Raw genomic sequence first — 56,544 nt, forward strand, 5'->3', positions numbered from 1 at the left:
TAGAATTTTGCATGAAGTGGTGCAATGTTTATCACCTAGATATTGGATAGCTAGCAGAAGGAGAATATATAAATTACAAATATAAATAAAATTGGAATAAAGTTAGGTAAATATTAATATATCTGATATAGTTTGTTTGATCGAATCCGTAAGCTGAACGGTAGTGTTTGAGTTGTTAACGGAATTGCGTATTCCCTCCATTCTGATGTTCAAGCATCAAATTCAAACAGTTAACGCATAGCATGAATTCGCATCATGCCGATCAAGGGAAGCCTGCAGCTATCCGTGGGTTTTCCTTAAATTTTATTTTTAAGATACTAATTTAATTTTTATATCTTTTTTAAATTTCACAGCTACTGTAAATATCATAAGTTTAAATATCTTCTTAAGTGAATTATCTCCAACCTTACAATTGGTTTTACCTTTAAATACTTTCTTGTTTGCAAAAGCTCATCACATGAGTGATTAAATGAACATTTCAAATGGGTGGACAACCGCCGCAGCAATCAATGGCGATGTTATACGTGTAAACATTATTCCATTAAACAAAATTCAAAGCACAATGAATGGCCATACTTGGGTTGAAGTTGCAAAGCAAGTTGAACTTGAGTCAGGCAAAAAAATTGAACTGAATTTAGATGGTAAGTCTTTTTATACTGAATTGAATAAGCTTTATAAACTGTACTCTTAATTCGTCAACATTATTCAATACGTCACATAGAGTAAGATTTTTAATTTATTTTTTGTTTTTTATATTTTTAAACTAAGGGTATTTCGAATTTTTCTCTATCACAAAAAATCTATAAGGAAAAATATATGTCTAATTTAACTACTGGCACTGTGAAGTGGTTCAATGATGCAAAAGGTTTTGGTTTTATTGCCGCAGATAATGGTAATGAAGTTTTTGCACATTTTTCTCAAATTATGTCAAATGGTTTTAAAAGCTTAGCTGAAGGGCAACGGGTTCAGTTTTCACAATCTAAAGGACAACGCGGATTTCAGGCAAGTGAAATTGTAGCGATTGATAATTAATTATGAATACGCCATTAAATAAAGTAATGCTGGACGTAGTTGATCAACATGGTGCTGTCTATACACTAGAAGCTATGTGCGAAAAATCATCTGATGAGCCAAATAGTTTTGGTGATTGCGTCCGTTATCTAAATATAGAAGATGAAATAATTAAGCCTAGCTTTGATATGCATTTCTACAGTGATAAAACTGGAAAAATATTTAAGTTATTTTAATTTTACATGCAATTAAATTAACCTCCTCCGGGAGGTTTTTTATTGGGTGAAATATGGAACTTGATACCTATAAAAACCTAACTAAAAAGATTCCGCCTAAAAAGAAACTACGCTCCAGGCCACTACCTAAAGCCAGTGAAAAATACTTAGAAGCATTCGAAAGGTTAAAAGAAATATTAGACCGTATGGAAATGAAGTATGAAGAATACTTTCATTTCAAAAGTACTAAACACTGGCGTTTTGACTTACATCTCATTGAACATCGCATGCTAATTGAAATAGCAACTGGTCCATGGTCTGGCGGTCGTAAGGGCAAACTTGCAACAAAAGCTTGGAGTATTGATCGTTATGACCATGCAGAAGAAATGGGATATCGATTTCACAGATTTGAACTTGCAGATATCAATATGGGGCGTGCAACGGCCTGGCTAAGACATTTAAAGGCATCACATGGAACAGATCAGACCATTCCCACCGACTGAACTTATGGATCAGGCTGAGGAAGAAGACGCTATACGTCTTGCACCAGCACAAGAATTATTGGCCTGGGTGAAAGACAATTATCTATCTATGGGTGGCCAACTTCACAATCCAGATCATGACCATATTGCTGAGCTGCTTCACGACAATGAAGAGTTCTTGGCATTTGCATGGGCTTCATCTGCGGCTATGGCTAAAAAGCGTATGGTACTCGGTCAATGTGAAAAAGTGATGTTTAACCAAGGTGGATGGAAGAAAGCGCGTCAAGAACAACAAATGCGAGACTGGTTTGGCTTTGTACCTCAGTACTTAATCACGATTGATGCAGCATTTTGTGAGCAAACCTCTGATCGTGAATTTTGCCGTTTGATTGAACATGAGCTTTATCACATCGGTGTAGAGCGCGATGAAGATGGCGAGATCATTTATAGCGATGTGACTGGATTACCTAAGCATTATTTGGCTGGCCATGATGTTGAAGTTTTCTTTGGTGAAATACGTCAGCACGGAATCGATAGCTCAGTACAACGACTATTGGATATTGCTAAAAATGCTCCATTTGTATCGGAGACAAACATTGCAGCGTGTTGTGGGAACTGTGTGATTGGTTAATTTTTTTGGCTTTCTTGCATGACGTAGCATGACAAAGGGGTAATTATGGCGGCACTTAAAGAGCCTGTAAAAATCTTTATAGTTCAGTCTCTTGCCTGCTTTGAAACACCTCAACAGGTAGCAGATGCTGTCATGCAAAGATTTAACATCGAAATTGATCGTCGGCAGTGTGAAAATTACGACCCGACCAAGTATGCAGGCCGTAATCTTAGCAAGAAACTAAAGGATCTTTTTGAAAAGACACGTGAGGATTTTCGGAAGAATATTTTTGATATCCCGATTGCTAACCAGGCATTTCGACTGAAAGAAATTCAGAAAATGTATGAGGATGCCGGGAAGAATAAAGTATCCAAACAGAATCTATTGAAATTGGCTTATCAAGAGACAGATGCACGCACAACAAAACAAGAAATTACCGGTGCTGGTGGTGAGGCTATTCAAACCGAAAGCACAACCTATGTAACTGCCTCTAAAGAATTGTTAAGGCAGGTGATGGATGAACTCGAAAGTAAATACTAGTTTGCTGGAAATGCAGATCGAGCAGGAACGGTGCGAGAAAGAACATTTATTCTTTACGCGCCGTTTTTTTCTGCCTCGTATGGGCTTCAAGTTCTCGGTCAATTGGCACCATGAATATATTGCATGGGCAATTGATGAAGTCATTGCTGGTCGCATTGAAAACTTAGTCATTAACGTTCCACCAGGTTCAGGTAAGACTGAATTACTGACCAATCTGATCGCACGTGGTATCGCACGAAACCAACGTTCACGATTCTTATATTTGTCATTCTCGCAGTCACTTGTAGAGGATGTGTCATCCACGGCGCGAAACATCGTGAAATCGGTCGATTTTCAAGGTTTATGGCCTGTGAAGATCTCGACCAGTACCGATGCTAAGGCAAGTTGGAAAACGACTGTAGATGGCTATGAAGCGGGGCATGTTTATTCCGCTTCGATGGGTGGTCAGGTCACAGGTCGCCGTGCAGGTACTTTGGCAGATGCTGGATTTACCGGTGCGATTATCCTGGACGATCCGCTCAAGCCTGAAGATGCATTCAGTAAGACGGCACGTAACAAGGCAAACCGTAAGATTTTGAACACGGTCAACTCACGTAAAGCCAAATCATCCACACCGATTATTCTGATCATGCAGCGTTTACATGTTGAAGATCCGACTAACTTTGTGATGACTGGCAACGTGCCAGGGAAATGGCATCAGATCTCGATACCGGCACTGATTGATGATGACTATATCAACTCATTGCCTGAGCATATTCGTAAGAAAGTGACACGTGATGTCGAACGTGATGAGAAAGGACGTCAAAGCTATTGGCCGCTGAAAGAGTCGTTACAGTCATTACTGCAGTTAGAGAAAGGCGGTGAGGACAAAGACGGCGCTACGGTATCTCGTTATACGTTCAGTAGTCAGTATCAGCAGGAGCCTAAAAAGCTCGGAGGTGATCTTGTTAAGGCTGAATGGTTTGGTCGCTATCTCGAATTGCCTCCACTCAAGTGGCGTGCGATCTGGGCAGATACGGCGCAAAAGACTAAAGAGCATAACGATTATTCAGTGTTCTTATGTGCTGGTCTTGGTCATGACAATCGCCTGTACATCATCGACGTGCGCCGTGGTAAATGGGAAGCACCTGAGCTGATTAAGGAAGCTAAGGCTTTCATCAATAAGCACAAGGAAAGCAATACCAAGATCGGAAAGCTTCGATACATGGCCATCGAGGACAAGGCATCAGGCACGATGCTGATCCAAAACATTTCGCGTGATACCACATTACCGATTAAGGCAATCCAGCGTGATACAGACAAGCTGACACGTACTATGGACGTGGTGTTCTACGTTGAAGATGGTCGTGTCATGTTGCCTGTGAGTGCGCCGTGGCTATTGAACTATGTGGAAGAGATCGAAGGGCTTACTGCCAGCATGTCACATGAGCATGATGACCAGTGGGACCCTACCATCGATGCGATTAATGATTCACTTGCGAAAAAGCCGACTGTATTTGATTAGAGGTATTTATGGCTAAAGATAAAAAGTCTGATACAGGCGGTAAAATTAAGACGCTTGTAGCAGATGCAGTAAAACAGGCAATCAACGCCATTGGCGATGCTGGTGCATATACAAACTTGGTATCGAATATTGGTACCGAGCGTGACAAAGCTACAGGTGGTAAGTTCGTCCGTAAAGACATTGATGATGATCAGCTTGAAGCGGTGTATCAGAATTGGCTTGCACGCCGTATTGTGAATCGTCCTGCTTCGGACATGCTTCGTGCAGGTTGGTTCTATGAAGGCATTCAAGGTGATGATCTAAAACGGCTTGAGGAAGCGTGTAAGGCGTTTCACTTAGAGCATGTGCTTTTATCAGGCCTAATCCTTTCTCGTCTCTACGGCGTTGTGTACATTCTGCTTGGAACGGCTGACGGTGCTGCCTTAGATCAGCCTTTAGATATTTCTAAGCTTGGCCAAGGTCGATTAGAGTTCTTTACGGTCGTGAAAAAGAAATACATCACACCTGATAAGAACTCGTATTTACCGCCGTCGGCATGTTGTGGATTACTCAAACAGCCTGAATTCTACGATATGAAAATGGGGAATGAGGCTAAAAAGCGCATTCACTATTCTCGCTTAATTCGTATTGCGCATGCTGATGTGGTGAATGAAGAACCTCAAAGTATCTTGCAGGAAGTCTATGAGGATCTACTTGATCATGCCAGTGTTAAGCGTGGATCCGCCAGCCTGATTCATGAATCGAAGATTGATGTCATTCAAACACCTAACCTGGTCGACAAGATCAAAGAGGATATGAAAGGCGTCATGGAACGTTTTATGTCCGTGGGCTTTATGAAAAGCATTAACGGCATGATCGTGTTGGATGCTGAGGAAGAGTACAGCTCTAAGACGTATAACTTCGCTGGCTTGCCTGACATGATGCGTGAATTCTCGGTACAGACGGCTGGCGCGGCAGATATTCCCTATACGATTCTGTTTGGCCAATCACCTGCAGGAATGAATGCCACTGGTGAGCATGACACTCGTAATTATTACGACTCGATTGCAACGAAACAGGAATGGGACCTTAAGCCAATCTTGATGAAGTTCCTCACTGTGATCTGTCAGTCTACCTTTGGGCGTCAAATTCCTGAACTTAATGTGGTGTTTAATCCACTCTGGCAATTGGATGCGAAAGTCCGTGCGGAAGTGGAAAAAGCCAATGCTGAGCGTGATGAAAAGTATCTTAACATGGGCATCATCACTGAACCGCAGATCGCACGTCAGCTTAATATTGACGGCGTTTACTCTGTGATTAGTGAAGATCACATCAAATTGCTGGAAACTATGGTGACAGCCAATGACGACGATCATACAGATCCTTAAACCTCAGCTTCAGCAGATCAAGAAACGCAAGAAAGGTCGCAAGGCTAAGCCTAAGGCAGTCAAGGTCAATCGCCGTGTTGAGTTGTTCTATACACGCCAGCTTTTGGAAATCTCTAAATTTTGCCAAGAACAAACCAAGGATTTTGTTTTACCTACGGTAGGGCAAAATATTGGTGATAGCTGGGTGACGGATCTATTCACGGCGTTACGTGAAAAGATGGTCAAATACACTATGGACGTGTCGGTATCTTTGGCCACCAAGGTGGTCATGGATACCAGCAAGGAAGTGGATAAGCAAATTGCCAGTCATACCAAAACGATTCTTGGTGTGGATTTGACGCCATTTTTCCGTGGCGCTGATATTCAGGATGAAATTGATACTCAGATTGCTGCAAACGTTTCGCTGATTAAGTCTATTCCAAGTCAGTACACTGATAAGCTTGAAGCCTTAGTGATGAATGCCTTGCAAACAGGGCAGACTAACGAGGAACTGGCTCAGGAAATTAAAAAGCTTGGTCATAGTACGGACTTTCGTGCAAGAAACATTGCACGGGATCAAATGGGCAAGATCAACGGCGCCATCAATAAGAAGCGTCAGGAATCCATGGGTGTGGAAACATACGATTGGCAAGATTCTAACGATGATCGTGTGCGTCCGTTATGTGCCAGCCATCATGGCAAAACCTTTCGATGGGATACACCGCCTAAGGGTGGTCATCCTGGGCAAAAGATTGGATGCCGATGCACAGCGTTGCCGAATTATGAGGATATCTTATTAAATTAAATGTATTCTATTTCTTGTCTTTAAGCATTTGAAGTTAAAAATATTAATGAGCCTGAATGAAATTACATTTGATTTAATAGAGGCAATCCACCTCTACAATTCTGGTAAAAAAAAGTATTCAAAATTCACCGGTTTTGCAACAGGTGAAAATGGTAGAGAATGTATTTTTACAGAAGATATTGAAAATTTATTGAGTAAGTTTTCAAAAATTACATATGATAATTTGCGAACTGATTTAGAAATTGAGTATGAACAATATCGTAAATTAGTTCGCAAAGCTTTAGTTGAGTTATTTACCCAAGATAAATTGGATAGAAAAATTGAATTAATTAATCAAACTAAAAAAATTATAAAAAAAGAAGTAGAGATTCTTTTAAAAGCCTTAGATAGAAAGCATGTCAATTATATTGCGGCTAATACACTTCAGTTAGAAAGTATTGAAGAAATTAAAATTGGATGTATGGTAATAAACACAGTAGATCAATGGATTGATAAAGTTGATTTTAACGATTATGCCAAAAGAACTTATTTAAACAAGCCAAAAGAAAATTCTGAATGGAAATCACTTTTAAGAAAAAAAATTAGTGATAAAAACTCTGAAATTTCTGGTTTGGCAGAAGAAATATATAATGTTGTAACTGATGCAAACTCTGTAATAAAAGTTACAGTTGAAGGTATTGAACAAGAATTATCAAAAAAAATAAGTAAGATTTCGGCGAAAGCGGCCTTAGATATGATTTCACTAGTTATAGGTGGTGAGAGGGCTTTCTTTCAACAGACTATACATAGCGAACGACTAGGACCGATTATGACTTATGATCTTCTTGAGTTTAATGGCTATTTGGGAGGCCCTGGTTCAACTATAGAGAAGCAACGTCATCCTGTTTTTTATACTAAAGAAGATGAAATAAAATTCAGAAAAGAGCTAGACGAGTATCTAGCTTATTTCGAATATATAGTGAACGGTTTTACAGGAAAACAAGAGTGTAGGCACCCTAAATTGGCAACTAAATGGATATATGCATTGATTTGGTTTGCTGAAGGAGTACGTGAGTCAAATGACTTGATTGCAGTTGCTAAATTAGCGAGTTGTTTTGATACATTAAGTCATGGTAGTAAAAACAGCGGAATTAAAAAATTATTATGTAATATTCTAGAAATGGAAGATAACGAAATTTTATTTGGTGGGGCTATCAACTCAATGACCATCCATGAATTTGTTAGCAGATTTTATGATGATGGCCGGTCAAGAATCCTACACGGAACTATAGAAAATTTGCTTGAATCATTCCTGATTGATAAAAAGCGCTTAATAAATTGCGGGAGGATTATTTTATTAGAATGCGCAATTCGCTTGAGCCGTTACGAGGGGGAAGACAATGAGTACGGTTTTCAGACTATGAAATAATTTAAAAAATCATTTTGACCCACCAGATGGTGGGTTTTTTTATGGGCTCAATTTATGAAACTCATTTACCAACTCAAAATCGGTGACTTTGCACCAAGCGAAAGTACACGCTCATTTACTCAAGAGGGGTATCTGAAATGCGTCAACGTCCGTTTGGCCAAAGCACCGCAAGTCCGTCAGTACTACGCCTATGAATTTCCGAATTTAGAAGGCTATTCAGCGGATCAGGTCATCAATGTCTATGTGGCAGCTGAGGATCTTTTTAAACCGGATGTGATGAAAGGATTCGACGGCGTAGATGCTACGGACTATCACCCACCTAAAAATGAAATCAATGCCTCTAACTGGAAGGAATACCACATTGGAGAATGTGAAAACGTACGCCAAGAAGGTGATTTCATGGTCGGTGATCTGATCATTAAAGATCAAAACAGTATCAATGCCATTCAAAACAATGAGCGCGTCGAGATCTCATTGGGCTATGCGGCTGATCTTGTCCTTGAACAAGGCGAGGCACCTGATGGTACGCCGTATCAAGCCAAATTTATCAATTTTAAAGGCAATCACGTGGCGCTGGTGAAATACGGTCGCTGTGGCGGTGATTGTCGCGTCGGTGACCAAAACCCAAACCCACAAGAGGGAAAAACAATGGAAGTAGTTGTAAACGGTATTCGCTTTGACATTGGCGATAACAAGCCTTTAGCGGATGCCTTAAAAATCCAGCAAGACCAGCTTGAAAACTTAAAAGCAGCAAAACTCAAAGTCGGTGATAAACAATTTGCCATCGGTGATGAATTGCCAGCTGTACAAGCAGTGGTTAATACCTTGCAGACTGAAAATGCTGAACTGAAGCAAAAAGTCGGTGATCTTGAAAAAAACCAAATCACACCTGAAAAGCTTGATCAGGTCGTCGCTGAACGTGCGTCAGTGGTTGCGGATGCGGTTGCCTTGGTACCAGGTATCAAAACTGAAGGCTGTTCATGTGAGCAAATCAAACGTGATGTGATTGCAGCCAAAGCAGGTGACACATTGGTGACCGCTGTACTTGGCGGTGTCGCCGTCGGTGATGCAAAACCTGAGCAGATCGACACAGTATTCCGTGCACTGTCAGCAGTGAAATCGACCACACCAGGCAATGCGGTCGGTGATGCATTACATCAACAGCAACAACAGCAAAACAACAAACAAGACCCGAATGAAAAGACAGGTTTTGATAAGTCTGCTGCATACAAAACAATTTAAGGGGAACTTGAATCATGGTTCAGCAATTAAATGCGGTGGTCGGTCAGCGTGGCCGTTTAACCACTAAAGAGGTCGTACTGTCACTGCCATTGTCAGGCTTAGTGAATGTGAATGACGGTGATGTGGTTGTCCGCACGACTGACGGTAAATCTGTAACCGCTGTGGTAGGTGCTACACCGACACGCTTTGGCGTGGTTGTACGCCACGGCGTTGGCAAAACAGGCAAAACGGCGGCTGGTAAAGAAGCTTATAAAGCCGCTGATATGTTGCCGGTAATGTTTGAAGGTGCGATTTGGGTCAAACCTACAGCGCCGATCACTGATATCACTGCCAAGGTGTATGTGAAAACTGCAAACGGTACAGCAGGTGCGCCGTTAGGTTCTCTTTCCTCATCTTCAATAGATGGTACCGAATTACCAGGTGCAGCATGGGAAACTGTGACTGGTGCCGATGGTTTAGCCCTTCTTAATCTTCATGGAGCTTAATAGAACATGAGCAAATTAGTAAAAATGAAAGCGCGTTTAACGCCGATTTCATACGCCATTCAGGCACAGGTGGGTGATGCGTTCAATATGGACGCATTGGCACAGCTTTTCATTAAGCTTGAAGAACAAAACGAAATTACTCCACAGCTTCAGCAGGTTCTGGACTATGCCAAATTCATTCCAGTGATGGATGTGCAAGCGGTGTACGGTGGTGGCGAAATTCTTTCACGTAAAAAAGGCGTGGGTATCGGCAAAGACTATGCAGGTACTGGTGATGATATCCCGCTTGCAGAAGTGGAATATGACACTGTGCAATTGCCTGTAAAAGTTGGCACGATCGGTTACCAATACTCAATTGTAGAATTGGCAACGGCTCAGGCAATGAACCTTACACTTGAAGCTGACAAAGTTCAGGCTGCGAATTTGGCTGCTGAAAAACACATGTCGAATGTGGCTTGGTATGGCTACACCACAGCGAATGCAAGCGGTCAGCTCACTCAGGTCAATGGCTTCCTGAATCAAACTGGTGTGACTGTTGTGACGGCGCAATACAACTGGGCGACAGCAACGATCGAACAGGTCCTTTCAGACTTCAATAAATCGCTTGCCGATGCAACCAATCAGTTTGATGGTGATGCATCAATTGAACCAGATACATACATCTTGGCATCGAATCAATATTCAAATCTTGCCAACCGTATTGTGGCTGATTCAGGTGGTAAAACGTTCCTTGATTGGGTAACTGAAAAGAACATTTTCGCTACTCAAGGCAAGCCATTGACCATCCGTGGTTCTGGTCGTGGTAATGGCCGTGGTACTGCAAACGCAGACCGTTCGATCATCTATCGCCGTGATCCATCATGCATCCAGTTCAAAGGTAACAGCGTTGAGTTCTTGACAGCGCAACCGAAAGGCTTAGATGTGCTTGTACCTGGTCACTACAAATATCAGGGTGTTTGGCTGAAGCGTGTTGATTCGCTTCGTTACCTTGACCATGCATAAGGATTAAAACCACATGGCTAAATATTCATACACATACAGCGGCTCAAATGCCGCTTTTGTTTTTGCGGGTGTGGCAACTTTGCCAACAGGTATCGCTGTATTACTGGAAGCCGATCAGCACAAAGCACTTCAAAAGAATAAGTTTGCCAAGCATCTGATTGATGCAGGTGAGCTGACTGTTGAAGAAGTTGCAGAAGTGGGTGACTCAAAATCTGCTTCCGGTCGTGGTAAAGGCGTTCAATCAGGTAAAACTGATGATGGTAAAGGCAAGGATGAATCCAAGCCTGCAGAGCTCACGATTGATGACGTGCGTAAAGCGCTGACCGATCTTGAAATCACCTTTGCTGAAGATGAAACCATTGAGCAGTTGCAAGAAAAACTTGCTCAAGCCACTGAATAAGGTGAGCTATGGACCCACAAGCTTTTAAGTTGAAGTTTAAGTACGACACGGCGCTGATGAACCTACCTGATGCAGAAATTGCAGATGCGTTGGAGGAAGCGGATCTCGTTGTGAAGTCACTTGAATTTGGTGATCTGAAAGAACGTGCTGTGGGTCTATATGCAGCACATATTCTCAAGGTTGCACTCAAATCAAAGTCAGGTAACAGCTTTTCAGATGCGTCGAGCATGACCATTGCAGGTCAGAGTGTGAGCTTTTCACGTTCTGGTACCGATGCATTTTATAACCAAAGCATTTATGGCCAGCGTTACTTGGCATTAAAGAATTCAATTCCAATTGGCAGTGATGGTACCAATCCCAATCGTTTGGGAGTGGGTGCTTTTGTTGTTTAGGAGCAAGGCATGTCATTTAAGTATCAAGCGCCTGAAAATTTCAAAGCGACTTCGCTCGAAATTGCAGGTACCACATACAAGGTTGAAAAAGGTGTGATCGAGTCGGATAACGACATTGCACACATCTTGGCACCGCATGGTTTTAAACGTGCGGTACCTGAAGCCAAAGCAGAACCTAAAAAGGAAACTGCTGCTGCAAAGTAGGTGATGTATGAGTGATTACCGTGTTGATGCTGATGTTGATTTTAACGAGGTCAATGAACGTGTACGTGCTGAAATACGGCGCACGGTAAATGCACTCACACTTAAACTTCAGCGCACCATTCAAGAAGACATGCTGACAGGTCAGCGTTTGAATGTGCAGTCTGGACGTTTAAGAGGATCCGTTTCATCCAAGGTGGAAGAGGATAAGGATGGGATCGAGGGTACAGTCGGTGCGGGTGGTGCTTTGGTACCATACGCCTTTGCTCATGAATTTGGGCTTAAAGGTGCGATGGCTATTAAAGCGCATCTTCGGATGATCAAGAAAGTCTTTGGCCAGCCGATCACACCGCGTCAAATCATGATCAAAGCCCATTCACGTAAGGTGGATATGAAGGAGCGTCGTTTCATGCGTGATTCATTGGATGAGGTGGCGAAGATTGTGCCGAAGAATATTGATGCTGCAATTGAAAGAGGATTGAGCAGTGAATAGTGAAGCCATTTACCAGGCATTGTTTGACCGTCTTTCAGGCATCGAGGGGATTAAAACCACCAGTCGACGTTTAAAGCATTTTAATCACGTTGCACCTGATGACCGTCCTGCCTTATTCGTGACCCAAGGTAATCAAACCGAAGTACCAGTGAAAGGCTTGGATGCCAAAGTTGAACTTGAAGCGGAAGTGTACGTTTACATTCATGAATTAGATCCATCCATACCGCCGTCGGTACAGTTGAATCAGATGATTGATCAAGTGCGTGCCAAGCTTGCACCTGATCATCCTGACATCTGTGAATACCAAACCTTAGGTGGCTTGGTCGAGCATTGCTGGATCGAGGGCACGATTGAAGTCTTTGAAGCTGTTGAAGGTATGCTGGATGATCAAGGTATTGCTATCATCCCGATACGGATACTCACCACAACCTAAAGCAATTCATAAATAACATGACCGCCAATACGGCGGTTTTCTCATTTTTAAGAGGTCGATATGGCTCAATATTTATTTGGTGCCGGTAAAATCTTTGCCACACCATTACAGGATGTGCACGGTAATCCAATCACCAACGGCACACCCGTTGAAGTGGGCGTAGTGCAGTCAACGTCAGTTGATATCAGCTATGACTTAAAAGAACTCTATGGTCGTGGTCAATTTGCTGTAGATGCTGCACGCGGTAAAGGTTCGATTAAGTGTAAAGCGACAATGGGTCGCATCAATGGTGCATTGTTGAATTCCATTTTCTTTGGTGGCGTGGTCACTGAAGGTGGTATTACTGCAGTTGCACAAACCATCAATGGTGAAGTCGTTGCAGCCTCAGTAACGCCAGTCGTTCCGAATAGCGGTACATTCGTGAAAGACTTAGGTGTGACAGATGCCAAAGCTATTCCATTAAAGCGTGTTGCGAGTGCACCGATTGCAGGTCAATACAGTGTGGATGAAGCGACAGGTGTTTATACCTTTGCAGCAGCTGATGTGGGTAAAACGGTATTTATCAGCTTTAAATACACAGCGACGGTGGCAGGTGCCAAGTCAGGTGTCGTAAGCAACTTGGATATGGGTTATACGCCTGAATTCAGTGTTGATCTGATGCGTGACTACAAGGGTAAATTCTTTGGTATTGAATTCTTCCGCTGTGTAAGTAATAAGCTTGCGTTCAGTTCAAAACAGGATGATTACGATCTACCTGAGTTTGAATTCCAGCCAATGGCCGATGATTTAGGCCGTGTCTTCAGATGGACTACTTCGGAGTAATACCAGATGCAATTTAACCAGGTCGAAAACCCACGTGGTAATCCGCTTAAAATTAATGGCCAGATTTGGATTTTTGCGCCGTTGTCATTAGGTACTGCTGAAAAGCTGATGCCAAAGCTTAAAACCTTTGATCCAAGTGACTTTGCTTTAGTGGTGGATGTTGCGCATGGCTCTTTAAAACGTAACTATCCTGACATTACACGTGAATTTGTTGCTGATGAACTACTTGACGTTGGTCACGTGAACGCCGTATTTGAAACGGTCATGGGTGCATCAGGTCTGGTTTATACAGGTGATGAACCTCAAGAAGGTGATTCGGGGGAATAGACTGGGAGGAGCTGTACACGCATTTGGTGCTGACATTGGGCAAGGATTACGACTATGTGCGTAATGAATTGGATTTCCCAAGAGTCAAAGCATTGAATGCGTATCATAAGCAGTGTCCTCCCAGCCATGTTGGTATTCAGCGTCTGTGTCGGATCCTTGAAGCATTTATGGGAATTGAAGACAGTACAGGTTCAGACGATACGCAAAGCGATGATGAAGATGATCTGTTTGCGGATCTGCAGAACTTTCCTCAGGGTGGCTAAGGCTGCCCTGATTGATTTATATATTTGAGTTGGTTAAAGTTTGTTTGAAATTTATAACAACTTGGATAAAACCATGAAAAAAGTATTAGGGGTGAGTCTTTTAGCTTTTACTTTAGCTGCTTGCGGTGGAGGTGGCGGAGGTGATTCTTCATCTTCCAATAATGAGGGTAACAACCCACCAGTATCAAAGGCTGAAGTCACAGGTATTTATACTGGAAAGACCAATCAAGAACAGAATGTAGTTGGATTGGTGGATAAAAATAATAAATTCTGGTTCTTATATTCACCACCTTATTCTGCTGGTGTTACAGGATTCATGACTGGAAACTTCACTGTTTCTGGTAATACGATAAAAGCCAATAGCGGGAAAGACTTTTATTTTGGTGGTGCTGCCGTTTACAGCACATCAATTAGTGGAACAGTTGATTCCAAGAAGAGCCTGAAAGGCACAATTACATACTCACCTTCAAATCAGGTTACATTCGATACCGTATATGAAACGGATTTAAACAACACAGCATCCAATCTAGCGACAATTGCAGGCACCTATTATGGAGAATCGGCGATTGTACAAGGTATTGAAGATGCGAATTTAACTATTTCAAATACGGGTGTGATTTTAGGTAAAGGACAAAGTGGCTGTACGTTCTCAGGGAAAATAGCAGCTGAAGAAAATGCACCTTACTACAATGTTGATTTAGTTTTTGGTTATTCACCTTGCTATCTGGCAGGACAGTCTGTTAAGGGTGTGGCTTATTATGATTCAGCTGACAAAACTTTATATGCAGTGACTGAAACAAGTAGCCGAGATAATGCAGTTTTATTCTTGGGTACGAAAAATTAAAGATAAAAATTCTGATAATCCATAGATTTTAAAGAACCGCCTTAATGGCGGTTTTTTTATGCCTGTAAGAGAGGAATTATGAGCAACAATCGAGTGGAAGTGCACGTTGGTGCGAAGACTTCCGAACTTAAAAAAGGCATGAATGAAGCCGAAAGTATTGTCAAAGATACGGCGCAAGAGATTGAAGTCACAGGTAAAAAAGTGGACTTTCAGATTGATGTATCTGGTGTTCAAAAGACCTTTGATAAACTCTCAAGTAATATCTCTACACAAATGCTGGGCTTGGGTAAAAAAATTGCTGCTGGTATTGGTTCAGCCTTAGCGGTAGATGGATTGGTCAGTTTTACTCGCAATGCCATTAGTACCGCTTCAGAAGTTCAGAAAATGTCTGACATGCTGGGTGAATCAGTAGAAGACTTCCAATACTTTGCCAAGGGAGCTCAAACAGCTGGATTGTCATTAGAACAGTTCGGCATGATGGGTAAGGATGCGCTAGATCGTCTCGGTGAAGCACGCCGTGGTGAAGGCGAAATGATGGACTTCTTTGAAAAGGTTGCGCCTAAAATTGGTGTGACCATCGATATGTTCAAAGATTTAAGTGGTCCAGAAGTTATCCAGGCATATTACAATGGTTTGGAAAAAGCCAATTTATCGCACGCTGAAACCATCACCTACATGGAGCAGATCGTCAATGATGGCAGTTTGCTTATTCCATTACTCAAAGACGGCGGTGCAGGCTTTAAAAAATGGGGTGAAGAAGCCAAGAATGCTGGCGCTATCATGTCTAAAGATATGGTGGACAACCTCGGTAAAGCCAAAGAAAACCTTTACACACTAGAGCTTCAGTTCCAAGGCTTCCAGGCAATGCTGATCAATTCAGTAACGCCTGCAGTGACTGCTATTGCGCAGAACTTTGACAATATCAAAGCTGTAGTTATCGCTTTAGGTGCTGCTATTTCAGCGAAATTAGTTGTTCAATGCGCCGTATTGGCTAAAGAGTTTGTGATCGGCGTGGCCCAAGGCATGGCATATCAGATGCAATTGTCTGCGCTTCAAGGTCAGGCAATGCGTACCGCTACAGCTATGGGAGTTCTTCGGGGTGCATCGGCCTTACTTGGTGGACCTGCAGGCTTAGCAATGCTCGCAGTTCAAGGTGTTGCTGCAGGTGCTGCATTCCTTTACATGAAACGAAGCAGTGATGAAGCAGTTCCAGCTTTAAGTACACAAGGCAAAACAGTTGCTCAACTTCGTGAAGAGTATGAGAAACTGGATAAAGTCCAGCAACGTGTATTAGTTCGTCAAGCCACTGATGATCTGGATAAAGCTACAAAATCCTTAAAAGATCAAGATAAGGCCATGCGAGGACTAATCAAGACGATTACCGACCACTATGCCTCCTCCAATGAAGATCGAAAGAAAGCCGGAGAGTTATTTGATGAATACAATAAGGGTCATATAACTGTTCTGCAACTTGCTACAGGAATTAATAACTTAAAAACTGTAAGTGATAAGCTCAAATCAAGTATTGATGATCAAGCTAAAGCAGTTGATAAGGAGAAAAAGGCTGTTATCGGCGCTCAAGGTGTTTTAAAGACATATAACCAGATTGTTAATCAGGGAACTAAAGACAATAAAGATCATAAAAACTCTATTGACGAAAAAACAGAAGCTCTGAAAAAGCTTAATGCTCAGCAACTGGAATATGTAAATCAATCCAACAAAAACGATCAGCGTGATCGATATGTTGGGGCCTTGATGAAAAACGGTTTCTCACGAGATAAAGCTGAATTTTATGCAGACAAAAAGGAAGAAACGAAGACTCCATACAATGTTGCAATGCCTAAAGTTCTACAAGAGTCTGTTGATAAAGAATGGGCACGAAAACAAGCTGTTGAAGCTCGTGAAGATGCAGAGAAAAAGGCTGAGGAGACTCAAAAACGTCAAACTAAGGAGCTTGAAAAACAGCAACAGATTTTACAGGTCAATGCGCGTGTAAAAGCGAATGCTGAAAAGTTTAACTATTCAGGCTTTGAAGCCAAGTATGGCTTGCCGAGTGGCATGCTATCAGCTCTTAACATGCAAGAGACTAAGGGTCGAAATGTTGAAGGCGTTCAGACTAAATACGGCACGGCGAAAGGCAACTTTCAAATGCTGGATATGACCGCCAAGCGCTTTGGCGTATCTGATCCATTCGACACAAAACAAGCTGCTGAAGGCGCAGCCAAATACATGCGTTTCTTGCTAGATAAGTATGGTGATATTAGTAAAGCTATTTCCGCTTATCATGCAGGTGAGGGTAATGTTGATCGTGGCACTGGTATTGGTCCAATAAACCGTCAATACGTCAAGAATGTTAAAGGCTACATGGCTGGCGTAAGTGGTGTAGAAGCAGGGACTGACTCTTCAGACTTTGATAAGTCACTTCAAGAGCAAATCCGTAAAGCTGAAGAAGCTGAAAAGGAAATGCTAGCACTACAGTATAAATATGCAGATGAAAGTAAGCAGGTTGCTTTAGATCTTAAGAAAGAACTAAGTGAAATTGATTCTTCTATATTGTCAGCTGAAGAAAAGAAAGCTTTTTCAATCAAAGCTGAGCAGGAAGCCGCTGACAAAATCAAAGCGATTCGTGTTGAACAACTTGAAAAACTCAAGGCGCTTCATGAGGAAGAGCTTCAAGGCAAAATGATTTTGTCTCAGCAAATATTCGAGCTAGAAATGGCGCGTTTAGACGCTGATCTTGATGCCGGGAGAATCAATAATGCTGAAAAGGTACGTCTTGCAAAGCAACTTGAAGAACAGTTGTATGCCATCAAGCGTATTGGCTTGCAGGAGCGCCTAGATCTTGAACAAGAGCTAAGTCAACTCACAGGGAATAGTTCTGGGGTAAGCGGTGTAACTAATGAAATTAGTGCATTAGATCATCAAAGATCGGTGTCTGATATCCAAACACCTGGCATGATTTCAGATGCTCAAATGAAAGACTTTGAGGATAAGTTTGGTGATCTAACATCACGAATGTCTGGTCTATGGGACAAGGGCATTCAGTCCATGATGAATGGAACACTGACTTGGAAAAATGCCATGAATGCCATTTTCACAGAACTGGCTGGAGCATTTATTCAAAGCATGATCACAGCGCCAATGAAAAAATATGCGGCCAATCTTGCTACTCGATTGGCTGTAAAGCTTGGATTTATCAAAACTGAAACCGCTGCTGAAGTCGCAGGTCAAGCTGCACAGACTGGCGCCGTAGTCGCAGGTGAAACCACCAAGACCATGGCAACCAGTACAGGTGCCTTAGCGCGTTTGGCCATCAAAGCGGGTGAAGCAATCAAGTCCATCATGATGTATGCCTGGGAAGCGATGGCGGGTGCATTTAAAGCTATGGTATCCATTCCTTACATTGGTCCAGTGCTTGCTGTGGCGGCTGGTGCTTCTGCATTGGCATTGGTCGGTGGTCTTGCAGGGAAAATTAAATCCGCTCGAGGCGGTTACGATATTCCTGCAGGTGTGAATCCAGTGACTCAACTTCACGAAGAGGAAATGGTCTTGCCTAAACAGCATGCCAACACGATTCGTGCATTGGGTAAAAACTTAACCTCCGATGGAGGAATAGGTGGTGGCGGTGGAAGTTCAGCACAAACCTTTAACAATTTCACGATTCAGGCATGGGATTCGAAAGATGTACGTCGATTCCTAGAAAAGCATGGGCGTGAGTTGGCTGGTGGTCTGAAAGGCTACAACCGTAATTTTGGTCGATAAGGGAGAAAATCGTGTCAGATGTATTGTTTCCTGAATTGCCAGGACTCGAATGGGATCTCAGCAAAAAACCCATTTTCAATACAAAGATCATGGAGTCAGTGAACGGTCGGGAACTTCGAGCAAGTTATCAGGCCGTTCCCAAGTATGAAATATCTTTGTCATTCGGCTTTCTGCGTGAATCGAAAGGTAAGAATGAATTACAGCAACTCGAAAGTTTCTTTTTAGAACGCCGTGGTGCATTCGATTCCTTTCTTTTTAAGATGCCAGAGGATTGCGATTACACGTGTTCTTACAGTGGTGATGGAAGTACGACAAGTTTCCAACTGTATAAGCAGATGCATACTTCCGTGATTCCTTTGGCTCATACAAAGGATGAGACAGTTTTTGAAGTAGATCCAACGTTTTGGAATGAAAACGACAATCAGCAATTTTGGAGCGATAACGACGATGATCTGTTCTGGGATGATACAACTGCTCAAGTCACTAAGTCAGGCATAGTTACGCTTTCAAAACCTTTGGAACAAGGTCATAAGTTTGAGGTGAAAGGAATGTATTACTATCGCTGTCGCTTTGCCGATGACGAACAGCAATACACCAACTTCATGAACAAATTATGGAAAGCCAACAAGGTCGATATGATCGGATCATTAGGAAATAAAGTATGAGAGCAGCTTCTGCAAAACTAATTGCGTTACTTGATGCTGATCAGTTTGTGATGGCAGATCTGTACACCATCACCACTGTTCAAGGTGATGAATTCCGATATACGAATTATGACTTTGATTTGACTGTTGCAGGTCAAACATATAGTTCGAGTGGTCCCATCATCAGTCGTGAAGGAATTAGCCTGTCACTAGGTATTGAAGTTGATAATTTATCGATCAGTATTGATTGTATTGATGATAATGAATGGAACGGCATCAATGTTGTTCAAGCGTTTCATAATGGCCAATTAGATGGTGCTAGATTTAAGTTGGAGCGCATATTTATGGATATGAATACACCAACGGACACCAGTGCCGGCACCATTAAGTTGTTCGAAGGTAGAATCATTGAGCCTGACTTAGACAGAAATTCAATTCAGGCCAGTGTCGCGTCAGATCTGGATGAATTGAATGTGCAAATGCCACGAAATTTGTATCAGCCAAGCTGTACGAATACGTTATTCGATACGGCATGTGGTCTATTGCGTCAAAATTTCATGGTGCAAACGACGATTGAAGCAGGCAGTACTACAGCACGAATTTTATGTCAGGTGAATCAGCCTCAAGGTTGGTTTACGCAAGGCGTAATCGAGTTTTTGGACGGTGGCAATGCAGGTCTAAAGCGAACCATTCGCATGCATGAATCGGGGGCTTTGTTATTGACTTTGCCATTGTTGGAAGCACCGCAGGCGGGACAACGAATCAAGGTTTATCCAGGATGTGATAAGCGTCTTGAAACCTGCCAAAACCGTTTTAACAATTTCGCTCGTTTTCGTGGTGCGCCATTTATACCGGTACCTGAAACAGCCGTTTAATCAAATTGTATTAATCCATACCCAGCGAATGCTGGGTTTTTTTATGGGGTGAGAAAATGCCTTTACCTACGCCAGAAGAATTTCGTGATCGTACAAAAAAGCATTCACAAGTACGTGAATTACTAGCGCAATTATCTGAAAATGTTTTAGGACTCGATGCTGCCAATGCTAACCCGATTTTTAAACCGAATAACTACGGTCTTCCTGAGCAGGACTTAAATAATTTTACAAAAGCAGGTATTACTGTTTTTAATAACTCTGTGACAAACCCTGATGTGTCTAAAAACTTTCCGTTTTACGGAACAGGAAGTGCAGGGACACTATTTGTAATGGCTGTTAAGGTGGGTGAAACAAGTACAAACAATATTGTACGTCAAGTATATATCACAGCATCAGATACTTATTTTAGAACTACTACATCGGGGGTGTTTGGAACTTGGAAAAAGTTAATAAATGAGCAGAATCTAAGTTCTATTATTGACAGTAACCCACTATACAAGCCGAATAACTATGGACTCCCTGAACAAGATTTAAATGATTTCACAAAAGCAGGGATTACTGTTTTTAATAACTCTCTAACCAATGCAGAAGTATCAAAGAATTTTCCAAAGTACGGAACAGGAAGTGCAGGGACACTATTTGTAATGGCTGTTAAGGTGGGTGAAACAAGTACAAACAATATTGTACGTCAGATGTATATCACTACAACCGAAGTCTATTTCAGAACAACAACTTCAGGTTTATTTGGTGCCTGGAAGAAGCTCCTGACATCGGATGATCTTGGTTCTGTTACTATTTTCAACGCTAGCTCAGCAGCTATTGATTTTCACACCTTAACAACAACAGCACAGTATGCATTCACAAGCACTGGTCATCTTGACACATGTACAAATAAGCCGCCCGAATCCGCACTAGGATTCTTGACTGTTGAGCGAATTTCAAGTGCTGCAATCATCTTAACGATGAAATACAACAACGGTCGTGAGTACGTTAAACGATTGTTTTCAGGTACTTGGCGAGATTGGGTTCGTACAGACAGTGGTAAGGATTTAAATACAGCCACGTCTAGCGAGATTGATGCAACAATTGTAAACAGCTATTTGTATCGTGATGGCAATACATTAAAACGTGCGCCTGAGACTTTACCAGCTTGGTACAACATTACAAATACTGACCTTGTTACGAGTCATCAGTCAATTTATGATATGTATGATTTATTAATGACGGATTTTCCTGATTTTGTAACTCGTGAACAAGTCGGGACAAGTGTTCAAGGTCGAGCGATTTATTGCTATACAGTAAACCCACCTCCGAAGCGACTAGAAAGTATTTACGAAAATAAGAAGCCGCAAAAAATCGTAATTCAGTCATTTATTCATGGCATTGAGCATAGTGGTGCTTTGGGTGTGTTTGGTTTTTTTGAGAACTTGCTTCGCTATCATCGCGAAATTGACGGCTATTCAAGACTTCGTACAGGTTTTCAATATAAAGTGATCCCTGTTGCAAACCCTGATGGTGTGACTTTAGGTACGCGAGAAAATGCGAATGGCGTTGATTTAAACCGAGATTGGGAGGATTTCACACAGCCTGAAACTCAACAGTTACGTGATTTCTACAGAACACAATCTGACGCTCTAATGTTTATTGATTCGCATAGTCACGATAGCTTAACCAACCTTTGGTGGCTCGCATCAAACACAAACTACGATTTGATTGAATACATTGGTGATGAATTGTTAGCTTACGGTTTGCGACATTTAAGCCCAACGCGAAATGAAAACAATCAATTCTTATGGCTCGCACCGTCACTAAACACGAAGACATGCTTATCATTTTTAACTCGTGAGAATTTGCCCGCGATGTTGATTGAGAACATAAATAGTGCAACACATCCTCTAGCCAACGGTGGTCGAATTGGTATGCGTAAGATTGCTGTTTATTCAATCTATCAATTGATGACTTGTATTCTGAATATTCATCGCGCGAAAGCATCGGTGAGCTAAAATGAAAAATCTTGAAGCAGTCGACGAAGCTATGACTTGGCTCGGCACACCCTATCATCACCAGGGGCGTGTCAAAGGTGTAGGGGTAGATTGTGGGACATTGATCTGTGAAGTCTATGAAAAAGTGGGCTTGATGGATCACTTAGATCCACGGCCATATCCACCTGATTGGCACATGCACCAGCTTGGCCAACGATATTTAGAGCACGTTTTATCTGTGTGCTATGAAGTAGATGAGCCACAGCCTGGTGACATTGTTTTATATCACTTTGGCAAATGCATCAGTCATGGTGCAATTGTCGTCGAATGGCCAACGATTATTCACTCCTATATTCATCAAGGAGTAATACTCCAAGATGGCACAAAAGGAAGTCTAGCTCGCAGAATTGCGGGCTTTTTTCGTATGAAGAGGCTAAAAGAATAATGGGCGGAATATTTGGGACTACAACAGTCAGTACATCTGATAAGCGCATCAATTCGATGCGCATTCAGCAATCTGCGTATGGTCTGACACAGCCATTGGTCTACGGCAAAAATCGTGTTGCAGCGAATATGTTTTGGTATGGAGACTTCAAAGCGACTGCCCATACGACAACGACTAAATCTGGTGGAAAAGGTGGTAAAACTAAGACCAAAAACACAACATATACGTATTCAGCATCGTTGATGCTTGGTCTATGTGAAAACAAAATCAAAGATATTGGAATTGTATGGCGTGATAAAGAACAGATCGTCACAAAAACCGAAGGCGGTGTGCAACTCAAGCCAATTGATCAAGTTGGATTTGAACTCTTTGATGGTGATCACAATCCAGTTTGGGGCTATTTGGCATCCAAGCATCCAGATGAAGCAGTGCATTATCCGTTCCTTGGATATGTCGCATGTGCTAATTATGACTTGGGTGGTAGTGCAGCATTATCGAATCACAATTTTGAAGTGATCAGCGACATTACATTTTCAGAAACGATTCATGATGCGAATCCCGCTGACGTGATTGAAGACTTCATCACAAATCCACGGTACGGTGCAGCACCTAGTTTGAATATGGCAGATTTATCTGAATTTCGAACCTATTGTGCAGCCACTAATTTGTTGATCAGTCCTGCTTTGACAGAACAACGTGAAGCATTTGAAATTATCAATGAAATTGTTGAAGCGGTAAATTGTGCAGTGGTACCAAGTCCAGACGGTTTAAAAATCCGTTCATACGGTGACAGTGCAGTGACAGGAAATGGCGTGACATTTACGCCAAATCTTGAACCGGTTTATCACTTAACAGATGACGATTTCTTGGGAGAAGATCAACCAGTACGTGTACGTCGAAGCCGTGATACAGATGCATACAATCATTGCCAGATCGAATACGTGAATCGCTTCAACCAATACAACACTGAAACAGTTGAAGCAAAGGATCAAGCCAATATTGAAATGTTCGGTCTGCGTACACAAGATCCAGTCAAGTTCGACTTTTTCTGTGAGCCAAAAATTGCTCGCCATGCGGTGCAATTGCTATTACAGCGAAAACTCTATGTTCGAAATGAATATGAGTTCGAATTGGGTTGGAAGTACTGCCGACTTGAGCCAATGGACATTGTGACGATTACAGATGAATCTTTGGGTCTTGATCGATTCCCTGTGCGAATCACTCGTGTTGAAGAAGATGAAGAAGGTGTGCTTTCGATTACCGCTGAAGAGTTAGCAGTCGGATCTCGTTCAGCAGTTGAGTATGATCTGCAATCATCGAATGGGTACCAAGGTGGGAATGAGGAACCCGGTAATGTCAATGCACCAGCAATTTTTGAGCCTCCTTTAGAATTAACCGGTGGCAAAAATCAGATCTGGGTAGCTGCGTCAGGTGGGATTAATTGGGGTGGCTGTAACGTCTGGGCGAGTATAGATAACACGACTTATGAAATGATCGGGACAATCTATGGTTCAGCGCGTTACGGTACCTTAGTTTCAGCCATTGATGCGGATGACACATCGATGCAAGTGCAATTGAATACTTCAAGCCAGATCTTTGGTGGTACGCTTGAAGATGCTGAAGTTGATGCAACACTGTGTAAAGTCGGTGATGAATATATCAACTATATTGATGCAACCTTGGATGGATCAGGGCGTTATACATTAAGTGGCATGCTTCGTGGCCGTTTTGATGATGCAAGTACACATAATGCAGGTGAATCATTTGTTCGTATTGACCGAGCCATTTTTGAATATGACTTCAACTCAAATATGGTGGGAAAACAGATTTATTTGAAATTCACAAGCTTCAATGGTCTTGAGCAAAAAGAAGAAACCTTGGATGAAGTGACGGCATACATTTACACCATCAACGGGGGGCGTCCTGCAGGTGTCAAAGGTTTATCACTTCAATCTGCATTTGAAGGAACGAGCTTTAAAGTTCAATGGCAAAGTGCGGCTGGTGCTACAGGTTATATTGTTCAGATTTGGTCGAATGGTTTATTGCTTCGAACTGTTGATACAACGAATACCGATTATTCATACAGCATGGATGAAGCAAAAATCGACGGTATTCAACGTGCTTATACAGTACGTGTTGCAAGTAAAAACGGTTCGATTGTTAGTACTTTTGCGGAGCTGAATATCAGTAATCCGGTGCCACCACAATTGTTGAACGTGTACACATCGGCAACTGCAAATTCAATCACAGTGACTTGGATTCCAAGTGAGGTTCCGGATCTGAAAGATTACCAGGTGTGGATCAGTACCAATGCGAACTTCGATCCTGATTCAACAGCAGCACGTTGGACGGGTACCGAAAATGCTTGCACGATCAGTGGTTTGCAATCAACGACTACATATTATGTGCGTGTTGCTGCGCGGGACGTGTGGAAGCCGACCTCGTGGAACTATTCAACACGAATCACACAGGCAACTGCTGATAGTTAAAGTTTTCAACCATATAGCACCATCAGGTGCTTTTTTTATGCCAAAAATTAGGGGGCGATATGTCTGAAACGGCGGGACAAGCAATTACTGAGGCAAGCGCAGCAGTTACTTCAATATCAGCAAAAACAGCAGTCGGGGGGTCAATAGCTAGCTTGTCTGGGAAATTTTTAGGTTTAGATCCGGTGACGGCACTGGGTTTGATTATCGCAATTGCAGGTCTGTTGGTTAGCTTTATGAGTTTTTTAATCAATTGGCACTACAAGCGACAAGAAAACAAACGTGCAGATGAACTACATCGAATTGCTTTAAAAAAAGCCAATGGTGAATGCAGTGTCAAACAAGACTAAGTTTTGGGCAGTAGGATTAGCAGCTTCGGCTGCTTTTTTTGTAGGTTTAGAAAAGTATGAAGGTTACTCAGCAAAACCCTATAAAGATAGCGGTGGGGTTGTAACACAGGGCATTGGATCTACAACCAAACCAAATGGTAAGCCAATCAAAATGACTGATCCGCCAATCACGCGCAAGACCGCTCAAGAATGGGCAAAAGCGCACGTGTCTAAAGATGAGATTGCATTTCGAAATTCACTTGAAGGCGTGAAACTTTCGCAAGTTGAATACGATGTGTACCTCGATTTTTCATACAATTTTGGTGCAGCTAACTGGCGCTCATCTTCAATGCTACGCAATTTGAAAGCGGGACAATATAAGCAGGCATGTAACTCGTTGCTGAAATGGAAATACGTATCCAAGCGCGACTGTTCTATTCGGTCAAATAACTGTTATGGCGTGTGGATTCGACAGCTTGAACGTCATTCTAAATGTATGGGAGCGCAGTGAATGGGTGAATTTAAGAAAGTAAGCAATATTTTGCTTGAGTCAAATGGCATTTATTTTATTGAGTGTCCGGGATGCAAAACCTTACATCCTATCCATGTTGGTGAACAACATCGCATTCGATGGGGCTTTAATGGGAATTTAGATGCTCCAACATTCACGCCTTCATTGATGGTAAATCAGGGGCATCCAAGCCAGTGCCACTCATTTATCACTGATGGGAAGATTCAATTCTTATCTGATTGCAATCATAGTTTAGCTGGGCAAACAGTTGATTTATTGCCAGTGGAGGAATTCTAATGTTTCAGACATTTTTAGCTAAATTTTATGAAGCCGTCATTATCTTTTTGGCGGCTTTTTTATTGCTTGCACTTATCGGCTTTGGTGTGCAGACATGGCGAGTTTCAAGCTGGCAAGATGATTACGCATTACTTGATGCGAAATATAAAACCGATCTAGCCAAGGCTGAGGCATTAACTGAAAAAGCGAAAGCAGATGCTATCGCAAAAGAAAAACAATGGTCTGAAAAGCTACTCAAAGCGGAGATTCAACATCGTGATGATATCAAACAAATTATTGCTGATAGCAATAGCGCTAAGTCCGCTATTGATCGGCTGTCAAAGCAAATCGATACAGCCTCAAATCGTATGTCCACAGCTACCCGAGAAACCATCATTGAGTACGCCAGTGCCAGTGGTGTCGTACTCGAAAAATGCGTCAATGAGTATCGAACAGTGGCGCAACGAGCTGATGAACACGCAGCTGATGCAAAACGATTAAATGATGCTTGGCCATAATAAAAAGCCCTCAAGTGAGGGCTATGCTTTTTAAATTATTGCTGAACTGCTACTAGTTAGACTCTTTAGCAATGTGACCAATAAACTTAGCTTTAATGACCAATGGGACAGACTGGATATTCTCTACATTACCTTTCATAAGATAGCCCTCAGGCTCTGGGTGACATGTCAGATTAAGCTTAAGTTTGCCAACATTCCCGAAGAGTGAATGTGCTTCAATATTGTGTTTGATAAACTCAAACACAACCTGTGTATCATTTATTTCGCCAGTATATGAATATATAGTATCGCCGCCATTGGCTATGTTGTTGTTCACAACCAAAATTCCGGTGCCAAAATCAATATTAATACTTTTAAAAATAAGTAAATAAACACCGTTATTCATTAGTGTTCTCGATATAAATAAACTGTGAGTAATTGTTTGATATTGAACGTATTAAAAACTAAATAATGAGTTTTTAATAATTCATTTAGTGGCTGATGCCTGAGTTTCAGCATCATTTTTAAGTGCACATTTAGATTTTTTCTGGTTTTTTATTTTTCTGTATAAACAGCCAGCTAAAATACTTGCACCTAATATTTTTAAAATTTTCATTTTGCACCTACTTCTTTACTTGGAGATTAAATAAATAGCACTCAATATTTATTTTTTCAGGTTATTTTTGTAATAAAATATAATTAAGAAAATTAAAATATAAAATTTATTTGATTTTTAGTTATAACAGGCTATTAAATATAAGAATGTATTTTACTAAAAGTTTAATAATATTTCTTGATACATTTAAATAGTATCTATATATAAATAAAGGGTCCAATCTGTATTTGTCACTAATGCTAATGACAAATATAGGAAGTAGTTATGCCAAACTTTAAACAGCCAGGTTCTAAACAGAATCAAGATTCACATAAACAACCTGATAGTGATCAGGAAAATCAACCGCAAAAACAGCAACAAGTTAGTGAACATCAGAGTAAACATGAGCAAAAAAAAGATCAGGCTCAAATAAACAAAGAGCAACAACAAGATAAAAAAAATAATTGAGTTGTTTTTTGTCTCTGATGCAGGGTTAAAGGGGGAGCTGACCACACCGCCTTTGACTTTGAGTGATTTCTAGTTGCTTTATCCCGTTAATAATCATTATGTTTAAAAGGTGAATGTCATGGATACAAAACTAGTTGTTGAAGTAACAAATTTGAATTTTAAAGAAATATTGTTGAATAAAGAATTTCAGCAGAATAATAATGATTATAAGCATCGTAATAAATATGATAAGTTTTGCTACCATTTTATTTTAAATGCAGATGGTAGAAAGGCATATTTTAAAAAGTTTTTATATTTAGGTAAATATGTTTAACAATTTTTGTAATGTAAATTAAATGTCTTATAACTATGTTCTAAATACATAACCCAGTGCTGTTTTTTAACGTTTCTGTTAATTAAAATTTATTTATTGTTTAAAACAGAAGGTTGAAAACAAAACATAAAGGTAAGTTATGACTCTGTAAGTTAAAAATATTAATCGCAATTCTTCATCTGAAATAGTAAAGAGATGTGGTCAACTCTGAAAGAACAAAATCTCGATAATATTCTAGGCTTGTACCACGTAAATGCTGAATCTATAGAGGGTTGTATAAAGTACTTCAAAGAAAGAAGTACCCAGCAACAATAGAAGGCTTTATTGTTTCCATCTATCTACCATATCAGCCCAATCTTGCATCATTTTCCTACGATCAGCCAAATATTTTGCGTGATTGTATGATGCTCGGGTTTTATTATCGTCAGCATGTGCAAGTTGAGCTTCAATCCATTTCTCATCATAGCCATATTCATTCAGCAAAGTAGAAGCAGTAGCACGCAAGTCGTGAGCTGAAACATCTTCAATAGCTAAATGTTGAAACATTCTATTTAGGGTCATCTGGTTAAGCATTGAATCCGATTTATAAACCGAAGGGAACACATAAACTTTATTACCAGAATTTAAATATTGGTTTTTTAGAATTGCGTAGACTTGTTCCGACATCGGAAGAATATGTTCGCGGCTTTTCTTCATGGCAGCCTTAGGAAAAGTTACGATGCGATCGTCAAAATCTACCCAAGACCATTCCATGCGACGTATTTCTATGGTTCTAAGCATCGTGTAAAGCAGCATAAGACCAGCATTTTTTACCGTTTCAGTGCCGCCGTAAGTTTCTAAGCGAGTTCTGACCTTGATACGCTCATCTTTACTTAATGCTCTTGCATGGGTAACTTCAGGGCGGATAACCACATCACGAACAGCATATGTTGGATCATTCTCAGCGCGTAGGGTAGCAATGGCATATCGCATAACAGCACCAATAAACTTCCTATTCTGTATTGCTGTAACCTCACCAGTGCCACGATTCTTTTGAGATCTAACTCGTTTAATAGTATTTTTCAAAATACCTAAAACATCAGCTGACGTTACGGCTTTAATGTCTTTAGATCCGATAGCCGGAAATACATCTTTTTCCATAGAAACTGAAAATTGGTTTTTGTAGTTTTCAGTCTTAGAGCTTAGGCGCTCTGCATAGTATTCTAAAGCAACATTTTTAAAAGTATTTGTTAGTTTGCTTTCTTCTTCAAGTTTGAGCTGCTTTCTCTCTAAAACAGGGTGAACTCCTCTAGCAAGTTTTGCCCTCATTTCTTCACGCAAAATGCGAGCATCAGCTAAACCGATTGATGGATACTCACCAAGACTCATAGATGACTCTTTACCTTGATGCGTAAATTTAAAACGCCAAACTTTCGTACCTGATGGGCGAACTTCAATATACAGGCGATCTGAATCTAATATTCGGTAAACTTTCTCTTGTGGTTTAAGTGTTTTAATTTTTGCATCTGTAAGCTTATTGGAGGCCATACGGGTAACGAACGGGTAAATTTAAGGTTACCCGCAATATTACCCGTAAATGTACCGGATTAAGAAGAACTAAAAGGAACTAATACAAACCTATTTTGTAACAAATCAGACTGTTATGTAGGTCAAAGGAACTAATGGGGAGTAGTGTGAATCTCAGTACTTTTTTTCGATCATCAAAAGCATGAGCGTATTAACCTTTGAAATTTATGCACTTAACTGTGCTTAGAATAGTCCGAAATGATTCTAAATAGTTGTATATTGACCCAAATATCGTGTGGATATTTTAAATAGAAAAATAGTGAAATATTTAGAATGCAGCCAATCATAGCAAATATTATTCAATTTCTGCTGAACAATTTCGCCAAAGTTCATCGCAACTGAAATCATTTCAGCAAATTATCGACTTATAAATTTAGGATTTAAGTTGAACAAAGCAATAGGCTGAATTTAAGTGTTTAAAATGTGTTCAATTGATATTTTAAAAAGATCTGCTTACTGTCGTTAAAAATTGCAATTCAGGCTCTAGCTGGAAAAATATGAACCGTTTTGAAGCAAAATCACCAAAATGGAGCACAATTAATGCAAAGGTAGATTGATCAAAATTAAAACAAAATGGTTAAATCTACTTCAAAAAAAGAGTGCTTTAAGGGCTCAAAAAACCTAAATATCGATCATGAATATAGTTATCACGCTGGTATTTTTCCATCTAGAACTAGCTAAACCATTAGTTTCTATCGTATTTAAATTCGACCTTAAAGCTTTGATAAAATCTCAATGATTTTATCGTTGAAAGCGATTAATCATTTTGGTGCATACTAGTGCAAAACCAAGTTGCACTATTTTGATACACCTGCGAGAAGTTTTTAAACAAAAGTGATGAAGAGTGGCTGAATATGGTGCATTTACTGTTACACACAGTATAATAGTCGAAAAGCAAGGAGTTAAAATCTTCTATTCTGATAAGGAATTCAATATTTTAGCTTGGCTTTTAAAAGTTGGTACGGTAATTGCTTAATAACTACCAACTACTAACACGCACTTCAGTGTGCACAAAAAAATCATCGGAGCAAAATGAGCATGGCGAACAAGGTCCTTCAACTCATCCAAGAAAGTGGCGCAAAATGGGTCGATTTTCGCTTTACTGATACTAAGGGTAAAGAACAACACGTAACTTACCCAGCAGATTCAATCGACGAAGATACGTTTGAAGATGGCAAAATGTTTGATGGTTCTTCAATTGCTGGTTGGAAAGGCATTGAAGCATCTGACATGATCTTACGTCCAGATGCAGAAACTTGTTTTATCGACCCGTTCTTTGCAGAAGCTACAGTTGTTGTGACTTGTGATGTTATCGAACCTTCAACTGGTCAAGGTTATGAACGTGACCCACGCTCTATTGCTCGTCGTGCGGAAGAATACCTAAAATCAACTGGTATCGGTGATACAGCTTTCTTTGGTCCAGAACCAGAATTCTTTGTTTTTGACGAAGTAAAATGGGACATCGATATGTCTGGCGCGCGCCACACATTAATCGCTGAAGAAGCTGCTTGGTCTACTGGTAAAGATTATGAAGCGGGTAACTCTGGTCACCGTCCACGTGTGAAAGGTGGTTACTTCCCAGTCCCTCCTGTTGATTCTTCACAAGATATGCGTGCAGAAATGTGTGCAAAAATCGAAGATATCATGGGCCCAGGTCGTGTAGAAGTACATCACCACGAAGTTGCATCTTGCCAGCTTGAAATCGGTGTAAGCTTCAACACTATGGTTCGCAAAGCGGACGAAGTTCAACAGTTCAAATATGCTGTTTGGAACGTTGCTCACCAATATGCTAAAACTGCTACATTTATGCCTAAACCAATGGTTGGCGATAACGGTTCTGGTATGCACGTTCACATGTCGATCTCTAAAGATGGCAAGAACTTGTTTGCTGGTGATGAATACGCTGGTCTTTCAGAAATGGCGTTGTACTTCATTGGCGGTGTGATCAAACACGCTCGTTCATTGAACGCAATCACAAACCCATCAACTAACTCGTACAAACGTTTAGTTCCACATTTCGAAGCGCCGATTATGCTTGCTTACTCAGCACGTAACCGTTCAGCTTCTATCCGTATTCCTTATGTTTCTAGCCCTAAAGGCAAACGTATCGAAGCACGTTTCCCAGATCCAATGATGAACCCATACTTAGGTTTCGCTGCACTTCTTATGGCTGGTCTTGACGGTATTCAAAACAAGATCCACCCAGGTGAAGCTGCTGACAAGAACTTGTATGACCTTCCTCCTGAAGAAGAAGCTAAAATCCCTACAGTGGCTCATAGCCTAGATATGGCGCTTGAAGCGCTTGCTGCGGATCATGATTACCTTCTTAAAGGTGGTGTGTTCACTAAAGAAATGCTTGATGCCTACATCGAACTTAAAACTGAAGAAGTTCGTCGTCTTAACACGACTACTCACCCAGTTGAATTCGACATGTACTACAGCTTGTAATTCTGTACAGAATTTCACTGTAAAAAGACCCGCCTTGTGCGGGTTTTTTTATGGAATGGGTTAAGATAAAGCAAAGAGTTGAATGAATATCTAAACATGGCAAAACCACGTAAAAAACATACCGGTTTTTTTCCTTGGATTGATCCAGCGGATCAAGCAAAGGGATTTAAACTCAACTTTTCAGAAGTGACTTATTTGGAAGTGGGACGGACAGTTGAAGGTTATAAGCAGGCTCAATTTGTCGAACTGAAAAACCCAGAGTTGGCATTGGAGTTTGATTACCCTGAAAGTTTTTATATTACGACCGAAGGGCTGGTGCTGATTAAAACGCCGCAAGGCAAGTTTGAAGCCATTGCCAAGACAGATAACTTTTAATTCAACACGATAATATTGAACTGAAAAAATGACCTACAACGTTGCAGGTCATTTTTTATTGAATATCTAGAAATTTGCCAAACGTCATTTCAAACCATGCTGTTTTAAATTGTCGCCTTCATAAGGCGCATCTTCGGCGGGGTAGCGCAGCTGTGTAATTCCTTGAGTTTTGGCAATCGACCAAATCACACTTTCACCCGCAGGGATGTTTTGGCTGTGCTGTGCATATAACGGGTCTTGCAGGGCGCGCTCAGCTGAAATAAATGTCCAGCCATGCTGTTGAAAAGCAGTAATGGCATCCTTTAAAAATGCGGCATTAATGGCATTTACATGTAAAAGCAAAACATGCTGCGGTGAACGTTGTAAAGTGAGCTGCGCAAGCTGGTCATAATAATCCGCTCGGTGAAGCAGGTGAGCAATATACGCTTGTTTTAGACGCTCTAATTTGTCAAAGTCTTGCTGTTTGGCATTGTCGAGATATTTTCGGTTATAAAACCAGTCACTGGCATCAATACTCACACCGCCAATGCGGTATTGATGTTGCTCTAACCACTGATAGACAGCATCACGCTTTTTAGCGCTATTACCTTCTTTTAAAAAAGGATACCGGTAAATACGTGTGTAATTTGGCAGCGTTTTTAGCACGGTATCCGCCTGTTCAATGCTGTGCAGATAATCTTTTAATGTGACATTTTCTTTATTCAGGTTTTGGTGCAGTGCACTATGATTGCCAATCAGATGGCCAGATTGTCCCCACGCTTGAATCAGTTGTTTACCTTGATAATCGCCAATTTTAATCAGGCTAGGGAAGACAATAGTTTTGATTTGTTGATCATGCAGATGTTTTAAAATTTGGGCATTGATTTGTTCCGCTTGTGCGTTAAACGCTGGATTTAATCCATCATCAAAACTGAGTGCAAGAGATTTTGCTTGAGCCGTGATATTGGCACAAAGTAAAACGAAAAAAATAAAAACATGTAGTGGGTTATATGGAAACATTATGCTTGTGTAATTTAGTGGTTATCCACGACATCATACTGTGTATGTGAGGTTTGTGTTGATTGCATATGTAATGAAGTACTTAAGCCGTTTTGGTTTTGCTCATTTTACTGAAAACAAGCTATGGGTCATGAAAAACGATGTTGAGTTGGTTACACTAAGGATTCGCTATACTCAGCAAATGCTTATAAGGGAAATGAAATATGCAGCGTCAAGCATGCGAAATGCGGGATAAAAGAATGTCTCCTGAATTAAGAACATGGTTGTATGCTTCGGGTTCATTAACCCAACAATTAACAGATTTTGCCCAAGGCGTATTTAAGGTTGAGCCGAGTATTGAGCAATTTCAACGTATGACGCTTCAAGATGCACGGTGGCTACAAATGCCAATACAGCACACAGCTTGGGTACGTGAAAGTTATTTATATGGCTGTGAAGCTGAGCCGTGGGTCAAGGCAAAAAGTATATTTCCAATCCTCAGTATACAAGGCCGTGCGCGGATTTTTCAGCATATTGGAAAAAAACCCATCGGACATTTTTTATTTCAACGTACCAATCCGAAGTGTGAGCGGCGTGTACTGTGGCTAGACGATGGTTGGACACGTCAGAGCTGTTATACTTGGCATGGTTGTAAATTTATAGTTCAGGAAACTTTTTTAGCGAGTTTTGAGCAATATTTGCAGAAATAACATTACCAGATGAAGGACAGTCATGGCCGTGGTGCAAAAGATTACTTGGCAGCAGCGTTTAGAAGCTTATTACTATTTATGTCGCTTCGATAAGCCAATTGGCACGGAACTGGTTTTTTGGCCAACTATGTGGGCACTGTGGATTGCCAATCAAGGAACACCGCAATTCAGTATTTTGATTCCTATGATTTTGGGTACGATATTTATGCGTGCAGCAGGTTGTGCGATTAATGACTTTGCTGACCGTAAAGTCGATGGTGCTGTGGAAAGAACCAAGCATCGTCCTCTAGCGACAGGCGTAATTAGCGCTAAAGAAGCCATATATGTATTCTTGATCTTGGTGCTTGCTAGCGCATGTATGTTGTTCTTTTTACCGATAGAAACTTTTTATTGGTCCTTTGGTGCATTGTTTTTAGCGTTCATTTATCCCTTTATGAAACGCTACACGCATCTGCCACAAGTATTTTTAGGCGCGGCATTTTCATGGTCGATTCCTATGGCTTACACCGCAGTAGGGCAAACACCTGATTTAACGTGTTGGTTATTGTACTTTGGTAATTTGGCGTGGACCGTTGCGTATGATACACAATATGCCATTACTGACCGTGAATATGATTTGAAAATTGGCGTGAAATCGACTGCGATTTTATTTGGTAAATACGATATTGAAATTATTTCATTATTGCAGGTGCTTAGTATTGTACTAATTGGTTCTGCACTGTATTTAGAAGATCTCTTGATGCCATTCGGTTTGGTCGCGTTGTTGGCTGTGGCTGCCGATTTTATTTACCAGTGGACTAAAACCAAAGGCCGTGATCCGCAGTTATGTTTTTGGGCGTTTCGCCATAACCGTTGGGTAGGGCTTATGATTTTTATTGGAATTTTCATGGCACTGACGCTTTAATGTCATTGATCTGAAACTGTTTAAAATGAGCTAAAGCATCCTATTTGGGTGCTTTTTTTTATGCATTAATAAAAAGGCATGTAGTTTCATGCTTAAAGAATAATGATTAAAAAGGATATTTTATGAAAAGTTCAAAAATAGCATTAGCTCTGACAGTTGCAGTTTCTATGCTGTCTTTAACCGCGTGTAATGACGATGATAATGACTCATCATCTTCGAATCAAAAATCAACATTTGTGTCTGAAGCAAATTATGCTTTAGATACTGTAGACAATACATCGTCCATTAAAGTCATGACGTATAACATGACCAATGTGCAGGGGAAAGCAGCAACAGCAACAGCCTTAGTATTATTTCCAAAAGCTACACAACCTAAAGATGGGTATCGTGTTGTGGTATGGGAGCATGGAACAGTCGGGGCTGGAGATGAATGTGCGCCAAGTAAAAATCTAATTCATCCACGTTTTAAAATTCTAGCTAATACGCTTATGGCGGCAGGTTATGTAATTGTGGCACCAGACTATGAAGGTTTAGGTACGAAGGGGGTGCATCCATACCTCAATTTATCGAGTGCGGCAAATTCGGCACTTACTGCGGTTAAAGCAGCAAAAGAACATTATGGTAAGCAACTCAATGGTCAGTGGATGTCGATCGGTCAATCGCAAGGTGGTCATGCATCCTTAGGGACGGCGGAATTTGCAAATACGGATGCAAACTATAAAGGGGCAGTGGCAGCCGCACCTGCATCGAGTTTGGGGACGATTATTAAGATCTATCTTGATCCTGCTTTAAATCTGGATGACAACGGCGTGAGTAAGGGCGTCAATATCTTAGATGAACAATTGCTTCAAATTCGTTACGCGCTTGCAAATAACATAATCAATGCACAGCAAGCAGATGCGTTAATGGGGCAACTTGCAGATGGCTATGCTGAGCTTTTGGCATATGCTGCATTGACCAGTTCGGGTATTAAAGCCTATGAGCCAAATTATGATTTAAAAAATATCTTTACTGCAGATGCTGGTGTTATTGCAGAAAAAGCCTATGGACGTACAGGGGATGATGGTGCATGTTTAAGTTATGCCGATCCAAATGGCGCAAATGGTTTGCAAGAACAGTTTAAAGCAGCTGTGATTGAATTCTTAAAAGATCCAACGCATATGGTTTCACAGTACGGAATTGATTTGAATAAAATCGATACCGATCCCGTTGTTCAGAAATTTTTAAATGATAATCAGCCAGCGACGAATGCAACTGCTGCCAAAGTAATTAAAGCCCCTGTTTATATTATTCAAGGTGAAGAAGATAAAGCTGTATTACCTCCTGTGACTCAAGCTTTATTTGAAAATATGAAATTGCAAGCGGTGAAATACTTCCCACAGGCAAAATATGAGGATGGATATTTATTGGATATTGTGCCAAAAGCAAGTCATACACAGGCGATTATCTGTAGAAATGCGCAAGCGGTCGAATTTATTCAAGCTAAAATGTCCGCAGGTACAGGTATTGATTTAACCAATGAGCAAAAAGATGCGAGCCAAAGTCCACATTGTACGGGTATAGTTGCTTCAAGCTAAGTTTTTAAATAATAAAAAAGGAGCATGTCTCCTTTTTTTATTGAATATTGGATTGTTAATCATTCAATCCGTGAAAATGAGGGGGTATAGTTGGTTAGAGTAAAGAATGATATGAAGGCTTGAGCGAATTTTGTTTTTTGCTATATTGGGCGTCGAATTATTTATGTAAATGAAAGAATCGTTATGTCTGAAGTTAAGCCAAAGCCCAATACCAAAAAGATGATCATTTTGATGGCACTTGGGCTATTGATTCCTATATTTTTGGTCAGTATGGCTTTTCTTGCAGTCAATAGTGATGCCAAAAACCAAGAAAAATATAAGCAACAACAAGCTGAAATGATTGAGCGCATTAAAGCTAAAGAAGCCCAAGATGAGGCTTTGGCTGCTGAGGCTGACCAAGCAGTATCAGAAGTGCTGGCTGCTCAAGAGTCAAATGCTCAATAAAATTCTGTTTACATTATCGATGTGAATGCAATGCGCATTCACTCAATGTTTGATTTTGATTTACGTATTTTACAACTATTTATTTATATCATGCCTGAGCGTGTGAACTGTTGGAATACTGGTGTAGCGGATTACACGGTAGCCCGCTTCTTCAAGCATTGCATCACGTTCAGCATCTTCTTGCTCTTTGCCTATATGACTAGGGTCATCCAGTTCGATAATCACAAGCACATTATAAGTTTGGTCAAGTATGACAAAATCAGTGACTTTTCGATTAAATCTATTCCTAATTTTATAATTTTGATTGGTGATCAGTGCGCTAAAAGCCACTTGGGCTAAAATGTGGTAGTTCGGAAATGCTTCATTTAAACGATGAAACATCTTACTTTCAAAGGCAGTGATTACACGACGTGGGAAAAACTTTTGTTTGCTTCTAAACAGTCTCGGAAAGACTAAGCAGACAAGTGCAAAAGTTGCCAAGCAACCAATAATAAAAAATATGAACTGACTGAGATCTGGCACGGAATAAACTACATATATGAAAAAAGCCCACGTCATGATGCGTGGGCTTTTTAGAATTTGGCTCTCCAACCTGGGCTCGAACCAGGGACCTGCGGATTAACAGTCCGTCGCTCTACCGACTGAGCTATTGGAGAATCTGCACGCATTCTATGGGGCAAATGCAGTGAGGTCAAGTCGGAATTGCAAAAAATAAGAAAATTTAGGCTGAATGTATTAAATATAAACACCTTTAATATAAAGTGTTTTTAAAACTTAAGCTTTGATAATTGCTTCTAATGTGGAAGGAGAGGTCGGTGAATAGCTTAGGTCATAGAGCAAGTGATTCTTATCTTAAAAATAAAAGCCTAGAGCATAAAAAAAGCCCACGACATAATGCGTGGGCTTTTAGAATTTGGCTCTCCAACCTGGGCTCGAACCAGGGACCTGCGGATTAACAGTCCGTCGCTCTACCGACTGAGCTATTGGAGAATCTGAAACGGATTCTAAAGATGTATGGCAGGGTGGTCAAGCCTGATTTAAATAAAATACAGAAAAATCAAATTAAGTGTTTTAAAAATAGCCGAATCAGACAAGTTAGTACTTATACGGATACTTTTAGGAAAGCATAAACAAAAAAGTAGGTATGCTTTGCTTAAACAACAGGCAATAAAAAACCCACTTCGTAATGAGTGGGTTTTTTAGAATCTGGCTCTTCCACCTGGGCTCGAACCAGGGACCTGCGGATTAACAGTCCGTCGCTCTACCGACTGAGCTATGGAAGAATAGATGGCTCTCCAACCTGGGCTCGAACCAGGGACCTGCGGATTAACAGTCCGTCGCTCTACCGACTGAGCTATTGGAGAATCTGATGCGCATTTTAGGGATGAATTTTAAAGTGGTCAAGCAGATTTGATGAAATGACTATTTGAATGTTTTTTTATTGTTCAAGTCTAGAAATTTTTTCTTAAATAGTGGTTATTTTTGAAGTTTTTTATATCATCTAGGTTGCTGATTTGCTTTATCGTCAAATTTTGTAGATTTAAATTTTTAAGCGTAGTTATGCGTTTCTCTTGATCTAAAGGAATTATAATTTGGAATAATAAATATATTTCTAAAATTTGATGGTTTGCGAAGGTATCTAAATGAAATTTAGAAAAAGACATAACAGGTTTAATGGTGTTTTGGTATAGATTAAAAAGATTTTGATTGTGTTTGAATACAATCCTTAATAAATATTCATTACCGACAGGTAATAGTTTGTAGTGACTTTTTGTGTTGTTAATGGATATGCTTTCTATTTGATCATAGTTAAACTGAATTTTCATTATATAAAGTTGAATTATACAATGACTTTCGAAAAATCTAATTTGTGGCAGTCCATTTTTGATGATAAGTAAAATTAAGACGAATTCCATAATTGATAATCCAGTCAGTATTAGTGCTGAATTAAAACTATATTTAATAGATTCTTGAACATAAGAGTAACTCACATACTGGATTATAGTGATAAAGATAAACATCACTAATATTTTGGTATATTTTGCTTTTATGATTAGTAATGGCTCTTGATTCATTCTTTTGTGTAATATTGTTTGTTGTGGCAGTATGATATTTAAAGCATAAAAAATCACCCTAAAAGGGTGATTTTTTTGACTTTTGAATAAGTTTTAAAACTTATTTTTCAACGCCAGCAGCTTGACCTGCATATTTAGCGTTTGCATAGTCCCAGTTCACTAGGCTTTCTAAGAAAGTAGAGATGTATTTAGGACGAGCGTTACGGAAGTCGATGTAGTAAGCGTGTTCCCAAACGTCGATAGTCAACACAGCAACTTTACCGTGAGCAAGTGGAGTGTCAGCATTTGAAGTTTTAAGGATAGAAAGGTTGCCGTTTACTTCGTCAGCAACTAACCAAGCCCAACCTGAACCGAATTGAGTTGCAGCAGCATTTGCAAATTCTTCAGCGAATTTTTCGTAAGAACCGAAAGCTTCGTCGATTTTAGCTGCTAAAGCGCCAGTAGCTTTACCGCCACCGTTTTTAGCCATACAGTTCCAGTAGAATGTGTGGTTCCATACTTGGGCTGCATTGTTGAAGATACCAGCTTTAGAAGCATCGCCTTTAACAGCAGTGATGATTTCTTCTAAAGTTTTGCCAGCAAGGTCAGTACCTTCAATTGCTTTGTTTAGATTAACCACATAAGTATTGTGGTGTTTGTCGTGATGGTATTCTAAAGTTTCTTTGCTGATGTGCGGAGCAAGATCTTCGTAACCGTAAGGTAACGCTGGTAAAGTAATCGTTGTCATGTTTTCAATTCCTTGCATTTTGCTGGGTTTTGACATTAAGTGCCGTTATTGTAATAGATTCTTGCAGTAAAATGCGCATTGCTTATAAATAACAATACAGAATAAAGCCTGAAAATATACGTATAAGGACTGAGCCAAAGACCAAGACGATTTAAATTAAATCGGGTTGTTTAATTCGAAATAACTATACTCAATATTGAACTGTTCTGAAATAGCTTTTGCGAGTCGTTGTACACCATAACGCTCGGTTGCATGATGTCCACATGCATAATAATGCACGTTTAATTCTTCAGCCTCATAAAAAGTGCGTTCACTCACTTCACCTGAAATGTACGCATCACAATCTAATGCAGCCGCCTTGCCAATAAAGTCCTGTGCGCCGCCCGTACAAAAACCAATTTTTTGAATAGAGGGTTTATCTGCTGGCAGGTGAATGGCATCAAATCCTAATCTTTCAGAAACGAACTCTTTAAACGCCGCTGGAGTCATGGCTTGTTTTAAATAACCAACATTGCCAATAGGATTGCGCTCAGTAGGATCTAAGGCTTCAATATTCTCTAATTCGAGCAAATCTGCTATCGCTGCATTATTACCTAAAGTAGGGTGACTATCTAAAGGTAAGTGATAGCCAACTAATGAAATATCTTTTTTGATCAGGCTTTTGATGCGTTTGCCGCGCATACCAGTGATTGGGTAAGCTTCACCTTTCCAAAAATAACCATGATGTACCAATAGCAAATCAGCTTTCGCTGCTATCGCGGCTTCAATCGCTGTTTGTGACGCGGTAACTGCACATAAAATTTTATGCACTTCTGCTGAGCCTTCAATTTGCAAGCCGTTGGGAGCATAGTCCTTAAATTCATGTGCTTTGAGTGTGCTGTCACACCATTGAATAATTTCACTTAACTGAGCCATATACTGTCCAAAATCTCAAAAAGATGCATCAAAATTTACGATTGTTTAAATTGTAACTAAAGAATCACAAATCTCTGTGTTTATTTTTAAGTTTGTTGAAAATATTACATTACAATACGATATAAATTATTTAGCCATCAATGAATTATAAAATTTAGAGGATATAGACGTGCGTCGGACCTTTACATGGTTACCTTGGGTATTATTAATACTTGTGATCATCGGTTTCTTTACATGGCAACAGGTTCAAAAACCTAAAGCACCCATTGCCCCAGATGGGGTTAAAATGCCTGCAGAAAAGGTTGAGCCTCTCATTGATACGTCGCGTACAGGCGGTGTAGTTTCGTATAGTGCTGCGGTAAAAGTTGCTGCTCCAGCGGTTGTCAATATTTTCACTACGCAAAAAGTGAAACAATTGGATCATCCTTTATTAAATGATCCTGTTTACCGTGAGTTTTTTGGTAATCAACTTCCAGATCAAACCAATCAAAACGAAAATAGTTTAGGTTCAGGTGTGATTGTTCGTCCAGATGGCTATATTTTGACGAATAACCACGTGATCGCACAGGCCGATCAGATCGTTGTGGCTTTACATGATGGTCGTCGTGCTGAAGCGAAAGTTGTGGGTACAGACCCAGATACAGACCTAGCTGTGATTAAGATTGAAATGAGTCAATTACCGGTTTTGCCATTTAAGCTAAGTGGCAATGAAGTCGGTGATGTCGTCCTAGCGATTGGTAACCCTTTTGGCGTGGGTCAGACGGTTACGCAAGGGATTATCTCAGCTACAGGTCGTTCAGATTTGGGAATCAACACTTACGAAGACTTTATTCAAACAGATGCTGCGATCAACCCCGGCAACTCTGGTGGTGCTTTAATTGATGTTGCAGGGAACTTAATTGGTGTAAATACCGCGATCTTCTCGCAGTCAGGTGGCTCTTTGGGGATTGGTTTTGCCATTCCTGCAAAAGTATGTCAACAAGTGCTGAACGCTATTTTAAAAGATGGGCGAGTGGTTCGTGGTTGGTTAGGTATTAGTTTACTTCCAATTAAACAAGAAAATATTTTAGATCCACGTGTGAATGGTGTGATTGTCGCAGATGTCATTCGTAATGGACCTGCAGCACAGGCAGGTTTAAAACGTGGTGATAAAATCATGAAAGTGAATAATGAGCTGATTACCTCGACCTCACATTTAATCAATTACGTTGCACAACAAGCGCCATTGAGCACTATGCAAATTGAGATTGAGCGAGACGGAAAGGCGATGACATTACCTGTACAAGTGGGAGAGCGTAAACTGCAAACTCAAAACAGTGACTCGCAATATATTCCATTACCCCGCTAGCATAGAAAATCCCTCTTCATGAGGGATTTTTTTTGAGTTCCTTTTTTTGTATATCGCTTTGAAGAGCTTCGTTTGCGCCAAACAATGCGCTTTGAAATTGAAATATCAATTACAAAAATGCATTGCACGCTTTGCTGAATTTGGCTTAATTTATAAGCAATAATAATCAGATAAGCGTATAAGAATATGAGCTTTTTACCCGCAGAACATGCCAAAGTTTTATCCAGTCAAGCCAATTTAGATATCGCCTTATATAAGGCACGTTTGGCTTTGCTGATTGAAGAAAATGCCAAACAGGGGAATACCGCCGTATTTACGGTTTTACCCAAGCATTTAGCTTTAGAAGAGATTCGAAGTTTATCTGCTGAACTTACAGAATTGGGATATCAAGTTCGATTTGAAGTGAATGAATTTTTTTATAATTTTAATGTGTACTGGATTTGATTCGGGATTCACGACATTTAAGGTCCTAAGTTAAAAACAAGATGAAACCCTTTAGAAAACCACGATAATCGTAGTTTTCTAAAGCCGTTTTATAACGCAGTAACTTATTTAGATTTTTGATAGTCATTAATGACTTCAAGTGCCGCACGAAAGGCTTCTTGAGTCGCCGGTGCGCCACAATATGGCAAACTATGAAGTAACACTTCCTGAATTTCTTCTACAGTCGCCCCATTATTTAAAGCACCTCGGACATGACCCTTGAGTTCTGTTGGACTTTTTTGTGCAGTTAAAAATGCAATGGTAATCAGTGAGCGATATTTACGGGGTAAAACGCCTTCACGCTGCCAAGTTGAACCCCATGCATGCTCATTAATCCAATCTTGCAAAGGTTGAGTAAATGGCACGGTATTGTCTTGAGCACGTTTAACGAAACTTTCACCCATAACTTCAGTACGAACTTTTAAGCCATTTTCATAATCTTGTTGTGACATGTAGCAAACCCTCTGTGATGTAATTTTGCAGTACAGCCTATACCTTTGACTCTGCGATACCATTGGCTGATGGTCGTATAAAAAAGCCATCCCATTGTTTAACAGTGGAATGGCTTTTATTTTGAGAAAAATAAAGCTCAAAATCGATGAAGAAGTTGATTAATAACGCAGGAAGGCTTCTGGTTCATCATCAGTGTGTTGTTGCTTTTTCACTTCTGGTGAAATGGTTAAATGTGGATTGGATAGCTCAAGTTCGTGGATGAGCTGCATGTCAAATACATCTGTGAGCATACTGTCATAGCGTTGAATGTTGTAAGTGCTGAGCTGTTCAGCTTCGGAGGCAGTAATGACTTTTTGTGCAATTGCATCGGCTATATGTGCTTCAAAAGTTAAACCTTTGAATTGACCTTTAGATTCAGCTTTTTTAAATTGGTTCCACAGCGGTTCAATTTTTAACAGTTGTAAAAAGGCATTTTCCATACGACCAGAAACTTCATCTGCTGCTGTGCTGTAATACACGTGCTTTTTCAGTTCTTGGCGGAAAGTATTGTCTAGCATCATTTGAGTGGCAACTTCACGTTTTAAACGGTCTGTCGGTTTAGCAACAACTCGTCCAAACGGAAAGCAGATGATTTTTACTATACTTGCGGCTAGTCGCATTGGGAAGTTGTCAAATAAGCCCTGGAAAGCTTTTTCAACATTGTACAAAGCTTTATCTAATGCAAGTTGCGCATGTAATTGTTCAGCTTCACTTCTTTGACCTTGTTCATAATATTTAAGAATAGCCGTCGCGATAAATAAATAAGAGTGAATGTCTGCAAGTCGGCCCGAAAGCATTTCTTTACGTTTAATATCACCGGCTAATAGGCCAAGACACATATCTGCAGTCAGCGCGAAATCGGCACTGAATCGATTAATTTTTTTATAGTAGGGGCGGCTAAATTCATCTGCTGAAGCTGGTGAGTCGGATGGGCCACCTGTGAACGCATAAGCAAAGGCGCGTGCAGTTCGGTTAAAGGTATAGCCTAAGTGCTTAAAGAGCATTTCATTGAATGTATTGAGTGCAGCGTTTTTATCTTCGGCTTGAAGTAATTGTAGCTCTTCAAATAAATATGGATGGCACCGCATTGAGCCTTGTCCAAAAATCATCAGAGAGCGACTTAGAATATTGGCACCTTCGACAGTAATTGACACAGGAATGGCCTGATAATTCAAAGCTAAAAAATTACGAGGTCCCATTTGCACGGCACGTCCACCGACGATGTCCATGCCGTGATTAACTACTTTACGCATGGTTTCAGTGGCATAGTATTTAGCCATTGCGGTCATCACAGCAGGTTTGCCGCCTTGGTTTAAACCACAAGTCACCAAATAGCGAAATGCTTCAAGCATGTAAGCGTCTGATGCGATATCACTCGATGCTTCTTGCACACCTTCAAAATTACCTACAGAAATTTTAAACTGCTGACGAACTTTGGCAAATGCACCAACATTTAAATATGCCATTTCTCCGGCTGCCGTTGATAACGCAGGGAGTGAAATACCACGACCGACCGCTAAACATTCCATTAGCATACGCCAGCCTTTGCCGGCATTTTCAATCCCACCAATGATCCAATCTAAGGGAATAAAGACATCTTTGCCTTCAACTGTCCCATTCATAAACGGTGAGCCTGGATTATGACGAGGGCCTGTAATGACACCGTCATGACTCGCCGGTAGCAGCGCGCAGGTGATGCCATATTCCGTTTTATTTTTATCTCCCAATAAGCCATCTGGATCGTATAACTTAAATGCCAGACCAATGACGGTGGCAATCGGTGCAAGGGTAATCCAGCGTTTAGAGAAGTTCATGTTTAAGCCGAGCACCTGTTGTCCCTCAAAGGTGCCATAACAGACGACACCTGTATCTGGAATGGCGCCTGCATCTGAGCCGGCTTCAGGGCTGGTGAGTCCAAAACATGGGATTTCTTCACCTTTGGCAAGGCCTGGGAGATATCTATCTTTTTGTGCTTCAGTACCATAGTGTAGTAGCAATTCCCCGGGTCCAAGCGAGTTGGGCACCATACAACTGACTGCGGCAGTCAGTGAGCGGGATGCAATCTTGCTCATGACACGGCTTTGTGCAAATGAACTAAATTCACGTCCTCCATACGATTTTGGAATCACCAGTCCTAAGAAACCATTATCCTTAATGAATTGCCAAGCTTCTGGTGGGAGGTCTTTATGTTTATGGTGAATATCCCATTCGTTGAGCATGGCACAAAGTTGCTCGACTTCATTATCAATGAAGGATTGTTCTTCTGCACTAAGCTGTGGATAGGGATAAGCCTCAAATTTTTTCCAATCAGGCGCACCCATAAATAGCTCTTTTTCCCACCAACTTGTTCCTGCATCCAACGCTTCACGTTCCGTAGTACTCATACTCGGCATCGCATTTGCTAAGGTTTTATAGGCAGGTTTGGTGAGTAGATTGAGCCTCAGTGGATCAATCAACACAATTAAACTTAAAGCAATAAGCGGGATGCCAAGTATTAATGACCATGGGCTTAAAAAGGCGAGTGCAATTGAAACGAATATCAGTGTTATCGCGCCTACAGCTCGTGAAAGTTCAAAGAAAAAAACGGCCCAAAGAGCAAAAATAAAGAGTACGGCACTGAGTATAAATAGCATTTGTTATGGCTCCAGTGACAAGGGCCAGAGCGTTATGCGTTTAAAACAGCCTACATGCGTTTAAAAATGATCTCATCTTTTGTCTTTCTGATTTTAAAGTGCATGAGACTGTCAAAATGGCATCACTCGGCTGGTGAGTATGATTGGACAATTGCGCGAATATCATGAAAGCGCAAATAAAGTGTTATCAATAGATTGATTAATAAATAATCACAACACAATCCCTATCGGGCAAAGAAATGTCACATTACGTAAACTTTGATGATTCGATATATTGGATAACGTTTAAGGAACGCACTATTTTCGAAAGATCTTATATTGGGAAACGAATTCGGCTGAGTGTGTGAAAGCCACAAAAAAAGCCCTCAATCAATGAGGGCTTTAATTTGAGATGTTTTAAATCTTTGCGTGATTAGGCTTCAATCGTTTGCACTGCAATTTTCTTTGCAGGATCAGTTTTACGACGTACCGCAGGTACTGGCTCACCATAGTATTGACGGTCAGCAAAGTAGCTTGACCGGACCATTGGTGCAGCCCAAATGTTTTTGAAACCAAGCTTTTGACCATGTGCTGTGTAACGATCAAACTCTTCAGGTGTAACGAAACGATCGATCGGTGCATGTTCTTTAGAGGGCTGTAAGTACTGACCAATGGTGACATAGTCAACATCGTGTGCTTTTAAGTCGTCTAATAACGCGATCACTTCTTCTTCAGTTTCACCAATACCGACCATCAAACCACATTTGGTTGGAACATCTGGGCAGTATTCTTTAAACATTTTTAATAAGTTTAGAGAGTGTTGGTAGTCAGAGCCCGGACGCATTGCTTTATACAAACGTGGCACGGTTTCAATGTTGTGGTTAAACACATCAGGTGGACACTCCGTCATAATACGAAGGGCAACATCCATACGACCACGGAAGTCAGGAACTAGAATTTCCAAAAGTGTTTTTGGACTCAAGTCACGAGCTTCTTTAATACAGTCAACAAAGTGCTGTGCGCCGCCATCAACTAGGTCATCACGGTCGACCGACGTAATTACGGCATATTTCAAACCAAGATTGGCAATGGTTTCTGCCATGTGACGTGGTTCATCTGGGTCAAGAGCATTGGGACGACCATGCGCAACGTCGCAGAATGGGCAACGACGAGTACAGATATCGCCCATAATCATAAAGGTTGCAGTACCGCCACCGAAACATTCAGGTAAGTTCGGGCAAGCCGCTTCTTCACACACGGTATGTAATTTTTGTGCGCGCAAAGTTGTTTTAATACGTTGAACTTCATCAGGGGCAGCCATTTTGACCCGAATCCAGTCAGGCTTACGAGGCGTTTCAACCGTTGGCACGACCTTCACAGGTATGCGAGCGACTTTTTCTGCGCCACGAAGTTTTACACCCTGTACAGGTTTACGGTTCTCAGACATATTCAACTTTTCCACTGTTTTTGACGAGGAGATATTCAAAAAATTAGCTCAATCATTATAGCGGACTTGAGCTTAAATAGGGGGAAAACGATATTCATATAATAAATGTGGTTATCACATAATATATGTGAGCTAAATATCCAAAAAAGTTAGGATATACGTCATAATACAGCCTAGATTAAAGAATATTTGTAAAGGAGCGTTGAATGCCACGTAAGAAAGAGGTCGTTAGTGGAACTTTCGTGAAATACGATGCGGTAGTTCTGGGTTCTGGCCCTGCGGGTGAAGGCGCTGCAATGAAACTTGCTAAATCAGGTAAGCGAGTTGCAATTGTAGATATGCGTGAACAGCTTGGTGGTAACTGTACCCATGTAGGAACAATTCCAAGTAAAGCATTGCGTCAGACCGTTTCAAGCATTTTACGTTACCAACGTGACCCTATGTTCCAAAAAGTCGGTGAATGGAAACAGTTCACGATGAAACAGGTGTTACGTAATGCGCATAAAGTGATTCAACAACAAGTTGAAACTCATTCACGTTTTTATGACCGTAATAAAATTGATATTTTCCACGGCCGTGCGTATATCCAAGATCAAAACACTGTTTTGATTTTTAGCAATGAAGGTATGACGGAAACTTTAGTATTCCAGCAATTAGTGATTGCTACAGGTTCACGTCCTTACCGTCCAGCTGCTTTAGACTTTAATCATCCTCGCGTATTTGATTCAGACAAAATTTTGGATCTGGATTATTCAATCCAAAAAATCATCATTTATGGTGCAGGTGTGATTGGTTGTGAATATGCGTCTATCTTTATTGGTCTAGACCACAAAGTTGACTTGATCAATACACAACACAAATTACTCAGCTACTTAGACGATGAAATTTCAGATGCATTGTCATATCGTTTACGTGAGCAGGGTGTATTGATTCGCCACAACGAACAGATTGATCATCTTGAAACACATGATGATCATGTGGTTCTGCACTTGCAAAGTGGTAAGAAAATTAAAGCCGACGCGATTTTGTGGTGTAACGGCCGTTCTGGTAATACAGATGGTTTAGGCCTAGAAAATGTAGGCATCAAACCAAACAGCCGTGGTCAATTAACCGTGAATGATCAATATCAAACTGAAGTAGAGAATATCTTTGCTGCGGGTGATGTAATCGGTTGGCCTTCACTTGCATCTGCTGCATATGACCAAGGTCGCTGTGCCGGTTCTAACATGAGCGGTGAAGAAGGAATTGCACCTGTAACGGATATTCCTACAGGTATTTATACAATTCCTGAAATTTCTTCGATTGGTAAAACTGAACAACAGTTAACTGAAGAAAAAATTCCGTATGAAGTGGGTCAGGCATCTTTCCGTCATTTGGCACGTGCACAAATTACCGGTGATACCGTGGGCGAGCTTAAAATCTTGTTCCATCGTGATACTTTAGAAATTTTAGGCGTTCATTGCTTCGGTAATAATGCTGCGGAAATTATTCACATTGGTCAGGCCGTGATGAACAGCCCGAACAATACGATTAAATATTTCGTAGAAACCACATTTAACTATCCGACTATGGCGGAAGCGTACCGTGTGGCAACATTGAATGGTATGAACCGTTTATTCTAAGGCTAAATTGAACTTAGAATGTACAATGAAAGACCCGTAAGTTTCGGCTTGCGGGTTTTTTATGGTAAGAATAAAGTGTATGCAAAATATACATTCAATCCACTTATAATCATCAGCATTTCCAACTCATTTTAGGTAGCTTATGACGATCCGTTCAGTGACCATTCAAGGTTTTCGATCTATTCATCATATGAATCTGACCTTATCGCGTCTGAATATCGTCAGTGGTCCGAATGGTTGTGGTAAATCCAATCTATATAAAGCTGTACGTCTCCTGCATGAAGCTGCAAATGGCCAATTATCCCAAGCTATTGCAAATGAGGGCGGGATTCAAAAAATCATGTGGGCAGGTGGTCACCGTGCGGGTGATCGATCGAAAGACCCTAAGCGCATGAAGCTTGCAGTGGAGATGGAGCATTATGAATATCAACTTGAAATAGGTTTTCCTGAACCGCTCATCACCTTGTTTGCACTCGATCCTTTGGTCAAAGTAGAAGGAATTTGGTTAAGCGGTTATCAACGTCGAAAAATGAGCGAGTTGTTAGAGAGAACCAACCAAGCGGCATTTCTTAAAAATGTTGATGAAGAACGGATTGCTTATCCGATGTCTTTAACACCTGAAGAGTCGGTGTTTGGACAATTGTCCGATCCACATTTATACCCCGAAGTTTCACAAGTGCGTGAGACCATGAAAAACTGGCGCTTTTATCATGAGTTTTCTGTCAGTGGAAATTCACCGATCCGTGTCCCACAGGTGGGCATTCGTTCGCCAGTTTTAGCGCATGATGGTACAAATTTAGCTGCGGCTTTTGAAACTTTACGTGAGCGTGGCAACAGTGAAACCTTGTTTGAAGTACTAGAAAAAGCCTTTCCGCAGACCCAATTTTATGTGCAGGAAATGGGTGGGCGCTTTCAAATGATGATGCAAAAGCAAGGGATCTTAAGACCTTTGGAAAGTGCCGAATTTTCAGATGGGACTTTACGGTTTTTGTGTTTAGCTGTGGCTTTATTGAGTCCAAGACCCCCAAATTTTATGGCACTGAATGAGCCAGAAAATAGCTTACATCCCGATTTATTACCTGCCTTGGCGCTGCTGATTGCTGAAGCAAGTCGCTATACACAGCTTTGGTTGACCACACATTCCAATGAGCTGGTTGAAATGATCAAACAGTATAGTGATGTGCAGCATTATCAACTAGATCAGGTCGAGGGGAAAACAGTGGTCAAGGGCGCAAGCTTAATCGATGAGGATTAGATTATTCATTTAGCTCTAGTTTTTTGTTTTAGCTTAAAAAGGCAGAAAAGATAAAAAAGCATAATAGCCGATAAAACTACTTATTAAGCTGAACCAAACTGGCAGTTTGCTGCGAAGTAAAGCAATAATGACGGCAACAAATATACAGTCTGTCCATTGAATGATGTATTTCTGGCTCATTTGAAATAGTAGACACAGTAATAGACCGACGACAGCCGCATTGATCATTTTTAAGGTGCCAAAAAGCATCGGGCATTTCATCAACTTATTCCAAAACGGTAATAAGCCACACAATAATAAAAACGATGGGAAGTAAATCGCCAATGTCGCGAGTGAGGCATTCAATATTGGCACATCGGTCATGGGTAAAAGTGTGCCGAGATAGGTGGCGAAACTAAACAAGGGCCCCGGCATGAGTTGTGCAAGGGCATAGCCTAAGTCAAAATTTTCATTACTGATCAGTCCTGTAGAGACAAAGTCCTGATGTAAAAATGGCAAAATAATATGTCCACCACCAAAGACGAGGGATGCTGTGCGGTAGAAGCTTTCTAAGCTGAAAGACAATATATTGCTATGTTGTATATCGAAGAATGGCAGAACGAAAAAAGGGCTGATAAAGGCGAGAAGCCATAGCCAAGAGGTGCGAGTATTTTCATATGCATTCTGGCTAAAATTGTCATGTTTGGGTGGAACTGTTTCGGTGATATTTGGCTTTTGGCTGCGTAATTGATTTGACGATAAAACTAAACCGATAATTGCAGCGCATAAAATCACCAAAACTTGATTTAGAGAAAATTGAAAGAAATAAATAAAAAATGCAGCTAAAAGCATGACTAGATACTGAAATTTTGTTTTACAGAAGCTTCGCATCATTTGCCAAAATGCCCATGTAACCACAGCAAGGACAATCAACTGAATAACATGAAAGAACTGTGTTGAGAGTTGATCGCTAAGTTTTAAGCTTAAAATCGCCGCGGCACACATCAGCAGGGCGGATGGTAAAGTAAAGCCTAACCACGCCAAACAAGCACCTTGATAGCGGTTGAGTTGAAATCCAATCGCCATGCCGAGCTGGCTACTGGTTGGGCCTGGAAGGACTTGAGTCAAGGCAAGCAAATGCGCATATTCATGCTCCGTTATCCATTTTTCTTGTTTCACAAAATATTGAAAAAACAACACTAAATGCGCAGCAGGTCCACCAAATGCAATACACCCTAATCTTAAAAAGGTGAGAAAGATGACAAGGTTTCGTTGTGGTATGGACTGGCTCATGCGTTACCAATATTAAAAATCGAAATAAGGTTATGAATTTCTAAAGGATAAAATCTTGAATGTTAAAAGATCTTAAAGGCTGATTATTGCAGGAGTATGTAAATCCTGCTTCAAAAATATTTTGAAGTGCTTAGCAGGGAAAAAGATAATTGGACGAAGTGACATAGTGCTGTCCCACATGCACATGGCGTCGGTTTCCGCCGCTGATTAGCATCAGCACATACACATAAAAAATTGTCTAAAAATGACTTCTCCAAAATCAGACACCTTATCAGAAATTTTGAGCGCTTTATTGAAGTGGTTGATGAGTGGCATTGCATCGTTACTTTCAATCATGGCATTTGCAGATGATCAGCTACTTGCTTCACAAGCATTAGCAAGTTATACAGATCAAAACAGTTGGCAGGGCATTCAGCACTATCTACCCAAAGAATACCATTTAACAGAAACGCAGCGACCCAAAGAAGAGTGGTGGAGTTGGCAGGGTCATACTGTTCACTTAGATACTTATCGGAATCCACAGGCAAAAGTGAAGGTGATTCTGTTTCATGGTGTGGGAACAAATGGTCGACAAATGTCGATGATTTTGGGTCATCCTTTGGCACAACGTGGCTATGAAACTATCGCTATTGATATGCCCGGTTATGGCCTCACCCAAGTCAAAAAGGGCTCAAAAATTCGTTATGATGATTGGGTTCAAGCAGGTAATGACCTCATTGAAGCCGAGCTACAAAAAGATCATCGTCCTATCGTTTTGTATGGGCTTAGTGCAGGTGGTATGTTGACCTATCACGTGGCGGCAAAAAATAAAAAGGTGAAAGGTATCGTCGGTATGACCTTTCTAGACACTTCAAATAAAACTGTGCGTGATCAAGTCTCTTTGAATAAATTTATGAGCCGCGTGGGCAGCCCACTGGCTCATGTGACAGCACATACACCATTTTCAGCATTGCCAATGCCGATGCGGTGGGTAAGTAAAATGCATCGCTTGGTGAATAATGACGCAGCATTGCAGGTCTTTTTAAAAGATAAAACGTCAGCTGGGAATAGTGTATCGGTTAAATTTCTAGATTCGTATTTATATTATAAAAATGACACGCCACCGGAGCAGTTTGATGTCTGCCCAATTTTACTAACGCAGCCTGAACAAGACCGCTGGACGCCTTTGGCTTTAAGTCAGCCATTTTTAGCACGGATTCACCAAGTTCCAGTCGATGTCGTGCTGTTGAAAAATGCAGGACATTATCCTTTGGAACAGCCGGGACTTAAGCAAATGGTCAATGCAATAGATGCGTTTTATCAAAAAGTCACGCAATAATCTGTTGAAAGCGTGATGCGTAATTCATACCAACATAGATATAAAAAAACCGCCAGAAGGCGGTTTTTTTTATTGGGACTTTATCGTGGAAATATTTAAGCAAAATGACCATGTTGAAAATCATAAAATGCCTGACGTATTTCATCTTCAGTATTCATGACGAATGGTCCATGTGCCGCAATCGGTTCATTTAAAGCTTCGCCACTTAAAATAAGCAGTTTGGTTGCTTCAAAAGATTTAAGTTTCAAGGACGATACTTGGTCACTCACATATAAAGTCTGTTTCGCATCAAAGCGTTGACCTTCAATTTCGATCGCCCCACTTAATACAAAAATCATGTTATTCCACTGTGGGTTGAATGAAAATTCCTGTTCAGCATTTGCATTCAAGCGCACATCCAATACATTCATCGGGCTAAAGGTTTCAGCGGCGCCCAATGTATCTTCAAATTGGCCAGCAATGACGCGTACCACGCCTGCATTTTGTGCAAGCTTTACTTCAGCAATATTGGCTGTTGTCAGTTCTTGATAGCGAGGTTCAGTCATTTTGGCATGACTAGGTAAATTGACCCAAAGTTGTACCATGTCTAAATTTCCGCCAGTTTTGGCAAAATCTTTAGAATGGTGTTCTTCATGCATAATGCCTCGACCCGCAGTCATCCATTGCACTTCGTCTTTGGCAATGCTGCCGTGATTTCCTTTAGAGTCAAAATGCTCCAATTCACCTTCATAAACAATGGTCACTGTTTCAAAGCCACGGTGTGGATGTGATCCAACACCACGTTGATGGTGACTTGGAGAGAAATGATATTGGCCGGTATAGCCCATAACGAGGAATGGACTGGTTTGATTGCCCATTTCTTGCATAGGGAGCATAGAGTTTGTTGGGAAGCCATCGCCCACCCAAGTCCTACGATCACTATGATAAACACGTTTGATTGAATTCATAATTCAGCCCTCAATTTAATGCTTCTGTGATCTATTATTGAGGTATAGTGAGGGAATGACAGGGCGAAAAACTCAACAGATTATTCTAAAAATGAAACAATCATGCAAAATTTAAATGACTATTACTACTTCGTGCAAGTGGTGAAATACCAAGGTTATACCAAAGCCAGTGAAGCATTGGGTATTACAAAGTCTAAACTATCACGCCGTATTACAGAATTAGAGACCCGTTTGGGTGTACGTCTGATTCAACGTAATACGCGAAAATTTACTGTGACTGAAATAGGACAACAGTTCTATTTACACTGCTTAAAAATTTTAGAGGAAGTCAGCGAAACGGAAAACTTTGTGCTCAGTACGTTGAACGATCAACTCTGTGGCCAAATTAAAATCTCTTGTCCTGTGGCTTTGGTGGAAATGCCTGTTGCAAAAATGGTCACCGATTTTATGCAGCAATATCCTGAGGTCAGTGTGCATCTCATGGCGACCAATCATCGGGTTGATGTCATTGAGGAAGGCGTAGATTTAGCAATTCGTGTTCGTAATATGCCTTTAATGGATAGTGATTTGATCGTTCGAGATTTAGATGCTTGGGATCATGTTTTGGTGGCATCGCCACAACTTTTCTTCGAGCGTGAAATACCACAGCAATTGGCTGAGATTCAAAATTTTCCGTGTATTGGTTTTGATCGGCCTAAACATTTTTGGGATTTCCGACATCGTGAAAAAAGTGAAACTCAACAAATTGAATTTCATCCACGCTTAAGAACTGACAGTTTTAGTGCGATGATTTCTGCTGCTCTTTCTGGCGTGGGAATCGCTTCTTTGCCCAAAGTGTTTGTACGTGATGCTTTAAAAAGTGGTGAGTTAATTGAACTGTTTCCTGAATGGCAATTGCCGCAAGGGGCAATCCATGTTGCATACGCGACACGACAAGGCATGCTGCCGGGTGTGCGTGCGATGTTAGATCATTTAATTTCAGGTTTTAAGGCATTAGATATAGATCATCCGTAATTTGAGCAGTGTTCTTATTGTTTTAAAATTTTAATTATTTGGAGTTATTGCTTAAACACGGATTTTACTGGGTTATTTATTTTTTATTGTTGGCATGAAGTTCAACATTAGTATGGTCGTCCTCCTGCTAGGCTAATTCGCTTTAATAAGCGGCGTTGGTCTGAAGGGAAAGGGCGGCGTGAGTGTAAAGTGGCTTGGTTATCCCAAAATACAATGTCACCTTCTTCCCATTGATGTTCATATCGAAACTCAGGTTTCAATAAATGTTCACGTAAGGATGCAATCAATTCACTGCCTGACTGATCATCGTAGTGAACCAATTCCACTTCAGATCGTTCATTTAACCACAGACCTTTACGGCCACTTTCTGGATGGGTACGTACAAGCGGATGTGGATAGGCATGTCCAACAATCGGTTGGTCTTTGAAACGGTAAAGAGGTGTAGCGCCATATCCCGTTGTGCCTTTATTATTTTTGGCACGGACAAATGGGTTATAGGTAATGAGTTGAAGTTGGTCTAAATGTTTTTGTGTCGCTTCATCTAAAGCTTCATAGGCTTTAATGGTGTTATACCATGAGGTTTGTCCACCGTCTTGCGGTAGTTCAATGGCATAGAGTAATGAGCCAAAAGATGGCAGCGGAGTCCACTGATGATCTGCATGCGCAGCCAATTCACCATGTCCAGTATAGTCACCTTTGCCGACTGCATTTGAAACGGGTACCACGTCTGGTGGTGTACCGGTATCATCTTGTGACGCTAGCACAGGAATATCTGCACCAGGACGGAAAATTGAACCGAAGTAGCTTGCAAACGCGAGATACTGTAAATCATCTAGACTTTGATGTTTAAAAATTAAAATCAAGTGTTCTGCCAGTGCTTGTTTTAAACGGTAGATGGTTTCCCCAGACTGTGCTTTACGCGCATCTAAACCATAAACCACAGCCCCCAAAGCTTGGTCATGTTGCGCTTCAATACGAATTTCATTGCCATCTTGAAATTGTTCTGCTTGATGCCAACGTGGAGCATCATGGATGGCTTGCGAAAGTTGAGTTAATGCAGTCATTTCATAAGTTCTCAAATTGTTCTTTATTGAGACTTAATCTATGGAAGAAAGCACAGGATGGAAAATTAAAAAATAAGCTAAGTTTATGAAAAAACGTATTATTAATACTAATATGCTGAAAATGCAGCTTTTATTGAATCATGTAGTAAATAGCTAAAAAACTGCTGTTGTAGTGTTGATAAAACAGCAGTTTGAATTGGAATTAAGGTTTCTATGCGTCTTTAATGTGCACAAAACGCTTGGTTAAAGTATTCGAATAATTCAGGCGTTTGGCTCCATAAGCCGATGGATAAAGCCAACAAGGCCAGAATACTGATAGCAATACTGAGTCGGAACCATAATGTTGAATTAGTCATGAATGACACTTTCCTCATTAACCATGAAATGTACCAATACCCCAAAAATACTCAGGACAATCGAAAAAATCCAAATGGCATCATAGTTACCGGTCATATCGTGGTTCACACCACCCAACCAGCCACCAAAAAATGAACCGACTTGGTGTGTAAAGAACACGATACCGCTGAGCATACTGAGATATTTAACGCCAAACATATTGGCCACAATACCGTTGGTGAGTGGTACGGTAGAAAGCCATAATAGTCCCATAATGACGCCAAATGCATAGATTGTCCATGTGCTTAAAGGCAGCAAAAGAAAGGAAATAATGGCAATGCCACGTAAACCATACAGTCCCATCAACAGCTTTGGTTTGGAATATTTGCCACCGAGCCAACCAGCTGTGTAGGTGCCGACAATATTAAATAGTCCAACGAGCGCGAGGAAAATAGTGCCCGTAGTGGCATTAAAGCCATGATCGATTAAATATCCCGGAAGATGGATGCCAATAAACACCACTTGGAAGCCACAGACAAAGAAACCGAGTGCTAGAAACCAAAAGGGTTTATGCTCCCAAGCCAATTGCAAAATTTGTTTAAAAGTC

General features: G+C 40.7%; 61 protein-coding genes and 4 tRNA genes (1 of these 65 cut by a window edge). 46 read left to right on the forward strand and 19 right to left on the reverse strand.

Translation table 11 applies throughout. The features are described 5' to 3' along the window. Positions 1–469: 469 nt before the first annotated feature. The 32 genes from FTT76_RS02350 (at position 470) to FTT76_RS02505 (ending at position 26,653) form a co-directional block, all read left to right on the forward strand. A complete protein-coding gene (locus FTT76_RS02350) occupies positions 470–691 on the forward strand; it encodes a transposase (RefSeq protein ID WP_180063595.1) in 222 nt (73 codons plus the stop codon). 125 nt (positions 692–816) lie between these two features. Next, the gene (locus FTT76_RS02355; protein WP_180063596.1) at positions 817–1,032 is read left to right on the forward strand and encodes a cold-shock protein; all 216 of its coding nucleotides are present in this window, start codon (positions 817–819) and stop codon (positions 1,030–1,032) included. 2 nt (positions 1,033–1,034) lie between these two features. Then, positions 1,035–1,247, forward strand: coding sequence for a hypothetical protein (locus FTT76_RS02360; RefSeq protein WP_180109382.1), 213 nt, complete (start codon positions 1,035–1,037; stop codon positions 1,245–1,247). 53 nt (positions 1,248–1,300) lie between these two features. Further along, positions 1,301–1,729 (forward strand): hypothetical protein, encoded by a 429-nt coding sequence (locus FTT76_RS02365; protein WP_180189980.1) that lies wholly within the window; start codon positions 1,301–1,303, stop codon positions 1,727–1,729. Continuing rightward, positions 1,698–2,339 carry a putative metallopeptidase gene (locus tag FTT76_RS02370; protein WP_180189981.1) on the forward strand — a complete coding sequence of 214 codons (642 nt, stop codon included), beginning with the start codon at positions 1,698–1,700 and terminating at the stop codon, positions 2,337–2,339. Before FTT76_RS02365 ends, FTT76_RS02370 begins: the two co-directional genes overlap by 32 nt. A 45-nt stretch (positions 2,340–2,384) precedes the next feature. After that, entirely contained in the window at positions 2,385–2,858 is a 474-nt protein-coding gene (locus FTT76_RS02375) for a DUF2280 domain-containing protein (protein ID WP_180189982.1), read from the forward strand. After that, complete coding sequence (terL, locus tag FTT76_RS02380) at positions 2,836–4,362, forward strand: phage terminase large subunit (RefSeq protein WP_180189983.1); 1,527 nt, start codon at positions 2,836–2,838, stop codon at positions 4,360–4,362. Before FTT76_RS02375 ends, terL begins: the two co-directional genes overlap by 23 nt. Before the next feature lie 8 nt (positions 4,363–4,370). Further along, positions 4,371–5,729 carry a DUF1073 domain-containing protein gene (locus FTT76_RS02385; protein WP_257235009.1) on the forward strand — a complete coding sequence of 453 codons (1,359 nt, stop codon included), beginning with the start codon at positions 4,371–4,373 and terminating at the stop codon, positions 5,727–5,729. Beyond that, a complete protein-coding gene (locus FTT76_RS02390) occupies positions 5,704–6,513 on the forward strand; it encodes a phage minor head protein (protein WP_180189984.1) in 810 nt (269 codons plus the stop codon). Before FTT76_RS02385 ends, FTT76_RS02390 begins: the two co-directional genes overlap by 26 nt. 46 nt (positions 6,514–6,559) lie before the next feature. Next, positions 6,560–7,921, forward strand: a complete 1,362-nt coding sequence (locus FTT76_RS02395; RefSeq protein ID WP_180189985.1) for a hypothetical protein — start codon at positions 6,560–6,562, stop codon at positions 7,919–7,921. Between the two features lie 54 nt (positions 7,922–7,975). After that, positions 7,976–9,163: a DUF2213 domain-containing protein gene (locus tag FTT76_RS02400; protein WP_180189986.1), complete on the forward strand. Its 1,188-nt coding sequence runs from the start codon at positions 7,976–7,978 to the stop codon at positions 9,161–9,163. Positions 9,164–9,177: 14 nt separating this feature from the next. After that, positions 9,178–9,648, forward strand: a complete 471-nt coding sequence (locus tag FTT76_RS02405) for a hypothetical protein (protein ID WP_180189987.1) — start codon at positions 9,178–9,180, stop codon at positions 9,646–9,648. A gap of 6 nt (positions 9,649–9,654) precedes the next feature. Next, positions 9,655–10,650 carry a DUF2184 domain-containing protein gene (locus FTT76_RS02410; protein WP_180189988.1) on the forward strand — a complete coding sequence of 332 codons (996 nt, stop codon included), beginning with the start codon at positions 9,655–9,657 and terminating at the stop codon, positions 10,648–10,650. Between the two features lie 13 nt (positions 10,651–10,663). Next, positions 10,664–11,050: a hypothetical protein gene (locus tag FTT76_RS02415; protein WP_180189989.1), complete on the forward strand. Its 387-nt coding sequence runs from the start codon at positions 10,664–10,666 to the stop codon at positions 11,048–11,050. Between the two features lie 8 nt (positions 11,051–11,058). After that, positions 11,059–11,442 (forward strand): DUF4054 domain-containing protein, encoded by a 384-nt coding sequence (locus FTT76_RS02420; RefSeq protein WP_180189990.1) that lies wholly within the window; start codon positions 11,059–11,061, stop codon positions 11,440–11,442. Positions 11,443–11,451: 9 nt separating this feature from the next. After that, positions 11,452–11,646 (forward strand): hypothetical protein, encoded by a 195-nt coding sequence (locus tag FTT76_RS02425; protein WP_180189991.1) that lies wholly within the window; start codon positions 11,452–11,454, stop codon positions 11,644–11,646. 7 nt (positions 11,647–11,653) lie between these two features. Then, positions 11,654–12,136 (forward strand): hypothetical protein, encoded by a 483-nt coding sequence (locus tag FTT76_RS02430; protein WP_180189992.1) that lies wholly within the window; start codon positions 11,654–11,656, stop codon positions 12,134–12,136. Beyond that, the gene (locus FTT76_RS02435; protein ID WP_180189993.1) at positions 12,129–12,569 is read left to right on the forward strand and encodes a hypothetical protein; all 441 of its coding nucleotides are present in this window, start codon (positions 12,129–12,131) and stop codon (positions 12,567–12,569) included. The genes FTT76_RS02430 and FTT76_RS02435 overlap by 8 nt, the downstream gene beginning before the upstream one ends. A gap of 60 nt (positions 12,570–12,629) precedes the next feature. Further along, on the forward strand, positions 12,630–13,391 hold the full coding sequence (locus FTT76_RS02440; RefSeq protein WP_180189994.1) for a hypothetical protein: 762 nt from the start codon (positions 12,630–12,632) through the stop codon (positions 13,389–13,391). Positions 13,392–13,397: 6 nt separating this feature from the next. Beyond that, entirely contained in the window at positions 13,398–13,718 is a 321-nt protein-coding gene (locus FTT76_RS02445; protein ID WP_180189995.1) for a hypothetical protein, read from the forward strand. 26 nt (positions 13,719–13,744) lie between these two features. Beyond that, positions 13,745–13,981, forward strand: coding sequence for a hypothetical protein (locus tag FTT76_RS02450; RefSeq protein ID WP_151836709.1), 237 nt, complete (start codon positions 13,745–13,747; stop codon positions 13,979–13,981). Between the two features lie 73 nt (positions 13,982–14,054). Continuing rightward, positions 14,055–14,825 (forward strand): hypothetical protein, encoded by a 771-nt coding sequence (locus FTT76_RS02455; RefSeq protein ID WP_180189996.1) that lies wholly within the window; start codon positions 14,055–14,057, stop codon positions 14,823–14,825. A gap of 78 nt (positions 14,826–14,903) precedes the next feature. Next, positions 14,904–18,587: a transglycosylase SLT domain-containing protein gene (locus FTT76_RS02460; protein ID WP_257235010.1), complete on the forward strand. Its 3,684-nt coding sequence runs from the start codon at positions 14,904–14,906 to the stop codon at positions 18,585–18,587. An 11-nt stretch (positions 18,588–18,598) separates the two neighbouring features. Beyond that, positions 18,599–19,252: a DUF2460 domain-containing protein gene (locus tag FTT76_RS02465; protein WP_180189997.1), complete on the forward strand. Its 654-nt coding sequence runs from the start codon at positions 18,599–18,601 to the stop codon at positions 19,250–19,252. Beyond that, positions 19,249–20,106 carry a DUF2163 domain-containing protein gene (locus tag FTT76_RS02470; RefSeq protein WP_180189998.1) on the forward strand — a complete coding sequence of 286 codons (858 nt, stop codon included), beginning with the start codon at positions 19,249–19,251 and terminating at the stop codon, positions 20,104–20,106. The genes FTT76_RS02465 and FTT76_RS02470 overlap by 4 nt, the downstream gene beginning before the upstream one ends. A gap of 56 nt (positions 20,107–20,162) precedes the next feature. Then, positions 20,163–22,109 carry a M14 family zinc carboxypeptidase gene (locus FTT76_RS02475; protein WP_180189999.1) on the forward strand — a complete coding sequence of 649 codons (1,947 nt, stop codon included), beginning with the start codon at positions 20,163–20,165 and terminating at the stop codon, positions 22,107–22,109. Between the two features lies 1 nt (position 22,110). Next, complete coding sequence (locus FTT76_RS02480; RefSeq protein ID WP_180190000.1) at positions 22,111–22,533, forward strand: NlpC/P60 family protein; 423 nt, start codon at positions 22,111–22,113, stop codon at positions 22,531–22,533. Continuing rightward, on the forward strand, positions 22,533–25,022 hold the full coding sequence (locus tag FTT76_RS02485) for a phage tail protein (protein WP_180190001.1): 2,490 nt from the start codon (positions 22,533–22,535) through the stop codon (positions 25,020–25,022). The genes FTT76_RS02480 and FTT76_RS02485 overlap by 1 nt, the downstream gene beginning before the upstream one ends. Positions 25,023–25,081: 59 nt before the next feature. Then, positions 25,082–25,369: a holin gene (locus tag FTT76_RS02490; protein WP_180190002.1), complete on the forward strand. Its 288-nt coding sequence runs from the start codon at positions 25,082–25,084 to the stop codon at positions 25,367–25,369. Then, positions 25,353–25,859, forward strand: coding sequence for a lysozyme (locus FTT76_RS02495; RefSeq protein WP_180190003.1), 507 nt, complete (start codon positions 25,353–25,355; stop codon positions 25,857–25,859). The genes FTT76_RS02490 and FTT76_RS02495 overlap by 17 nt, the downstream gene beginning before the upstream one ends. Continuing rightward, the gene (locus tag FTT76_RS02500; protein ID WP_180073705.1) at positions 25,860–26,156 is read left to right on the forward strand and encodes a DUF6527 family protein; all 297 of its coding nucleotides are present in this window, start codon (positions 25,860–25,862) and stop codon (positions 26,154–26,156) included. After that, positions 26,156–26,653 carry a hypothetical protein gene (locus FTT76_RS02505; protein ID WP_180190004.1) on the forward strand — a complete coding sequence of 166 codons (498 nt, stop codon included), beginning with the start codon at positions 26,156–26,158 and terminating at the stop codon, positions 26,651–26,653. The genes FTT76_RS02500 and FTT76_RS02505 overlap by 1 nt, the downstream gene beginning before the upstream one ends. Before the next feature lie 52 nt (positions 26,654–26,705). Here the strand turns inward: FTT76_RS02505 and FTT76_RS02510 are convergent, their stop codons facing one another. Further along, positions 26,706–27,038 carry a GrlR family regulatory protein gene (locus FTT76_RS02510; protein WP_111884538.1) on the reverse strand — a complete coding sequence of 111 codons (333 nt, stop codon included), beginning with the start codon at positions 27,036–27,038 and terminating at the stop codon, positions 26,706–26,708. An 81-nt stretch (positions 27,039–27,119) separates the two neighbouring features. Then, positions 27,120–27,248 (reverse strand): hypothetical protein, encoded by a 129-nt coding sequence (locus FTT76_RS17580; RefSeq protein ID WP_257235011.1) that lies wholly within the window; start codon positions 27,246–27,248, stop codon positions 27,120–27,122. Positions 27,249–27,512: 264 nt separating this feature from the next. On the opposite strand from FTT76_RS17580, the gene FTT76_RS02515 reads away from it, so the two are divergent. Next, on the forward strand, positions 27,513–27,695 hold the full coding sequence (locus FTT76_RS02515) for a hypothetical protein (RefSeq protein WP_111884537.1): 183 nt from the start codon (positions 27,513–27,515) through the stop codon (positions 27,693–27,695). Between the two features lie 118 nt (positions 27,696–27,813). Continuing rightward, the gene (locus FTT76_RS02520) at positions 27,814–28,008 is read left to right on the forward strand and encodes a hypothetical protein (RefSeq protein WP_180190005.1); all 195 of its coding nucleotides are present in this window, start codon (positions 27,814–27,816) and stop codon (positions 28,006–28,008) included. A 321-nt stretch (positions 28,009–28,329) separates the two neighbouring features. On the opposite strand, the gene FTT76_RS02525 is transcribed toward FTT76_RS02520, so the two are convergent. Continuing rightward, positions 28,330–29,535: a tyrosine-type recombinase/integrase gene (locus tag FTT76_RS02525; protein WP_180190006.1), complete on the reverse strand. Its 1,206-nt coding sequence runs from the start codon at positions 29,533–29,535 to the stop codon at positions 28,330–28,332. A 1,071-nt stretch (positions 29,536–30,606) separates the two neighbouring features. Between FTT76_RS02525 and glnA the strand changes: the two genes are divergently transcribed. Together glnA and FTT76_RS02535 are read left to right on the forward strand one after the other, a co-directional pair. Then, positions 30,607–32,022 carry a type I glutamate--ammonia ligase gene (gene glnA / locus FTT76_RS02530; RefSeq protein ID WP_180004821.1) on the forward strand — a complete coding sequence of 472 codons (1,416 nt, stop codon included), beginning with the start codon at positions 30,607–30,609 and terminating at the stop codon, positions 32,020–32,022. Between the two features lie 96 nt (positions 32,023–32,118). Continuing rightward, complete coding sequence (locus FTT76_RS02535) at positions 32,119–32,397, forward strand: hypothetical protein (protein WP_180007665.1); 279 nt, start codon at positions 32,119–32,121, stop codon at positions 32,395–32,397. 84 nt (positions 32,398–32,481) lie between these two features. Here FTT76_RS02535 and FTT76_RS02540 read toward each other — a convergent pair whose 3' ends face one another. Then, positions 32,482–33,396: a polysaccharide deacetylase family protein gene (locus FTT76_RS02540; protein WP_180007666.1), complete on the reverse strand. Its 915-nt coding sequence runs from the start codon at positions 33,394–33,396 to the stop codon at positions 32,482–32,484. A 203-nt stretch (positions 33,397–33,599) separates the two neighbouring features. On the opposite strand from FTT76_RS02540, the gene FTT76_RS02545 reads away from it, so the two are divergent. From FTT76_RS02545 to FTT76_RS02560, 4 genes are all read left to right on the forward strand, one after another. Next, the gene (locus tag FTT76_RS02545; protein ID WP_111884531.1) at positions 33,600–34,085 is read left to right on the forward strand and encodes a chorismate lyase; all 486 of its coding nucleotides are present in this window, start codon (positions 33,600–33,602) and stop codon (positions 34,083–34,085) included. A 22-nt stretch (positions 34,086–34,107) separates the two neighbouring features. Next, complete coding sequence (gene ubiA / locus FTT76_RS02550) at positions 34,108–34,989, forward strand: 4-hydroxybenzoate octaprenyltransferase (protein ID WP_180007667.1); 882 nt, start codon at positions 34,108–34,110, stop codon at positions 34,987–34,989. Positions 34,990–35,111: 122 nt separating this feature from the next. Further along, entirely contained in the window at positions 35,112–36,566 is a 1,455-nt protein-coding gene (locus FTT76_RS02555) for a S9 family peptidase (protein WP_180007668.1), read from the forward strand. A 183-nt stretch (positions 36,567–36,749) separates the two neighbouring features. Continuing rightward, entirely contained in the window at positions 36,750–37,010 is a 261-nt protein-coding gene (locus tag FTT76_RS02560; RefSeq protein WP_168379169.1) for a hypothetical protein, read from the forward strand. A gap of 75 nt (positions 37,011–37,085) precedes the next feature. Here the strand turns inward: FTT76_RS02560 and FTT76_RS02565 are convergent, their stop codons facing one another. The 7 genes from FTT76_RS02565 to FTT76_RS02595 form a co-directional block, all read right to left on the reverse strand. Beyond that, a complete protein-coding gene (locus FTT76_RS02565; RefSeq protein ID WP_218945491.1) occupies positions 37,086–37,568 on the reverse strand; it encodes a DUF2726 domain-containing protein in 483 nt (160 codons plus the stop codon). Positions 37,569–37,590: 22 nt separating this feature from the next. After that, positions 37,591–37,666: transfer RNA gene (locus FTT76_RS02570), tRNA-Asn, on the reverse strand. Between the two features lie 258 nt (positions 37,667–37,924). Next, a tRNA-Asn gene (locus tag FTT76_RS02575) sits at positions 37,925–38,000 on the reverse strand. A 217-nt stretch (positions 38,001–38,217) separates the two neighbouring features. Further along, positions 38,218–38,293, reverse strand: a tRNA-Asn gene (locus tag FTT76_RS02580). Between the two features lie 5 nt (positions 38,294–38,298). After that, positions 38,299–38,374, reverse strand: a tRNA-Asn gene (locus FTT76_RS02585). A gap of 811 nt (positions 38,375–39,185) precedes the next feature. Next, entirely contained in the window at positions 39,186–39,812 is a 627-nt protein-coding gene (locus FTT76_RS02590; protein WP_078192384.1) for a superoxide dismutase, read from the reverse strand. Between the two features lie 156 nt (positions 39,813–39,968). Beyond that, positions 39,969–40,727: a Nif3-like dinuclear metal center hexameric protein gene (locus tag FTT76_RS02595; protein WP_180007670.1), complete on the reverse strand. Its 759-nt coding sequence runs from the start codon at positions 40,725–40,727 to the stop codon at positions 39,969–39,971. 169 nt (positions 40,728–40,896) lie between these two features. On the opposite strand from FTT76_RS02595, the gene FTT76_RS02600 reads away from it, so the two are divergent. Together FTT76_RS02600 and FTT76_RS02605 are read left to right on the forward strand one after the other, a co-directional pair. After that, the gene (locus tag FTT76_RS02600; protein WP_180007671.1) at positions 40,897–42,075 is read left to right on the forward strand and encodes a trypsin-like peptidase domain-containing protein; all 1,179 of its coding nucleotides are present in this window, start codon (positions 40,897–40,899) and stop codon (positions 42,073–42,075) included. Positions 42,076–42,261: 186 nt separating this feature from the next. Beyond that, complete coding sequence (locus tag FTT76_RS02605) at positions 42,262–42,519, forward strand: hypothetical protein (RefSeq protein ID WP_078190243.1); 258 nt, start codon at positions 42,262–42,264, stop codon at positions 42,517–42,519. A gap of 104 nt (positions 42,520–42,623) precedes the next feature. Here FTT76_RS02605 and FTT76_RS02610 read toward each other — a convergent pair whose 3' ends face one another. The 3 genes from FTT76_RS02610 to lipA form a co-directional block, all read right to left on the reverse strand. Then, positions 42,624–43,010 carry a carboxymuconolactone decarboxylase family protein gene (locus tag FTT76_RS02610; RefSeq protein WP_168379173.1) on the reverse strand — a complete coding sequence of 129 codons (387 nt, stop codon included), beginning with the start codon at positions 43,008–43,010 and terminating at the stop codon, positions 42,624–42,626. A 159-nt stretch (positions 43,011–43,169) separates the two neighbouring features. Beyond that, on the reverse strand, positions 43,170–45,683 hold the full coding sequence (locus FTT76_RS02615; protein ID WP_180007672.1) for an acyl-CoA dehydrogenase: 2,514 nt from the start codon (positions 45,681–45,683) through the stop codon (positions 43,170–43,172). 412 nt (positions 45,684–46,095) lie between these two features. Beyond that, positions 46,096–47,109 carry a lipoyl synthase gene (gene lipA / locus FTT76_RS02620; RefSeq protein WP_180004941.1) on the reverse strand — a complete coding sequence of 338 codons (1,014 nt, stop codon included), beginning with the start codon at positions 47,107–47,109 and terminating at the stop codon, positions 46,096–46,098. Between the two features lie 206 nt (positions 47,110–47,315). On the opposite strand from lipA, the gene sthA reads away from it, so the two are divergent. Continuing rightward, positions 47,316–48,731: a Si-specific NAD(P)(+) transhydrogenase gene (sthA, locus tag FTT76_RS02625; RefSeq protein WP_078190237.1), complete on the forward strand. Its 1,416-nt coding sequence runs from the start codon at positions 47,316–47,318 to the stop codon at positions 48,729–48,731. Between the two features lie 142 nt (positions 48,732–48,873). Then, on the forward strand, positions 48,874–49,986 hold the full coding sequence (locus tag FTT76_RS02630; RefSeq protein WP_180007673.1) for an AAA family ATPase: 1,113 nt from the start codon (positions 48,874–48,876) through the stop codon (positions 49,984–49,986). Positions 49,987–50,019: 33 nt separating this feature from the next. On the opposite strand, the gene chrA is transcribed toward FTT76_RS02630, so the two are convergent. After that, positions 50,020–51,258 carry a chromate efflux transporter gene (chrA, locus tag FTT76_RS02635; RefSeq protein WP_180007674.1) on the reverse strand — a complete coding sequence of 413 codons (1,239 nt, stop codon included), beginning with the start codon at positions 51,256–51,258 and terminating at the stop codon, positions 50,020–50,022. Between the two features lie 334 nt (positions 51,259–51,592). On the opposite strand from chrA, the gene FTT76_RS02640 reads away from it, so the two are divergent. After that, entirely contained in the window at positions 51,593–52,576 is a 984-nt protein-coding gene (locus FTT76_RS02640) for an alpha/beta hydrolase (protein WP_257224555.1), read from the forward strand. 95 nt (positions 52,577–52,671) lie between these two features. Here FTT76_RS02640 and FTT76_RS02645 read toward each other — a convergent pair whose 3' ends face one another. Continuing rightward, complete coding sequence (locus FTT76_RS02645) at positions 52,672–53,523, reverse strand: pirin family protein (protein WP_180007676.1); 852 nt, start codon at positions 53,521–53,523, stop codon at positions 52,672–52,674. Positions 53,524–53,625: 102 nt separating this feature from the next. Here FTT76_RS02645 and FTT76_RS02650 point away from each other — a divergent pair, with 102 nt between their 5' ends. Then, complete coding sequence (locus tag FTT76_RS02650) at positions 53,626–54,537, forward strand: LysR substrate-binding domain-containing protein (protein ID WP_180007677.1); 912 nt, start codon at positions 53,626–53,628, stop codon at positions 54,535–54,537. A gap of 107 nt (positions 54,538–54,644) precedes the next feature. Here FTT76_RS02650 and FTT76_RS02655 read toward each other — a convergent pair whose 3' ends face one another. The 3 genes from FTT76_RS02655 to FTT76_RS02660 all read right to left on the reverse strand — a co-directional run. Continuing rightward, entirely contained in the window at positions 54,645–55,601 is a 957-nt protein-coding gene (locus FTT76_RS02655) for a TauD/TfdA family dioxygenase (protein WP_078190229.1), read from the reverse strand. Positions 55,602–55,822: 221 nt separating this feature from the next. Beyond that, positions 55,823–55,957, reverse strand: coding sequence for a hypothetical protein (locus FTT76_RS17585; RefSeq protein ID WP_257221407.1), 135 nt, complete (start codon positions 55,955–55,957; stop codon positions 55,823–55,825). Then, positions 55,950–56,544, reverse strand: the final stretch of a protein-coding gene (locus FTT76_RS02660; protein WP_180007678.1) for an MFS transporter. 617 nt of this gene lie beyond the right edge of the window; 595 of the gene's 1,212 nt are visible here — the last part of the coding sequence; the start codon falls outside the window, past its right edge; it ends in the stop codon at positions 55,950–55,952. The genes FTT76_RS17585 and FTT76_RS02660 overlap by 8 nt, the downstream gene beginning before the upstream one ends.

Origin of the sequence: Acinetobacter sp. YH01009, assembly GCF_013420765.1 — a bacterium.
Taxonomy (GTDB): domain Bacteria; phylum Pseudomonadota; class Gammaproteobacteria; order Pseudomonadales; family Moraxellaceae; genus Acinetobacter; species Acinetobacter amyesii.

What these genes read in the sequence shown, in the direction of transcription:
- FTT76_RS02540 (WP_180007666.1), bottom strand. Translation starts at nt 33,396, where the DNA reads ATGTTTCCATATAACCCACTACATGTTTTTATTTTTTTCGTTTTACTT.
- FTT76_RS02610 (WP_168379173.1), bottom strand. Translation starts at nt 43,010, where the DNA reads ATGTCACAACAAGATTATGAAAATGGCTTAAAAGTTCGTACTGAAGTT.
- FTT76_RS02390 (WP_180189984.1), top strand. Translation starts at nt 5,704, where the DNA reads ATGACGACGATCATACAGATCCTTAAACCTCAGCTTCAGCAGATCAAG.
- FTT76_RS17585 (WP_257221407.1), bottom strand. Translation starts at nt 55,957, where the DNA reads ATGACTAATTCAACATTATGGTTCCGACTCAGTATTGCTATCAGTATT.
- FTT76_RS02545 (WP_111884531.1), top strand. Translation starts at nt 33,600, where the DNA reads ATGCAGCGTCAAGCATGCGAAATGCGGGATAAAAGAATGTCTCCTGAA.
- FTT76_RS02640 (WP_257224555.1), top strand. Translation starts at nt 51,593, where the DNA reads ATGGCATTTGCAGATGATCAGCTACTTGCTTCACAAGCATTAGCAAGT.
- FTT76_RS02470 (WP_180189998.1), top strand. Translation starts at nt 19,249, where the DNA reads ATGAGAGCAGCTTCTGCAAAACTAATTGCGTTACTTGATGCTGATCAG.
- FTT76_RS02455 (WP_180189996.1), top strand. Translation starts at nt 14,055, where the DNA reads ATGAAAAAAGTATTAGGGGTGAGTCTTTTAGCTTTTACTTTAGCTGCT.
- FTT76_RS02355 (WP_180063596.1), top strand. Translation starts at nt 817, where the DNA reads ATGTCTAATTTAACTACTGGCACTGTGAAGTGGTTCAATGATGCAAAA.
- sthA (WP_078190237.1), top strand. Translation starts at nt 47,316, where the DNA reads ATGCCACGTAAGAAAGAGGTCGTTAGTGGAACTTTCGTGAAATACGAT.
- FTT76_RS02410 (WP_180189988.1), top strand. Translation starts at nt 9,655, where the DNA reads ATGAGCAAATTAGTAAAAATGAAAGCGCGTTTAACGCCGATTTCATAC.
- FTT76_RS02425 (WP_180189991.1), top strand. Translation starts at nt 11,452, where the DNA reads ATGTCATTTAAGTATCAAGCGCCTGAAAATTTCAAAGCGACTTCGCTC.
- FTT76_RS02440 (WP_180189994.1), top strand. Translation starts at nt 12,630, where the DNA reads ATGGCTCAATATTTATTTGGTGCCGGTAAAATCTTTGCCACACCATTA.
- FTT76_RS02595 (WP_180007670.1), bottom strand. Translation starts at nt 40,727, where the DNA reads ATGGCTCAGTTAAGTGAAATTATTCAATGGTGTGACAGCACACTCAAA.
- FTT76_RS02480 (WP_180190000.1), top strand. Translation starts at nt 22,111, where the DNA reads ATGAAAAATCTTGAAGCAGTCGACGAAGCTATGACTTGGCTCGGCACA.
- FTT76_RS02630 (WP_180007673.1), top strand. Translation starts at nt 48,874, where the DNA reads ATGACGATCCGTTCAGTGACCATTCAAGGTTTTCGATCTATTCATCAT.
- FTT76_RS02520 (WP_180190005.1), top strand. Translation starts at nt 27,814, where the DNA reads ATGGATACAAAACTAGTTGTTGAAGTAACAAATTTGAATTTTAAAGAA.
- FTT76_RS02365 (WP_180189980.1), top strand. Translation starts at nt 1,301, where the DNA reads ATGGAACTTGATACCTATAAAAACCTAACTAAAAAGATTCCGCCTAAA.
- FTT76_RS02395 (WP_180189985.1), top strand. Translation starts at nt 6,560, where the DNA reads ATGAGCCTGAATGAAATTACATTTGATTTAATAGAGGCAATCCACCTC.
- FTT76_RS02515 (WP_111884537.1), top strand. Translation starts at nt 27,513, where the DNA reads ATGCCAAACTTTAAACAGCCAGGTTCTAAACAGAATCAAGATTCACAT.
- FTT76_RS17580 (WP_257235011.1), bottom strand. Translation starts at nt 27,248, where the DNA reads ATGAAAATTTTAAAAATATTAGGTGCAAGTATTTTAGCTGGCTGTTTA.
- FTT76_RS02475 (WP_180189999.1), top strand. Translation starts at nt 20,163, where the DNA reads ATGCCTTTACCTACGCCAGAAGAATTTCGTGATCGTACAAAAAAGCAT.
- terL (WP_180189983.1), top strand. Translation starts at nt 2,836, where the DNA reads ATGAACTCGAAAGTAAATACTAGTTTGCTGGAAATGCAGATCGAGCAG.
- FTT76_RS02615 (WP_180007672.1), bottom strand. Translation starts at nt 45,683, where the DNA reads ATGCTATTTATACTCAGTGCCGTACTCTTTATTTTTGCTCTTTGGGCC.
- FTT76_RS02505 (WP_180190004.1), top strand. Translation starts at nt 26,156, where the DNA reads ATGTTTCAGACATTTTTAGCTAAATTTTATGAAGCCGTCATTATCTTT.
- FTT76_RS02360 (WP_180109382.1), top strand. Translation starts at nt 1,035, where the DNA reads ATGAATACGCCATTAAATAAAGTAATGCTGGACGTAGTTGATCAACAT.
- ubiA (WP_180007667.1), top strand. Translation starts at nt 34,108, where the DNA reads ATGGCCGTGGTGCAAAAGATTACTTGGCAGCAGCGTTTAGAAGCTTAT.
- FTT76_RS02605 (WP_078190243.1), top strand. Translation starts at nt 42,262, where the DNA reads ATGAGCTTTTTACCCGCAGAACATGCCAAAGTTTTATCCAGTCAAGCC.
- FTT76_RS02590 (WP_078192384.1), bottom strand. Translation starts at nt 39,812, where the DNA reads ATGACAACGATTACTTTACCAGCGTTACCTTACGGTTACGAAGATCTT.
- FTT76_RS02535 (WP_180007665.1), top strand. Translation starts at nt 32,119, where the DNA reads ATGGCAAAACCACGTAAAAAACATACCGGTTTTTTTCCTTGGATTGAT.
- FTT76_RS02350 (WP_180063595.1), top strand. Translation starts at nt 470, where the DNA reads ATGAACATTTCAAATGGGTGGACAACCGCCGCAGCAATCAATGGCGAT.
- FTT76_RS02420 (WP_180189990.1), top strand. Translation starts at nt 11,059, where the DNA reads ATGGACCCACAAGCTTTTAAGTTGAAGTTTAAGTACGACACGGCGCTG.
- FTT76_RS02650 (WP_180007677.1), top strand. Translation starts at nt 53,626, where the DNA reads ATGCAAAATTTAAATGACTATTACTACTTCGTGCAAGTGGTGAAATAC.
- FTT76_RS02510 (WP_111884538.1), bottom strand. Translation starts at nt 27,038, where the DNA reads ATGAATAACGGTGTTTATTTACTTATTTTTAAAAGTATTAATATTGAT.
- FTT76_RS02405 (WP_180189987.1), top strand. Translation starts at nt 9,178, where the DNA reads ATGGTTCAGCAATTAAATGCGGTGGTCGGTCAGCGTGGCCGTTTAACC.
- FTT76_RS02655 (WP_078190229.1), bottom strand. Translation starts at nt 55,601, where the DNA reads ATGACTGCATTAACTCAACTTTCGCAAGCCATCCATGATGCTCCACGT.
- FTT76_RS02565 (WP_218945491.1), bottom strand. Translation starts at nt 37,568, where the DNA reads ATGACGTGGGCTTTTTTCATATATGTAGTTTATTCCGTGCCAGATCTC.
- FTT76_RS02525 (WP_180190006.1), bottom strand. Translation starts at nt 29,535, where the DNA reads ATGGCCTCCAATAAGCTTACAGATGCAAAAATTAAAACACTTAAACCA.
- FTT76_RS02400 (WP_180189986.1), top strand. Translation starts at nt 7,976, where the DNA reads ATGAAACTCATTTACCAACTCAAAATCGGTGACTTTGCACCAAGCGAA.
- FTT76_RS02555 (WP_180007668.1), top strand. Translation starts at nt 35,112, where the DNA reads ATGAAAAGTTCAAAAATAGCATTAGCTCTGACAGTTGCAGTTTCTATG.
- lipA (WP_180004941.1), bottom strand. Translation starts at nt 47,109, where the DNA reads ATGTCTGAGAACCGTAAACCTGTACAGGGTGTAAAACTTCGTGGCGCA.
- FTT76_RS02370 (WP_180189981.1), top strand. Translation starts at nt 1,698, where the DNA reads ATGGAACAGATCAGACCATTCCCACCGACTGAACTTATGGATCAGGCT.
- FTT76_RS02430 (WP_180189992.1), top strand. Translation starts at nt 11,654, where the DNA reads ATGAGTGATTACCGTGTTGATGCTGATGTTGATTTTAACGAGGTCAAT.
- FTT76_RS02415 (WP_180189989.1), top strand. Translation starts at nt 10,664, where the DNA reads ATGGCTAAATATTCATACACATACAGCGGCTCAAATGCCGCTTTTGTT.
- glnA (WP_180004821.1), top strand. Translation starts at nt 30,607, where the DNA reads ATGAGCATGGCGAACAAGGTCCTTCAACTCATCCAAGAAAGTGGCGCA.
- FTT76_RS02385 (WP_257235009.1), top strand. Translation starts at nt 4,371, where the DNA reads ATGGCTAAAGATAAAAAGTCTGATACAGGCGGTAAAATTAAGACGCTT.
- FTT76_RS02375 (WP_180189982.1), top strand. Translation starts at nt 2,385, where the DNA reads ATGGCGGCACTTAAAGAGCCTGTAAAAATCTTTATAGTTCAGTCTCTT.
- FTT76_RS02560 (WP_168379169.1), top strand. Translation starts at nt 36,750, where the DNA reads ATGTCTGAAGTTAAGCCAAAGCCCAATACCAAAAAGATGATCATTTTG.
- FTT76_RS02485 (WP_180190001.1), top strand. Translation starts at nt 22,533, where the DNA reads ATGGGCGGAATATTTGGGACTACAACAGTCAGTACATCTGATAAGCGC.
- FTT76_RS02645 (WP_180007676.1), bottom strand. Translation starts at nt 53,523, where the DNA reads ATGAATTCAATCAAACGTGTTTATCATAGTGATCGTAGGACTTGGGTG.
- chrA (WP_180007674.1), bottom strand. Translation starts at nt 51,258, where the DNA reads ATGAGCCAGTCCATACCACAACGAAACCTTGTCATCTTTCTCACCTTT.
- FTT76_RS02500 (WP_180073705.1), top strand. Translation starts at nt 25,860, where the DNA reads ATGGGTGAATTTAAGAAAGTAAGCAATATTTTGCTTGAGTCAAATGGC.
- FTT76_RS02445 (WP_180189995.1), top strand. Translation starts at nt 13,398, where the DNA reads ATGCAATTTAACCAGGTCGAAAACCCACGTGGTAATCCGCTTAAAATT.
- FTT76_RS02490 (WP_180190002.1), top strand. Translation starts at nt 25,082, where the DNA reads ATGTCTGAAACGGCGGGACAAGCAATTACTGAGGCAAGCGCAGCAGTT.
- FTT76_RS02460 (WP_257235010.1), top strand. Translation starts at nt 14,904, where the DNA reads ATGAGCAACAATCGAGTGGAAGTGCACGTTGGTGCGAAGACTTCCGAA.